This is a genomic window from Micromonospora chaiyaphumensis (genome assembly GCF_900091435.1).
Lineage (GTDB): Bacteria > Actinomycetota > Actinomycetes > Mycobacteriales > Micromonosporaceae > Micromonospora > Micromonospora chaiyaphumensis.
This window is the reverse complement of record NZ_FMCS01000002.1, coordinates 675122-730630: the sequence shown is the minus strand read 5'-3', so window position 1 is coordinate 730630 and position 55509 is coordinate 675122. Positions and strand designations below refer to the sequence as shown.

Here is a 55509-nt window from a genome sequence, read left to right as displayed (position 1 = left end):
CTCAGTACATTCCGGCGTTCGCCGGCCCCGGGCCGGTCGAGGCGGTCGGGCCCATGTTGCGTGCCTTGCCCATGTCCTCCGCCTCGTCCAGCATGCCCTCCCCCTCAAGCAGGGCCCGCACCTCGGATTCCCGAAACCGGCGATGCCCGCCTGGAGTCCGGATGCTGCCGATCCGGCCGGCCGCTGCCCATCTGGTAACGGTCTTCGGGTCAACCCGAAACAGCGCGGCGACCTCACCCGGTGTCAGCAGGCGATCTCCAGTGTCCACAGCCCCCTCCTCGCGTCGACGAAGCCCCCGGCTGAACACACTGCCCCCGGCCGGTGCGAGCCCAGAGCCGTCATGAGGGACGTATGGCAATTACAGCACCAGCGACCTGGCGTGTCCGCCAAACGCGAAAAACGCACACAGTGAGAAGTTAGTAAATGCTACCGGTGTAGAACCCCCGTGACTGCACGTTTGTGAACGGCAACGTGACGTCATGTTCAACTGATGCCGCGTGCCGGGCGTTACGCCCGAAAGGATAGGGTCACTCTCCGTGGATGCGATCGACCTGAGCCTCGTGGAGCTGTTGCGCGGCAACGCCCGCCTGTCGTACGCCGAGCTGGCCCGCCAGGTCGGCCTCTCCGCCCCGGCCGTGCACGAGCGGGTCGGCAAGCTGGAGTCGGGCGGCGTCATCCGGGCGTACCGGGCCGAGGTGGAGCCGGAGGCGATCGGGCTCGGCGTCACGGCGCTGATCGGCATCGTGGAGGACTCGACCGCCGACACCGACGACGTGCTGGAGGCGTTCCGGCAGATGCCGGAGATCGAGTCCTGCTATTTCATGGCGGGCGTGGAGTCCTTCCTGCTGAAGGCCCGGGTGGGCACCATCGCCGAGCTGGAACAGCTGATCGTCCGGCTGAACCGGACCGCCGGGGTGGCCTCCACCCGCACCGGCATCGCCCTGTCGACCAAGTGGGAGAACCGGCCCCAGCCGCTCGAATCCGCCGCCTCCTGACCGCCGCCCTCTGGCCCCGGCCCGCCCGGGGCGTTACCGTGCGCCGATGACGACTTCGGGGCGGGGTGCCGCCGTGGTGACCGGGGCGGCCGGCGGCCTCGGCCGCGCCATCGCCGCCGCGCTGCACGCCGACGGCTGGCGGGTGCTGCTCACCGATGTGGACGCCGACGCCGTGGCGGCCGCGGCGGCGCCGCTCGGCGGCTGGTCCCGCGCGCTCGACGTGCGCGACGAGGCGGCCTGCACGGCGGTGGCCGCCGAGGCGGCCGGGGCGCCGGACGGGCTCGGGCTCTGGGTCAACAACGCCGGCATCCTGGCCACCGGGCCGGCCTGGACGCACGACGCGGACACCCGGCGCCGGCTCGTCGAGGTGAACACGCTGGGCGCCATGAACGGCACCCACGCCGCCCTGACGGTGCTGCGGGCGCAGGGCCGCGGGCACGTGCTCAACGTCGTCTCGCTGGCGGGGCTGATCGCCGCCCCCGGCGAGACCGTCTACGCGGCCAGCAAGCACGCCCTGCTGGCGTACAGCCTCGGCACCCTGGCCGACCTGCGGATGGCCGGCGTCCGGGGCGTACACGTGTCGTGTCTCTGCCCGGACGGGATCTGGACGCCGATGCTGCACGACAAGCTCGACGACCCCGGCGCGCTGGCGTCCTTCACCGGGGCGCTGCTGACCCCGGAGCGGGTCGCCGCGCGGGCCGTGCGGCTGGCCCGGCGACCCCGGCCGGTGGTCAGCCTGCCGCGCTGGCGCGGCGCCCAGGTGCGGCTCCTGGACGCCTTCCCCCGGCTCGCCCTGGCCCTCACCCCGGTGGTCCGGGCCACCGGCCGCGCCGGCCAGCGGCGGCAGGCGCGCCGGACCCGCCCGGACGCGAGCCCACCCCGCTTGTAACGTTGCCGGCGTGACTCATCTCGACCGGTGTGACGAGGCCAGCCGGAGCTGGGTGACCGAGGCGATCGCCACGGTCGAGGCGGACGCCAACCGCTCCGCCGACACCCACCTCCTGCCCTTCCCGCTGCCGCGGGAGTGGGGCATCGACCTCTACCTGAAGGACGAGTCGGTGCACCCCACCGGCTCGCTCAAGCACCGGCTGGCCCGCTCGCTCTTCCTGTACGGGCTCTGCAACGGCTGGATCGGCCCGGACACCACCATCGTCGAGGCGTCGTCCGGCTCGACCGCGGTCTCCGAGGCGTACTTCGCGCGGATGCTCGGGCTGCCGTTCATCGCGGTCATGCCCGCCTCCACCTCGCCCGAGAAGATCGCCCAGATCGAGTTCCAGGGCGGCCGATGCCACCTCGTGCAGGACCCGGCCAAGGTGGTCATCGAGGCGCGCTGGCTCGCCGAGGACACCGGCGGGCACTACATGGACCAGTTCACCTACGCCGAGCGGGCCACCGACTGGCGGGGCAACAACAACATCGCCGAGTCGATCTACGCCCAGCTCGCCCTGGAGCGGCACCCCGTGCCGGCCTGGATCGTGGTGGGCGCCGGCACCGGCGGCACGAGCGCCACCATCGGCCGGTACGCCCGCTACCGCCGGCTGCCCACCAAGCTCTGCGTGGTCGACCCGGAGAACTCCGCGTTCTATCCCGCCTGGCAGGCCGGCGACTGGTCGGTCCGCACCGACAAGGGCTCCCGGATCGAGGGGATCGGCCGGCCCTGTGTCGAGGCGTCCTTCCTGCCCAGCGTGGTCGACCGGATGATGCAGGTGCCGGACGCCGCGTCGCTGGCCGCCATGCGCGCCGGCTCGGCGGTGCTCGGCCGCCGGGTCGGCGGCTCCACCGGCACCAACCTCTGGGGTGCCTTCGGGCTGATCGCGGAACTGCTCGCCGCCGGCCGGACCGGCTCGGTGGTCACCCTGATCTGCGACCCGGGCGACCGCTACGCGCACACCTACTACGACGACGAGTGGGTGGCCGGGCAGGGCCTCGACCTCGCCCCGCACCTGGCCACCATCGACCGCTTCCTGGCCGGCGGCGCCTGGCCGGCCTGAGGGGTCAGCGGGGATCGATCCGCTCGGCCAGCCCCGGGTAGCGCACCACGAAGCCCTCCGGGTCCACGTCCAGGTCGGCCGTGAAGGAGTCGCTGGCGTAGCGGACCTGGCCCGGGCCCAGCGAGGTGTAGACCTGCTCGGCGGGGAGCACCGCCAGACCGGGCAGCAGCACCCAGGCGGCGGTGATGGTCCGCGGCTGGTCGGCCGGGGCCCGGCCCAGGTTGAGCCGGCGCACCGGCAGGGTGTTGGTCAGCGGCGAGCCGCCCAGGTCGACGTCGAGCGCCTCGGCCAGCCGGTCCGGGTCGTCGGTGCCTGGCAGCCCGGCCGGCGGATGCCCGGCCGCGCGCAGCGCCGCGTCCAGGTCACCCTCCTCGCCGGTGCGCACCCGCCACCCGTCCCCGCCCCGTTCCAGGCGTACGCTCCGCGACCAGCCCGCGCCCTCCGCGGTGACCTCCAGCCGGCTGGTCGACCAGTCCGCGCCGACGGTCAGCTGGTAGCGGCAGGTGTAGGGGATCGGGTCGACGGCCAGCGCCACGCCCTGCGCGGTGAGCCCCTGCCGGTCGTCGAGCAGCACGTGCTCCGAGCCGGCGGTGTCGGTCCGGGTCCAGAAGAGCGACTTCGGCATTGTCGGCATGAACCGGACGTTACGCGACCGCGCCGACACCGGCAGCGGATGCACGAACGCCGCCGCCGAGCGGTGGCTCGACGGCGGCGTCGGTGTGCTGGTGTCGCCGGGTCAGTGGGTGCGGGCCGGCGCGCGGCCGCCGAAGCCGCGCCGGTCGTCGCGCGGCCGGTCCTCGCGGCCCCGCCCCTCCGACCGGAAGCCGCCCCGGCGCTCGGCCGGGCGGAACTCGCCCCGCTCGCCGAAGCGCCGCTCACCCCGGCCGTCGCGGTCGCCGAAGCGCCGCTCGCCCTGCGGGCGGTCCTCGTAGCGGCGGCCGTGGTCGCCGTGGCCCCGCGCGCCGTCCCGGTCGCCGTAGGTCCGAGCGCCGTCCCGGTCGCCGTAACCGCGGCCGCCGGTGGGCCGGTCGCCGTAGGGGCGCCCGCCGTCCCGCGCGCCGTAGCCGCGGCCCTCGGTGGGCCGGTCGCCGTAGGCGCGGCCGCCGGTGGGCCGGTCGTCGTGCCGCCGGTCGCCGCGGGCGTCCCGGTCGTAACCGCGCCCCGCGCCGGTCGGCCGGTGCTGGTCGCGCCCGGCCCGGTCGGCGAAGGGGCGGTCGCCCGAGGGCCGACCGTTGCCGCGCTCGTCACGGTCGCCGAAGCGCCGCTCAGCACGGTCGCCGAAGCGCCGGTCCTCGCGGTCGCCGAAGCGCCGGTCACCGCGCGCGTCCCGGTCGAAGCCGCCCCGGTCGGCCTGACGCCGCTCGCCGAAGCCCCGGTCGTCGCGGTCGAAGCGCCGCTCGCCGAAGGGCCGGTCGTGGCCGCGGCCGCCGGTCGGGCGGTCGTCACGGCGGTCGCCCCGGTCGAAGCTCCGGCCGGCCGGCCGGTCGCCGAAGCGGCGCTCGCCGCGCCCGTCCCGGTCGCCCGAGCGGCGCGGGCCGCCCCGGCGCGGTTCCGGCTCGTCGCGGACCGGCACCCCGCTGGGTTCGCGGGCGCCCGTCAGCTCGGCCAGCGCCGCGTCGCCGGCGCGGACCCGGGACTCGGCCGGCTCGACGCCTGCCTTCTCCAGCATGGCGAGCGTGGTCCGGCGCTGCTTCGGCAGCACCAGGGTCGCGACCGCGCCGGACTCACCGGCCCGCGCCGTGCGACCCGCCCGGTGCAGGTAGTCCTTCGGGTCCTTCGGCGGGTCGACGTGCAGCACCAGCGTCACGCCGTCGACGTGGATGCCCCGGGCCGCCACGTCGGTGGCGACCAGCACGTTCATCCGGCCCTCGCGGAACTCGGCCAGGGTGCGGGTGCGCATCCGCTGGGTCTTGCCGCCGTGCAGGCCGCCGGCCCGCACGCCGACGGCGGCGAGCTGCTCGACCAGCCGGTCGACACCGAGCTGGGTACGCGCGAAGAGCATGGTGCGACCCTCGCGGGCCGCGATGGACGCCGCGACGGCGAACTTGTCGTGCGGCGGGATCAGCAGCAGGTGGTGGTCCATGGTGGACACGGCGGCGGTCGGCGGGGCCGTCGAGTGGGTGACCGGGTCGGTCATGAACCGCTTGACCAGGGTGTCGACGTCGTTGTCCAGAGTGGCCGAGAAGAGCAGCCGCTGGGCGTCCGCCGGGGTCTTCGCCAGCAGGTCGGTGACCTCGGGCAGGAAGCCCATGTCGGCCATCTGGTCGGCCTCGTCCAGCACGGTGATCTCGACGTCGTCGAGGTTGCAGACACCCCGCTCGATGAGGTCGCCGAGCCGGCCCGGGGTGGCCACGACGATCTCCACGCCGCGGCGCAGCGCGTCGATCTGCCGGTCGTACGGGACGCCGCCGACGGCGGTCTTCAGGAAGATGCCGACCGCCTTGCCGAGCGGCATCAGCGCGTCGTTGACCTGCATGGCCAGCTCGCGGGTCGGCACCAGGACCAGGGCGCGCGGGTGCAGCGGCCGGGCCCGGTTCCGCTCGGCGAGGCGGGCGATCACCGGCAGGCCGAAGGCGAGGGTCTTGCCCGAGCCGGTCTGGCCCCGGCCGAGCACGTCGCGGCCCGCGAGGGCGTCCGGCACGGTGGCCCGCTGGATCTCGAACGGGGTGGTGATGCCCTGCCGGGCGAGCGCCTCGACCAGCTGGCGGGGCAGGCCGAGCGCGGCGAAGTCAGGGGTGTCGATGGTCTGGTCGGCGGACGGGGACGTGCCAGGGGCAGCGAACGTGGTCAAGAAATGCCTTTCGAGCGGGGCGCATCTTCGCGATGGCCCGCCGCGGCTTCGTGACGCCGCCGATTCGCCCGCAAGATCGCCCATGGGCGCGCGTAACGGGCGCGCCGGGTCAGTGATCTCCACAAGTGTACGGCGGTCCGGCGAACCCGCCACCGCAGCGCGCGGCCGTAGTGGGCGGGCTCACCCCGGTCACCTGGTCAGCGCGTTGCCGGTGAGCCCGCTCAGGGCGTCGTTGGCCAGGAAGACGACCACCAGGCTGATCGCGACCAGCAGCGCCAGTGCGCCGGCCAGCACGATCACCACCTTGGTGTTGCTCGACCGGGTCGCCGGGGCGTCCTCGGCCCAGCCCTGGGCGAGGATGTGCCCGGTCAGCGAGCCGGAGTTCTCCAGCGGGTTGCCCTGGGGGAAGGAGACCGTGGCGAAGCCCGGCCCCTCGGTGCCGCCGTATGCGGTGCCGGCCGGGTCGGGACCGCTCGGCGCGGCGGCCGGCGGGCGGGTCACCTGCCTCGGCCCCGGCTGGTGGCCGGCCGACCCGGACCGGTACTCGGTCGGGTTGGTGGACGGCGGCCAGGTCGGCAGGGCCGGTGCGGGCACCGCCGGTGGGGCGGTGGGGAGCGGCGCCGCGGCGGACTGCGCGGCGGCCCACGGTGCGGCGGGCGCGCCCGGCTTTCCGGTGCCCGCGAACGGCGCCGACGCCGGTGCGCCGGCCATGGCGGGCGGCGGCGGGAACGGCGGTGCCGGCATCGGGCCGGGCGGCGGCGGAGGTGGGGGCACCGGTGGTCCCGGCGGGGGCGCCGGCGGCCCCGGCACCGGGGGCACCGGTCCCGGTGGGGTCGGGCGGGGCGGTGCGGGCACCGGCGGCGCGGGCCGGAACGGGGGCTCCGGCGCCGGCACGGGAGGCGCCGGAGAGGGCGGGGTCGGACCCGGTACGGGGGTCGGCGCCGGCTCGGGCTCCGGCACGGGCGGCGTCGGGGGCTGGGCCGGCTCCGGCGGCTGTGCCGGTTCGGGTGGCTCCGGGTTGACCGGACCCGCCCGGTAGACCTTGGCGCTGCCCGACGTGCCGGCGGCCGCGGCGGCGGCGACGTCCTCGGCCGACGCCCGGGTCAGCCCGGGAACCGACGCGCTGGCCCGGGCGTGTTTCTGTGCAGGGACCGGGGCCTTCGTGCCGAGCGGCTGGTCGGCATCCGCATCCGGCGCCTCGGCTGCCGGCGTGGGCAGCCCGGGCGCACCGGCGACATGCGCGGGGCCGGGAGCGGGCTCGGTGGCCGGGGCCCCGCGGGCGGGGGCGGGAGAGCGCTCGGCGGCGGTGAAGGCGGACCAGGTCGAGGCCGACGGGACGGACGCGCCCGGTCGGCGCCGGTCCAGGGCCGGGACGGGCTCGGCCGGACCGTTCGCGCGGTAGGTCCCGCTGCCGGACGGGCCCGGCGACTCCTCGGACGGCGGTGGGACCACGGCGCCGGCGACGCTGACCCGGGCCCGGGCGACGGTCACCGGAGCAACCGGGCCCGGCCGTTCCTCGGCGGGGTCGGCCGGCCGCTCCTCGGCGGCGGGGTCGGCCGGCCGGTCGGCGGCGTCGGGCGCGGATCCGGGGTGGACCGTCTCCGCCGGAACGTCCTGCTCGCCCATCTCGCCCCTCCGCGCCCCACGCTCGCCCCCGACCGGTGGCGCCGGTCGGGCGTGCCTGGATTCCACCGTGCCACATCCCGGCCCGGGAGCACAGCCGGAGTGGACGGTTGGGTCAGTCGGTGGCGCTGGGGCTGGCCGTGCTGCTCTCGGCCGCGCTGCTCGCCGGAGCGGCCGAGCTGGTGCTCGGCTCGGCGCTCCCGGCGCCCTCGCTGCTGGTCGGCGACGCGCTCGGGCTCGGCGGCGCGGACGTCGGCGGCGGCGGTGTCGTGGTGCTCGGCGAGGTCGACGGGCTGGGCGTCGGGCTCGACGTGCTGGGCGTCGGCTTCGGCGTGGCCGTCCTGGTCGGCTTGGGCGTCGCCGTCTTCGTGGGCTTCGGCGTCGGATTGGGCTTCGACGGGGTGGCCGGCGGAGTGGTCGGCGGGGTGGTGGGCACCGTCGGCGCCGGGGTGGCGGGGGCGGGGACCGCCCCCGCCGGGGTGGCGGGGGCGGGGACCGCCCCGAGCACCCGGGTGGCGGCGTAGAGCCGGGACCACCGGACCACCGAGATCTTGACGACGTCGCCGGTCCGCGGCGCCTCGACCATCTTGCCGTTGCCGATGTACATGGTGACGTGGTGGATGCTCGTCCAGCTGCTGCCCGACGCGAAGAAGAGCAGGTCACCCGGCAGGAGCGCGTTGGGGTCGACCGTGCGCGAGCGGGTGGCGTAGTACTGGTCGCGGGAGACCCGGGGCAGCCCGTGGTAGCCGGCCGACTGGTAGGCGGCGAGCACGAGGCCGGAGCAGTCGAACCGGTCCGGCCCCTCGGCGGCCCAGAGGTAGGGATCGCCGAGCTGGGCGAGGGCGTAACGCACCGCGGCCAGGGCCCTCGGGTCGGCGACCCGGCCGCTGACGCTCTGGTTGACGACGTACGAGCTGCCGAGCTGCTGTTCGGCGGCGTCCTCGCGGCGCTCGATCTCGCGCAGCTTGGCCGCGTTGTCCCTGCGGAGCTTGAGCAGCGTGGCTTCCTGCTTGTGCAGGTCGGTCTCGACCCGGGTGTACTCCGCGGCCTTCTCGGTGGCGCGCCGCGCGGCCGAGGCGTGCGCCTCGCGGGCGACCTGTTCGGCTGCGGTGGCCCGGGCGAGTTCCCCGGTCACCGCGGTCGTGGCGCCCTCGGCCTTGTCGCCCCGGGTGATCCGCTGGAGGTTGGCGAGCTCGCGCAGGCTGGCCCCGAACTCGCCGGGAGGCAGCGCCGCGTCGGCCTTGACGGCGTCGGCGGCGGCGTTCTTCGCGTTCTCCTGGGCCCGGAGGAGCGCGTCCTGGGCCTCCTTCAGCCGGGCGGCGGCGAGGGTCAGGTCCGCCTGTGCGGTGTCCCGTTCGCCCTTGACGCCGAGCAGGGTGTCGCCGAGCTGGGCGACCTGCGCGTCGACCTGGTTGATCTGGGCGATCAGCGGGCCGTCGGCCGGGTTGGTGACGGCTGGCGTGGTGCCGGGGAGACCCGGCGTGCGGCCGGGCCCGCCGGTCACGGTGCCGGGCAGGCCGGGAACGGCGCCGGGCACGGTGGGGAGCTGGAGGGTGCCGGCGACCTGGGGGCGGGAGCCGGTGCTGGGAACGGTGTCGGGCAGCGGGTCGGCCCAGGCCGGCGTGGCGAGCGCGGCGGCCGCGACCGCTCCGAGCAGGGCGGACCAGAGGGCCGGACGCAGCACCGGCGAGACCACCGGATAGCGGCGTCGTCGGCGTCGGCCCTGGGTGCTGTCGACCATTCCGCTCCCGTCCGGTCTGGTGTCTTCCGCGCGAGGTGGGCGCGGTGAGGCAGGACGGTACCGGTGTGTGTTCCGCCCCATCCTGTCTTACCTCACCGGCGCAGCTATGTCGATGCGCGGAGCGTGACGGTCGCCGGGGAGTCCGGTGAAGTAGGTCGCTGCGGTTGACCGGGCCGCCGGTTCGTCCGGCCCGCGACGTACGCTCGACCGGGACCGCAGGTGGAAGGGACGTGGCTTTCGGATGGACGCCGGACTCAAGCGTGAGCTCGAAGCGAAGGTCTATGCGGGGGAGCGGCTCACCCGCGAGGACGGCATCGCCCTCTACGAGAGCGACGACCTCGCCTGGCTGGGGCGGCTGGCCCACCACAAGCGCACCGAGATGGACGGTGACCGGGTGATGTTCAACGTCAACCGGCACCTCAACCTGACCAACGTCTGTTCCGCCTCGTGCGCGTACTGCTCGTTCCAGCGCAAGCCGGGCGAGAAGGACGCCTACACGATGCGCATCGACGAGGCGGTCCGCAAGGCCAAGGAGATGGAGGACGAGCAGCTCACCGAGCTGCACATCGTCAACGGCCTGCACCCGACGCTGCCGTGGCGCTACTACCCCAAGGTGCTCCGCGAGCTGAAGGCGGCGCTGCCGAAGGTCAACCTCAAGGCGTTCACCGCGACCGAGGTGCAGTGGTTCGAGAAGATCAGCGGCCTGGGCGCCGACCAGATCCTCGACGAGCTGATGGACGCCGGCCTGGAGTCGCTCACCGGCGGCGGCGCGGAGATCTTCGACTGGGAGGTCCGGCAGCACATCGTCGACCACGCCTGCCACTGGGAGGACTGGTCGCGCATCCACCGGCTGGCCCACTCCAAGGGCATGAAGACGCCGTCGACGATGCTCTACGGCCACATCGAGGAGCCCCGGCACCGGGTCGACCACGTGCTGCGGCTGCGCGAGCTGCAGGACGAGACCGGTGGCTTCCAGGTCTTCATCCCGCTGCGCTACCAGCACGACTTCGTCGACTCGGCGGACGGCAAGGTCCGTAACCGGATCCAGGCGCAGACCACGATGGCCGCGCCGGCCGAGTCGCTCAAGACGTTCGCCGTGTCCCGGCTGCTCTTCGACAACGTGCCGCACGTGAAGTGCTTCTGGGTCATGCACGGCCTCTCGGTGGCCCAGCTCTCGCTCAACTTCGGCGTCGACGACCTGGACGGCTCGGTCGTGGAATACAAGATCACCCACGACGCCGACTCGTACGGCACGCCGAACACCATGCACCGCGAGGACCTGCTCGACCTGATCTGGGACGCGGGCTTCCGTCCGGTCGAGCGGAACACCCGCTACGAGATCGTCCGTGAGTACGACGCGGCCCCGTCGCTGGCCGAGCGCCGCGCCGAGCCGCAGCAGGTCTGGGCCTGACCGCACGTCGATGAGCACCGAGGAGCAGCAGCGCAGCTTCCCCCGGCGGGACGCCGAGGGGCGCATCCTCACCCTGGGCGACCTGCTCGGGGTGACCCTCGCCGGGCTGGTGATCGGGGTGCTGGCGCTGGTGCTCTTCGAGTGGGCCTTCGCCACCATGGGCGCGGGCGAGTTCGGGCGGACCAACGGCTGGCTGGCCGTGATCCTGCCGCTCTGGCTGTTCTGGGACGACTTCCGGGCCTGGGAGTTCGGCGCGGCCCGGGTGCTCGCCGCGCTGGCCGGGCTCGCGCTCGGCGTGTTCGCCGGGCTGCTGGCGGCCGGCCTCGCCGCCGGCCTGCCGGCGCTGGTCTCCGGCGCGCTGGCGGCGGCGGTGTTCACCGTGGTCTACGCGGTGGTCTGGTTTCATGGCGTGCACTGGCTGGCCCGGCGGACGGGCTGAGGCGTGAGAGAGAAGGAAGTGGCGGCGTGAGCGCGAGGAGTGAGCCGGGTTTGCGAGCCCCGCAGTCGCGAACCGAGGCGTCGCAGTGAGCGCGGCGGTCAAGTACACGCTGGGCCGGATCGGGCTGTTCGTCGGCGTGCTGGCGGCCCTCTGGTTCGTCGAGATGAACATGTTCCTGCGGCTGATGCTGGCGCTGGTCTTCTCCGCGGCGCTGTCGTTCTTCCTGCTCCGCGGCTGGCGCGACGAGATGGCCGGTGAGATGTCCGAGGCGGCGGAGCGGCGCCGCGCCGAGAAGGACCGGCTGCGCTCCGCGCTGGCCGGCGAGGACCAGGCCGAGCGGACCGACGAGCGTCGGGAGAGCTGAGCCGCCGGAAACGGGGCAGCGGGATCGCACCCCGACCGCTAGGGTCTGCCGCCGTGAGTTTCCTGAACACGATCAACGGGTGGCGGACGAAGGTCTTCGTCTGGATCGGCCTGCCGGTCATCGCCGCCATCGGACTGATGCTGAGCGTCACCGACCTCGCCCCGGCCTGGGAGGCGAAGAACGGTGGCGGCACGCCGGGCACGTTCACCGCGGTGAACGAGGAATGCGGCCGGCGTAACTGCGAGTGGCACGGGACCTTCGTCGCCACCGAGGGCGGCGCCCAGCGCGCCGACGTGATCCTCTACGACGCGCCGGACGGGCTGACCGCGGGTGCCACCGCCCCGGCGCTCGACTCCGGTGCCCGCAAGGGCGTCTTCTCCACCGCCGGCGGCTCGACCTATCTGCTGGTCACCGGGCTCACCCTGGCCGGCGTGGCCGCCCTGGTCGCCTGGGTGTGGATCATCGTGCGGGCGATCCGGAACCGCCGCCGCGCGGAGGAGCCCGCCGCCCCGCCGGCCTCGTTCGCCCCGTCCGTCTGACCAGACCCGGGCCCGGCGCGATCCCCCGACGGAGGAGCGCGCCGGGCCCGGGGCGTTTCACCAGTTGGTCGAGCCCGGCACGACCGGCCAGGGCTTGTCGGTCGGCTTGATGAGGTACGCGATACCGCCCGAGCCGGAGGCCACGGTGCCGTTCGCCCGGTACCGCTTGGTACGCAGCCAGATCTGCTCGAACTGCTCCCGCTTGTACACGTTGCGCACGGCGTCGTTGGACGACGAGGCCGGGTCGTTGACGATCACGTCACCGTCGGCGGTGAAGCCGACGATCACGAACAGGTGCCCGGAGGTGCCGTAGTTCGCCGTGTCCAGCTCGCTGGCGAGGAAGGACTGCGAGGTGATCACCGGGATGCCGGCCTTGATGAAGCGTTCCACCTCGTCCAGCGAGTGCATCCGGGTCACCCGGGCGTCCAGGCCCGGGAAGCTGGCCGCGTACGCGGTGTTGAACGGCCAGTTGCCGGCGCCCTCGTACTCGTAGTCGTAGGTCATCCGGGCGGCGTGGTCGACCGTCGGGTCGGCGTAGCTCGGGTCGACCCAGGCGGTGTCCTCGGCGGAGGGCTTCCGGCCCCAGTACTCGACCACCATCTCCGTCGAGGTGGGGGAGCACCAGGCCTCCCCGCCGTTGTCGAACTCGGGGTACTCGCCGATGTGGACGTTCTGCGAGTAGCGCGGCACGGCCAGTTCGGTGCCCCAGGCGATGCCGCCCTTGCTCGGGGCGACGGTGAACCGGTCCGGCACGTTGGAGCTCATGGCGCCGAGCATCCAGACCCGCGGCGAGGCGGTCTGCCCCGGCGCGCGGTAGAGGGTCAGCCGCAGCTGGTACGACCGCAGCAGCACGCCGGCCTTGGCGTCGTCGATGGAGAACGTGTCGGTCCAGATGGTCGACCAGGGGTCGCCCTGGCCGTCCAGCGTGGACCGCTTGATGTCCTGGTCGCCGGAGGCCCAGCGGCCCATCACGTACCAGCCGTCCCTGCCGGCCCCCTCGTCGGTGTGCTGCCCGTTGTTGTAGGTGCCGCGCAGCTCGACCTGGATCCAGGTGCCGGCCGGGGTGGCGGCGTTCCACGACGCGACCAGCTCGGTGGCGTCGAAGCCGACCTGCCGCTCCGGCGAGGTCCAGGTCGCGTACTCCCAGGTCCGGGTCGTGCCGGTGTGCTCGTCGGTGAACTCGGTGGTGCCGGCCGGCTGGCCGATGGTGATCCCGGTGCGGTGCCCCGGGATGGCGTGCGTGCCCTGGTGGGTGCCGCCGCGCCAGTCCGGGTACTTGGACCACTCCTGGAAGGTGATCTGCTCGTCGTGCGAGACGACCGGCAGGTTGTTGTCGGCGTGGGCGGGCGCCGTCACACCGGCGAGGGCGAGCGCGGCGGTGCCGAGGAGGGCGACCGCACGCAGGACTGGTCTGACCATGTGTACTCCGTTGGGTGGGAAGGGATGGATCACCAGTTCGTGGAACCGGCCACGGCGGGCCAGGCCACGTCGGTCGGTTTGATCAGGTAGACGACGCCGCCGGAGCCGCTGCCGGTGCCGCCGTTCGCGGTGGTCCGCCGGGTACGCAGCCAGATCTGCTCGAACTGGTCGCGCCGGTAGACGTGCCGGACCGCGGCGTTGCCGGGCGAGGCCGGGTCGTTGGCGATCACGTCGCCGGTGGCCGTGAAGCCGACCACCACCATGAGGTGCCCCGCCGTGCCGTAGCCCGCCCCGTCGAGCTCGCCGGCGAGGAAGGACTGGCTGGTCACCACGGGGATGCCGGCCGCGATGAAGTGCTCCAGCTCGTCCAGCGAGTGCAGCCGGGTCACCTTGGCCTCCAGCCCCGGGAAGCCGGCCGCGTACGCGGTGTTGAACGGCCAGTTGCCGGTGCCGCCGTACTGCCAGTCGTAGGTCATCCGGGCGGCGTGGTCGACCGTGGGGTCGGCGTAGCCCGGGTCCACCCAGGACGTGTCGGCCGGCGAGGGCTTCCGCCCCCAGTACTCGACCACCATCTCGGTGGAGGTGGGCGAGCACCACGCCTCGCCGCCGCCGCCGTACTCGGGGTACTGGCCGGCATGGATGTTCTGGGAATAGCGCGGCACGGCCAGCTCGGTGCCCCAGGCGATGTGCCCGGCGCTCGGGGTGACGGTGAGCCGGTCCGGGACGTTCGAGCTCATGGCGCCGACCGAGCGGAGCACCGGCGTGGCGGTCGACGCCGGGTCCCGGTAGAGGGTCACCCGGAGCTGGTACGCCCGCAGCAGCACTCCGGCCGACGGGTTGGTGATCGCGAAGGTGTCGGTGCTGATGCTGGAGGTCTTGTCGCCCTGCCGGTCGACGCTGGTGCGCCGGATGTCGCCGTCGCCGGCGGCCCAGCGGCCCATGACGTACCAGGGGGTGCGGGTGCCGCTCGTGTAGGTGCCCTGGAGTTCGACCTGGAGCCAGGTGCCGGCCGGGGTGTCGGCGTTCCACGAGGTGACCAGCTCGGTGGCGGAGAAGCCGGCCTGGGTGAGCGGCGAGGTCCAGGTCCCGTACGCCCAGGTGCGCCGGGTGTTGCTGTGCGGATCCTTGTAGAGGATGGTGCCGACCGGGCTGGTCAGGGTCAGGCCGGCGGCGGTGCCGGTCGTGCCGGCCGCGGTCCCGCTCGACCAGGCCGGGCCGGACCAGCCCTGCCAGGTGATCTGCTCGTCGTGCGTGACGGTGGTGGTCGCGCCGGCCGGCGCGGTGGTGCCCAGGAGGGCGAGCGTGGTGGCGCCCGCCACGGCGGCCGTGCGCAGGGATGTCCGGTCCATGGCAGCTCCTCCAGGTGAACCGCATCGTTGCCGTTCACTGTCGCGCCTGGAGGGAAGTTTCGCCAGAGGTTCAGGCATGGAAAATCATTGCCGGCGTGACGATCCGGCCGGGATGGACCGTACGCAGTGACGGATGTTGATATGACCATGTGACTCCTGGTGAAGTGTGCGGACAACGGGACCGCCCGTACCCCGAGGAGGTTGTCCATGGCCCTCCGCACGTCCCCGCTCCGCCGCCGGCTCGCCCTCGCCGCCGCCGTCGGCCTGACCCTCGTCACCGCGCTCACCGGTCCGGCCGCCGCTCGGCCCGCCCCCGACGGTGAACCGGCCGCCGTCGCCTACCGGGTGCTCGGCCCGCGCACGCTCGCCGACCGGAGCGCCGTCGCCCGCACCGGAGCGGCGATCGACCACTCCGAACACGGCGTGCTGCACGTCACGGCCACCACCGCCGAGGCCGCCGCCATCACCCGGCTCGGCTTCCGGCTGGAGAAGGACGTCGCCCCGGCCCCGGCCACCGGCGCCGTCGCCTACGCCTTCCCGCCCGCCGACTCGAACTACCACGACTACGCCGAGCTGACCGCGGTGGTGAACACGGTCGTCGCCGACCACCCCGCCATCGCCCGCAAGCTCAGCATCGGGCGGTCCTACCAGGGCCGGGACCTGATGGCCGTGAAGATCTCCGACAACGTCGGCACGGACGAGAGCGAGCCGGAGATCCTCTTCAACGCCCAGCAGCACGCCCGCGAGCACCTGACCGTCGAGATGGCGATCTACCTGCTCAACCTCTTCACCGACAACTACGGCAGCGACTCCCGGATCACCAACCTCGTCAACTCCCGCGAGATCTGGATCGTCCCCACGGTCAACCCGGACGGCAGCGAGTACGACATCGCCACCGGCTCCTACCGCTCCTGGCGGAAGAACCGGCAGCCGAACAGCGGCTCGACGGCCGTCGGCACCGACCTGAACCGGAACTGGTCCTACCAGTGGGGCTGCTGCGGCGGCTCGTCCGGCTCGACCTCGTCGGAGACCTACCGCGGCCCGTCCGCCTTCTCCGCCCCGGAGACCGCGGCGCTGCGCACCTTCGTCAACAGCCGGGTGGTCGGCGGGGTGCAGCAGATCAAAGCGAACATCGACTTCCACACCTACTCGCAGCTGGTGCTCTGGCCGTACGGCTACACGTACAGCAACACCGCCACGGGGATGAACGCCGACCAGTACAACACCTTCGCCACCATCGGGCGGCAGATGGCGTCCAGCAACGGCTACACCCCGGAACAGTCCAGCGACCTCTACATCGCCGACGGCACGAGCATCGACTGGATGTGGGGGACCCACAAGATCTGGGCGTACACCTTCGAGATGTACCCCGGCTCGGCCTCCGGGGGCGGCTTCTACCCGCCCGACGAGGTGATCCCCGCGCAGACCTCCCGCAACCGGGAGGCCGTGCTGCTGCTCTCCGAGTACGCCGACTGCCCCTACCGGGCGATCGGCAAGCAGAGCCAGTACTGCTGACCACGAGGCACGGTGGGGCCCTGTCACCCGGGTCCCACCGTGCCTCCCGTCCGGACGATCTCCGCTGGTCATGCGCTACGGTGGCACCGACCACCCCGCAGCGAAGCCGGTGCGAAACCGGCGCTGTCCCGCAACTGTGATGCCCCGCACACGGCGTCGGCCCCGGCCGCCGCCGACACCCGTGGGGACGAGCCAGGTCGCCTGCGGCACGGTCGCGACTCGCGCTCTCGAGGAAGGGCGCCTCGCGGACGGGCCCGCCAGGTTCCTGTCGGCGAAGCACCACGCTCCTCGACCGACAGGAGGACCGATGTCCAGACGTACCCCCCGGCTCTTCGCCGCCGCCCTCGCGGTCGGCGCGCTGCTCCTCGGCGGCTGCGCCGAGAAGACCTCGAACGACACCCCCGCCGTCGGCGGCAGCTCGGCGGCGGCCGCCTTCCCGGTCTCCGTCGGCAAGCTGACCCTCGACAAGCGCCCCGAAAAGATCGTCTCGCTGTCGCCGTCGGCGACCGAGATGCTCTTCGCCATCGGCGCCGGCAAGCAGGTCACCGCCGTCGACGACAACTCGAACTACCCGGCGGAGGCGCCGAAGAGCGACCTCTCCGGCTTCCAGCCGAACGCCGAGGCGATCGCCGGCAAGAGCCCGGACCTCGTGGTGCTGTCGAACGACACCAACAAGATCGTCGACCAGCTCACCACGCTGAAGATCCCGGTGCTGCTCACCCCGGCGGCGGCCACTCTGGACGACACGTACCAGCAGCTCACCGACCTGGGCAAGCTGACCGGCCACCCGGCCGAGGCGGACGCCGTCACCAAGAAGATGAAGGACGACATCGCGGCGCTCACCAAGGACCTGCCGCAGCGGGCGAAGAAGCTCACCTACTACCACGAGCTCGGCCCGGAGCTGTACAGCGCGACCAGCAAGACCTTCATCGGCTCGATCTACGCGCTCGCCGGCCTGGAGAACATCGCCGACCCGGCGGACGCCGACGGGAAGAACGGCGGCTACCCGCAGCTCTCCCAGGAGGTCATCGTCAAGGCGAACCCCGACTTCGTCTTCCTGGCCGACACCAAGTGTTGCAAGCAGACCCCGGAGACCGTCAAGGCGCGCAGCGGCTGGGCCGGCGTCACCGCCGTGAAGAACAACCAGATCGTCGGCCTCGACGACGACATCGCCTCCCGCTGGGGTCCGCGGGTCGTCGACCTGCTCAAGGCGATCGTCGACGCCACCGCCAAGGTCCCGGCCTGACGGTGACCGTGCGACCGGCGGACAACGCCCACCGGCCGGCCGGGACGCCCGACGCGTCCCGGCCGGCCGGCATGCCCGACGTGAACCCGCCCGCGCCGGTGGGGAAGCGGCCTCCGGCCGGACCGGGTGCGACGGTCCGGCCGGCCGGGCTACGCACCCGCTGGCTGCTCGCCGGCATCGGCGCGGTGCTGGTGGCGCTGGTGGCGGGCGTCTCGCTCGGCCCGGTCAGCCTGCCGCCGGGCAGCGTCGCCGCCGAACTGCTCAACCTTCTGCCCGGGGTGCACCTGGACAGCGGGCTCACCGAGCGGGAGATCGCCATCGTCACCGAGCTGCGGCTGCCCCGGGTCGTGCTCGGCCTGCTCGTCGGTGCCCTGCTCGCCCTGGCCGGCGGCTGCTACCAGGGCGTCTTCCGCAACCCGCTGGCCGACCCGTACCTGCTGGGCGTGGCGGCCGGGGCCGGACTCGCGGTGACCGCCGTGATCGCGCTCGGCGCCGGGGCCGGTGGGGCGCTGACCGGGATGCCGCTCACCATTCCCCTGGCCGCGTTCGTCGGCTCGCTCGGCGCGGTGCTCATGACGTACCTGCTCGGCGCGGCCGGCGGGCGCGACCGGTCACCGGCCACGCTGATCCTGGCCGGGGTGGCGGTCTCGGCGTTCCTCTCCGCCGGGCAGACCTACCTGCTGCAGCGCAACTCCGACAGCATCCAGCAGGTCTACTCCTGGCTGCTCGGGCGACTGGCCACCGCCGGCTGGCACGACGTCCGGCTGGTCCTGCCCTACTTCGTGCTCACCGCCGTGGTGGTGCTCCTGCACCGGCGCGAGCTGGACGTGCTCTCCGTCGGCGACGACGAGGCCACCAGCCTCGGGCTGCACCCGCAGCGCTCCCGCTACCTGCTCATCGCGGCCGCCTCGCTGGGCACCGCCGCCGCGGTCTCCGCCTCCGGCCTGATCGGCTTCGTCGGCATCATCGTGCCGCACACCGTGCGGCTGCTCGCCGGGTCGAGCTACCGGGTGATCCTGCCCCTGTCGATGCTCTTCGGCGGGGCGTTCCTGGCGCTGACCGACGTGGTGGCCCGCACCGCCGCGGCCCCCGCCGAGATTCCCATCGGCGTGGTCACCGCCCTGCTCGGCGGCCCGTTCTTCGTGCTGGTCCTGCGCACCGCCCGCCGGGTGCTGACATGACCGCCCCCGCCGTGGAGCTGCGCGGCCTCCGGGTCGAGCTGGGCGGCACGCCGATCCTGGCCGGCGTCGACCTGGCGGTCGCGGTGGGCGAGTGGGTCACCGTGATCGGTCCGAACGGCGCCGGCAAGTCGACCCTGCTGCGCGCCGTCGGCGGCCTGCTGCCCGCGCCGGGCGCGGTCTCCCTCTTCGGTACGCCGATCAACTCCCTCCGCCGCCGCGACCGGGCCCGGGTGGTGGCCACCGTGGCGCAGTCCCCGGTGGTGCCGGCCGGCATGTCGGTCTTCGACTACGTGCTGCTGGGGCGCACCCCGTACATCCCGGCGCTGGGCCGGGAGTCCACGGCCGACCTGGCCGCCGTGCACGAGGTGCTGGACCGGCTCGACCTGGGCGCGTTCGGGCGCCGCGAGCTGGCCACCCTGTCCGGCGGCGAGCGGCAGCGGGTCTTCCTGGCCCGGGCGCTGGCGCAGGGCGCCACCCTGCTGCTGCTCGACGAGCCCACCAGCGCGCTGGACATCGGCCACCAGCAGGAGGTGCTGGAGCTGGTCGACCAGCTCCGCCGCGAGCACGACCTGACCGTGCTCGCCACCATGCACGACCTCTCCATCGCCGGCGAGTACGCCGACCGCCTGGTCCTGCTCGCCGACGGCCGGGTCGCCGCGGCCGGACCACCGCAGGAGGTCCTCACCGAGGCCCTGCTGGCCACCCACTACCGCGCCAACGTCCGGGTCATCCCCGGCGACCACGGCCCCCTCGTGGTCCCCGTCCGCCCCCGCTGACGGGCCGCTCAGCGGAGGGCCGTGACCGAGAACAGGGCGCCCTCGGGGTCGCGGAGCGCGGCGCTGCGGCCGGCCGGGTTGTCCCGGGGCGGGACGAGGATGGTGCCGCCCAGCTCGGCGGCCCGGGCCGCCGTGGCGTCCGCGTCCTCGACCGCGAAGTAGACCGACCAGTAGGCCGGCAGGTCCTCGGGCAGCGGCTCCAGCTGGGGCAGCATGCCCGCGACGATCCGGGCACCGCACCGCCACCCCGTGTAGGTGACCGGACCGGCCGCCCGCTCCTCGGGGTGCCAGCCGAAGACCAGCGCGTAGAAGTCCTTCGCCCCCTCGGGGTCGGGCGTGACCAGCTCGTTCCAGCACATCGAGCCGGGGGCGTTGAACAACTCCGCCCCCCGCATGGCCATCGGCTGCCAGACGCTGAACACCGCACCGGCGGGATCCGAGAGGACGGCCATCCGGCCCTGGTCGAGGACGTCGAACGGGGAGACCACCACCTGGCCACCGGCCGCCTCCACCCGGGTGGCGACCAGGTCGGCGTCATCGGTCGCCACGTACGTCGACCAGACCGGCACCTGGTCGTCAGTGGCGGGCGGCCCGGCCCCGGCGACCGCCCGGCCGTCCTTGAGGAACGTGGTGTAGCCGCCGGCGGTCGGCTCCGCGGACACCCGGCCGGTCCAGCCGAACAGCTCCGGGTAGAACCGCTTCGCGTCGTCCAGCCCGGGTGTGGCCAGGTCGGCCCAGCAGGGCGTGCCGGGCTCCACGCCGTCCACGCTGACCCCTCTCGCCGGGAGCGGCCCCGCTGGCACGCCCTGCCGGCATCGTGGCACCGTCCGACCGGCCGCCGGGCCGGAATCGGACAAAAGGTCAGGTGAAGCGGCGCCCCTCGTCCCGCCGGTACGCCCACCCGGCGACCGCGGCGAACACCACGATCCACACGCCGAGCATGACCATGGAGGTCGGGTTCAGCCGCCAGTCGGTCACGGCCGCCCACATCAGCTCCAGCGCACCGCGGGTGGGCACGTAGGGCGCTATCGCGTCGACGAAGCCGGGTGCGTTGTCCGGGCCGAAGAGGAGTCCGCCCCCGAAGGCGAGCGGGAAGAAGATGAGCTGGGCGACCACGATCGCGGCCTTGCTGGGCAGCGAGTAGCCGATGGCCAGCCCGAGCAGCGTGAACGGCACCGAGATCACCGCGACCCCGCCGGCGGCGAGCAGGAACTGCGCCGGGGTGACCCGGGCCGCGGTCGCCACCGCCGCGATCACCACCACCGGGAGCATGGAGAAGTAGGTGATCGCCAGACCGGCCAGGATCCGGCCGGCGAAGCGCGGGCCGGGCCCGGCGGGCAGCGTCCGGCTGTACGAGCTCCACGGCTGGTCGCGGTCCTCGGCGACGCCGATCCCGTACTGGAAGATGTTGGCGCTCATCACCGCGAAGGTGATCATGGCGGCGGTGGCGAAGGTGGCGGCGGTGGGATCGTCACCGGCGAACGGCACGACGAAGAAGAGCATCGTGGCGGCCGGGAAGAACGCGCTGCCGAAGATCGCGACCGGGATCCGGATGATCTCCAGGAGCTGGTAGCGGGCGTGGACCAGGGCGAGCGGCACGGTGTCTCCTAGGCGGGGGTCGGTGCGGGCCGGTCGTCGGCGGTCAGCGCGAGGAACGCCTCCTCCAGCGAGGTGGGCCGGACCTCCAGGTCGCGGAACGCCACGCCGGCCGTGACCAGGCCCCGGACGAGCTGGTCGGCGTCGGTGGTGAGCAGGTGGGTGCGCCCCTCGGTGTGCTCGGTGGCCACCACGCCGGGCAGCGCGGGCAGGTCGTCGGCGACCAGGCTGACCCGGCGTACGCCCACGATGCCGCGGATCGCCGCGACCGAGTCGTCGGCGAGGACGCGGCCGTGCCCGATCACCACCACCCGCTGCGCCAGCGCCTCCACCTCTTCCAGGTAGTGGCTGCTCAGCAGGACCGTGCCGCCCTCGGCGTGGAAGCCGCGGACGGCCTCCCACAGCGTGCGCCGGGCCTCCACGTCCAGCCCGGTGGTGGGTTCGTCGAGGACCACGAGCCGGGGCCGGCCGACGAAGGCGAGCGCCACGGCGAGCCGGCGGCGCTGCCCGCCGGAGAGGCCGCCGGTCTGCCGGCGCACCTGGTCGGAGAGGCCGAACCGGGCGAGCAGCTCGCCCCGGGGCACCGGGTCGGGGAAGTGCGCGGAGACGAAGTCGACCACCTCGCCGACCCGCAGCGTGCCGGGCAGGCCGGTCTCCTGCGGGGTCACCCCGAGCTGCCGGCGGCTCGCCGGGTCGCGCGGGTCGCCGCCGAGCAGCTCGACCCGGCCGGCGGTGGGACGGCGCAGCCCGACCAGCAGGTTGAGCAGGGTGCTCTTGCCGGCGCCGTTCGGGCCGAGCAGGCCCACCAGCTCCCCGGCGCGGACGGTCAGGTCGACCCGGTCCAGGGCCAGCACCTCGCCGTAGCGGCGGCTGACCTGGTCGGCGCGAGCCAGGATCATCGTCAGCTCCTCAGGGGCGGCGGGACCGGGCGGGCATGCTGCCACCTGTCTACCGTGCCGGCGCCAGTCGCACTGCCCCGCGCGGACGGGTGCCCATCGCCTACTGTGGTAATCCCGTTGTCCGGCCGCGCCGGCGACGGGTGACTGGCGACTGGACACTGGGGAGGGTCCATGACGAGTCCGAGCCGGAACCTCGAGGTCCAGCCGGAGGCGTTGACCGCCTTCGCCGCCGCGTCCCGGGACCGGGCCGGCCGCTTCCGCGAGCTGCGCCGCGTCTTCCACGACGGGCACGTGCCCCGGCACGCCTTCGGCATCATGCCGGCGTCGTTCGGCCTCGCCGCCGCCTACGCCGAGCAGTTCGAGGCGTGCCTGCAGGGGCTGGAGGACGGCGCCGAGGTGATGGCCGACATCGCCGAGGGGATCAGCGACACCGCCGAGGCCTACACCGGGACCGACGTGGCGACCACCGACATGTTCACGCCGGGCGCCTGAGGGGAGCCTGATGAGCACCGAGGCGCTGCAGCGCAACAAGACCTACTTCGAGCAGATCGTGTCGGGCACGCCCGACCCGTTCAAGCCGCTCTCCAACGCGGTGCTCTGGCCGTTCGAGCAGCTTCTCGAACTGGTCGCCGGCGAGCCCGACGACCTCATGCAGGCGGCCCAGCTCGCACTCACCACCGGCGAGGCGGTGCGCCAGATCGCTGGCGACCAGATCGCCGACCGGGCGCGGCTACGCGGCGCCTGGGACGGCGACGCGGCGGAGAAGTTCCACGCCTCGATGGAGTCCGTCGAGGAGGCGATCGAGGAACTGGCCAAGGGGCTGGACGGCACCAAGGAGGTGCTGGTCGACGCGGCGAACGCGGCCGTCGACGCGTTCAACCTGCTGGTCGAGCTGATCCTGGAGTTCCTGCTCTGGTTCCTGACCGAGGTGATCATCGCGGCGGTGGCCGCAGTGCTCAGCGCCGGCGTGACGCTGGCCGCCACGGTCGTCCGGGTGCTGGCCCGGCTGGCCACCACGGTGGGCCGCATGGTCAAGATCGTGGCCCGGTTCGCGGAGATCCTCACCAAGCTCGTCACCAAGCTGGAGAAGGTCGCCGAGCTGCTCACCCGCTACCGCAAGGTCGTCATGGAGCTGCGCAAGGCCAAGAAGGCGTACCGGGCGTGGAACAAGTCCGGCTACAGCAAGGAGGCGTTCGCCTTCAAGATCCAGCGGGCCGCCATCCTGTTCCCGGGCAAGTTCGCCATCAACCAGGCGTCGCCCGTCAACATCCCCGGCATCGGCGGCGCGCTGCTCGACACGGGGGTCGGCCTCCACGACGTCTCCGACGGCCACAAGGACCGCAACTACCTGGTGGACGGCACGTACTCGGAGGACCTGGGCCCGTACACCAAGGGTGTGCAGAACGTCTTCGACTCGATCGTGAACTGAGAGGCAGAGCCATGACCTTCCCGGCCCTGGACCGGATCGAGGCGCTCGCCCGCAACCTGGACGGGTGGCAGCGCGAACTCGGCGCGCGGATGGCCGAGCTGGAGCAGAGCAGCGCCGAAGGGGTGAGCGACTCCGGCCTGGTCACTGTCACGGCGGCCGCCGACGGCAGGATTCTCTCCACCGAGATCAACGCGCGGGCCATGCGGCTCGACTCCTACACGCTGGCCGAGGAGTTCACCGCCGCGGCGAACCGGGCCCAGGAGGCCGCCGCCGCCCGGGTCCGGGAGATCGTCGGCGAGGTGATGGGCAACGCGCCCGCCGCGGAGCGCCGCACCGACGACGGCTACCGCCACGACCGATACTGAGCCGATGGACCCCACCGGATACCGCGACCGGATCGGCCAGTTGGTCGAGCCGAACGAGCAGGTGCTGGCGTACGCGAAGGCCGAAGCGGCCCAGGGGGCGGCGCCACCTCCGCCGCCCGACGCGGTAAAGCAGGAGGCGGGCGGCGGCGGGGTGAGCGCCGGGGCGGTGCTGCTCAACCTGATCTCCCCGCTGATCAGTTCCGAGCGGGGTGACCGGCTGGTCGACCGGGTGGTCTGGGGAATCGCCGGGCGCGGCGCCCCCGGCTCCGCCGCCTCCCGGCTCCGCCACGCGCTGCACCCGCCCGGGCCGGACCTGACGGTGCGGGACACCCTGCTGGTGGCGACCGACCGGCGGCTGCTGGTCTGTGTGAGTGGCCCGGTGAAGGTGCTGTCCAGCCGGAAGGACGACGAGCGGTCCGTGGCGGAGACCGGCATCGCCTGGTCGGCGTCGCGCGCCGAGGTCGCCTCGGCCCGGGTGGGCTGGCACCGGCTGAACCCGAAGCGCCTCCGCCTCGACTTCACCGACGGCTCCTGGCTCGCCTTCACCGTGCCGATCGCCGAGTCCGGCCGCCCGCTGCGGGACGTCGCCGGGGCAATCTCCGGCTGATCCGCGCGCCGCGGCTGTTCAGCACGATGGCGGTGGTGATGAGCCCGGCGCCGATGAGCCCGGTCGGGCCGAGCCGATCGCCGAGGAACAGCGTTGCCAGGAGCGTGGCGACGAGCGGTTCCAGCAGTGCGATCAGCGCCGCCGTGCTGGCGGGTGTGGTGTGCAGGCCCCGGAAGTACAGGGCGTACGCCACCGCGGTGGGTGCGGTGCCGAGCAGGAGCAGTAGTCCCACGGACGCCGGTGTCGGGACGAACGCCATGCCGGCCGTCATCGTGGCCGCAGGGGCGAGCACGGCCGTGCCGATGGCGAAGCTCACGCCGGTGGCGGCGAGGTCGTCGAGACCGGTGACGGGCCGGGTGCCGATGAAGGTCATGGTGGCGAAGCCGGCTGCCGACAGCAACGCGAGTCCGGCTCCGGCGAGCACGCTCGCGGCGGTGAGGCCGCCGGACGGCGTGCCGACCAGCAGGGCCAGACCACCGATGGCCAGCGCCACCGTGGCGAGCATCCGCGGGCTGACCCGCCGCCGCCCGGTGATCCATTCGGCGGACAGGACCAGGGCAGGTGAGGCGCCGATCGTGAGCAGGGTGGCGAGGCTGACGTTGGTGAGCGACACCGCCCCGAAGAAGCAGGCCTGGAAGACGGCGGCGAGCAGCCCGTTCACGATCATCCGGACCCACGCATGACGGCCACGCGGCAGCGGTCGCCGGGTCAGGCCGAGCGAGACGAGGAGAAGTGCGCCGCCGGCGCCGAGCCGGTAGGCCGCCACCGCCAGCGGTGACAGCCCCGTTTCGTGGGCGAGGAGGCTGCCGGTGGGGCCACCGGTGCCCCACAGCACGCCGGCGAGGACAAGAGACCACAGGCCGGTGGCGGGGCGTCGGGCGGTGGCCACCGGGTGTTCGGAGACAAGCATGAAGAAATCGCTCCTGCGACGAAGGGAATCGGGTCGCGGAAGCGGGGCGTGTCGAACTCAGCGATGGATGGACCGCGCGCCCAGCCGGTGAAGGCTGGACACGGTGAGCAGAACCGCCCCGCTCAGGAGCGCGGCGGGGAGATGATGTCGAAGATCCGGCCCATGATCCGATCCTAAGCGCCGCCGGTGGACGAACGAAGGAATTTCCCGAGCGCCGGGAGGCCGCCGGCCGGGCTCAGCCGGCCAGCGGGGCGGGCAGCGGCTCCCGGTGCAGCACGGCCAGCCGGGACACCGCCCGGGTCAGCACCACGTAGAGGCGGTGCAGGCCACGCGGCTCGGCGGCCACGATCGCGGCCGGCTCGACGACCACCACGTGGTCGTACTCCAGGCCCTTGACCAGGGTCGCCGGGACCACGGTGACGCGCTCCGCGGCCTCCACGTCGTCGGCGGTCGCGGTCGGGACGCCCGCGTCGGCGAGGGCCGCGCGGAGCCGGTCCACCATGTCGTCGGCGGCGATCACGCCGACCGAGCCGTCGTGCGCCAGCGCCGCCCGCACCTCGGCCACCGCCGCGGCCGTCAGGTCCTCGACGGTACGCACGTCGAGCGCCCCGTCGCGCCGCAGCGACTGCGCCGGGGGCACGTCGACGGCGAGCGCCGGCAGCAGGCGGTTGGCGAAGGCGACCACCGCGGCCGGCACCCGGAAGCCGATGCTCAGCGGCACCACGGACGCGTCCGGCTTGCCGAGGTGGGCCAGGGACTCCCGCCAGTCGGTGGCCGCCCACGGCGCGGTGCCCTGGGCCAGGTCGCCGAGGAGGGTGATCGAGCCGTGCTCGCTGCGCCGGGCGATGGCCCGGCACTGCATCGGAGAGAGGTCCTGCGCCTCGTCGACCACCACGTGCCCGAATCCGGCGGGCCGCTCCAGCAGCCCGGCGGCCTCGTCGATGAGCACCGCGTCCGCGGCGGTCCAGCGGGTCGCCTTCGGGGTACGCCCCACCGGGCCGGACCGGAACAGCTCCTGCTCCTCGGCCGTGAGCAGGCCGTCGGTGGCGGCGGCGAGTGCCTCGGGATCGGTGCGCAGCCGGTGCAGCAGCCCCTCGGGCGTGAGCGCCGGCCAGACCGCGTCGAGGAACTCGGTGACCGGCTTCGCCCTGCTCATCCGGCGCAACCAGGCGTCGCTGGGCGACTCGGCCCGGCGCGCCTCGGACTGGCGCTGCAGCAGCCCCACCACGCGCGCGCGGACCCGGTCCCGGCCGGTCGCGTACGGCAGGTCCTCGCGGCGGGTCTCCTCGACCAGCCGGTGCAGCGGGTCGAGGCCGATCCGCCAGCGGAACGAGCCGTCCGAGACCATGATCGGCTCGGTGGGCGTGCCGATGTGCGCGTCGACCGCGCGGCGCAGCGTCTCGGCCATCCGGACGTCGTGCTTGAGGGTGGCCACCGCCGGGGCGTCGACCGCGCGTACCGGCACCCGGGCGACCAGGTCCTCCACCGTGGCCTGCTCGACCTCGACCTCGCCGAGCGCCGGCAGCACCGCCGCGATGTAGGACATGAACGCCCGGTTCGGCCCGACGATCAGCACGCCCGACCGGCGCAGCCGCTCCCGGTGCAGGTAGAGCAGGTACGCGGCGCGGTGCAGCCCGACGGCCGTCTTACCGGTGCCCGGCGCGCCCTGGACGCAGATCGAGTCGGCCAGGTCGGCCCGGACCAGCTCGTCCTGCTCGGGCTGGATGGTGGCGACGATGTCGCGCATCGGGCCGACGCGGGGGCGCTCGATCTCGGCCGTGAGGATGCGGCTGGCGGTGCCCAGCTCCTCGCCGCGATCCAGGCGCTCGTCCTCGAAGCTGGTCAGCACCCCCGTGCTGAACCCGAACCGGCGCCGGACCGCGACACCCTGGGGGTCCCGGGCGCTGGCCCGGTAGAACGAGCGGGAGACCGGGGCCCGCCAGTCCAGCACGAGCGGTTCGCCCAGCTCGTCGGTGACGTGCCGGCGCCCGACGTGGTAGTCGCGTCCGGCGTGGTCCGGATCGGTCTCCCCGAAGTCGAGGCGGCCGAAGAAGAGCGGGGTGGTCGGGTCGTCGGCGAGTTCCTTGACCCGCCGGGCCATGTGCCGGCCGAGCTGCTCGGCGGTGTACGCGTCCCCGGCCACCTTGTCGCCGGTGGCGAAGAGGGACTCGGCGCGCTCGCGCATCCGGCGCAGCGCTTCGCGGGAGGTGTCCAGGTGGGCGCGCTCGGCGACCAGCTCGGCATCGAGGGTCTGTTCTTGGGCGTGCAGGGTCATCCACGTACTCCTCGTCACGGGGAACAACGCTGCCGCTCGCGTTTCCGACCTCGGGTCGGCGCGGGGACGTCCTGTGCGGTGCTACTCACCACGGCCGTCAGGCGGGACAGAGCAGCTTACTCCGGTCGGGTCGGTGGGCAACCGAATTTCCCCGGCGCCGGCCGGCGGGGAATCATGGGTGACATGACCGAGGCGCGTCCGGAGCAGCGCCGGGTGACGATCAGCGACCCGCAGGTTATGCGGGCGCTGGCCCACCCGGCCCGTATGGCGATCATGGAGCATCTCAGCACGGTGGAGGGCGGTGCGACCGCCACCGAGTGTGCCGAGATCGCCGGCCTGTCCCCGAGCGCCACGAGCTATCACCTGCGGGAGCTGGCGAAGTTCGGCCTCATCGAGGAGGCCCCGAGCCGGGGCGACGCCCGGGAGCGGGTGTGGCAGGCGTTCAGCCCGTCCTACCACGTCGAGTCCGGGCAGGACGCGGACTCCGAGGCCCGGGCCGCCGAGCTGGCCCTGGTCGACGCGCACCTGGCCCGGGACGGCCAGCGCGCCCGGGACTGGATCCGCCGCGCCCCGGACGAGCCCCGCGACTGGTATCAGGCGGCCTGGTTCAGCGACAGCCTGCTCCAGGTCACCGCCGAGGAGCTGACCGAGCTGAACGAGGCCGTCCAGGCGCTGCTCAGCCCCTATCGGCGGCGGCTGCGGCCCGACCCGCCGGAGGGCTCCCGGACGGTCGCGGTGCAGTACCGGGCGCTGCCGCTCGACTGAGCCCGGGGTTGCGCAGCCAGGTGTGAAGAATTATTTTCGAAATATGCCCTTCGCATCTGGTCCGTCGCGCTGGTCGGACGTCTGGCTCGCCACCGCCGCCCGTGGCGTCTCCAGCTGCGGGGACTTCCTCGCCGCGAGCGCGCTGACGCTGGCGCTCCAGTCGGCCGGGGCCGGCGGGCTCGCCGTCTCCGGGCTGCTGCTCGCCGCCACGCTGCCGCTGGTCGCGCTCGCCCCGCTGACCGGCCGGCTCGCCGACCGCGTGGACAGCCGGGTCCTGCTGGTGACCGCCGGGCTCGGCCAGGCCGCGATCTGCCTGGCGCTCGCGTACGCCGGGCACCCCGCCCTGATCATCGCGCTGGTGGCGCTGCTCGCCGCCGGGCTCGCCGTCACCCAGCCGGTGCTCTCGGCGCTGGTGCCGGTCATGGTCCGGGCCGAGGACCTGCCCCGGGCCGGCGCGCTGAACCAGACCGCCGGCACCCTGGGCGCACTCGCCGGTCCGGCGCTGGCCGGGCTGCTCGTCGGCCAGTTCGGCACCCGGGTGCCGCTGCTCGTCGACGCCGCGAGCTACCTGGCGCTGGTGGCGGCCGGCCTGCTCATCCGTACCCGACGGGGTGGCCGGCGGTCCACCGTGCCGGCCGCCGCCGGCACGACGCCGCCGCCCGCCTGGCGGTTCCGGCACGACCCGCTGCTCGTGGTGATGGTGGGCAGCCTCGCCGCGGTGGTCGCCGCGGTCGGCGCCATCAACGTCATCGAGGTCTTCTTCATCCGGGAGACCCTGCACAGCACCACCACGGTCTACGGCCTGGTCACCGGCGCCTGGCCGCTGGGCATCGTGCTGGGCGGCTGGCTGTTCGCCCGGCTCGCCCGCCGGCTCACCGACGACGGGTCGCTGCTCGGCGCCGGGCTGGTCCTGCTCGGCGGCTGCTGCCTCGCGGTGCTCGCCTCGGCCGCGGTGCCGTCGGCGTGGCTGCTCGTGCCGATCTGGCTGATCGGTGGGGTGGGCAACGGTGGCGACAACGTCTTCAACAACCTGCTGCTGGCCCGGCGGGTGCCCGAGGCGGCCCGCGGCCGGGCCTTCGCCGTCTTCGGGTCCGCGGTCCAGGGCGCCGGGATGGCCGGCTACCTGATCGGCGGCCTGCTGCTGGAGGTGGCCGCGCCCCGGCCGCTGGTCGCCGGCTGCGGGGTGGCCGGCGTGCTGGTGGTCGTGGCGGCGGCCCGGCCGGTGTGGCGGGCCGTCCGCGCCGAGCGCTCCGCGCGCGCGGTCGCCGCGTTCACGGCCGAGCGGCCTGCGGAGTTGGCCACTCCGACCCCCTCCCGCTGAACCGGCCCGGTGTGGCAGGGATACGGTCGGGGTCATGGCCGATCGCATCGCCCGCCCGCGCGTGGGGCACATCCAGTTCCTCAACTGCCTGCCCATCTACTGGGGGCTCATGCGGTCCGGCGCGCTGATCGACGTCGACCTGCACAAGGACTCGCCGGACCGGCTGAACGCCGCGCTGGTCGCCGGTGACCTGGACATCGGCCCGATCTCCCAGGTGGAATACCTGCGGCACGCCGACGAGCTGCTGCTCCTGCCGGACCTGGCGGTCGGCAGCGACGGCCCGGTGCTCTCGGTCAACGTGGTGTCCACCCGGCCCCTCACCGAGCTGGACGGCGCCCGGGTGGCGCTCGGCTCCACCTCGCGCACCGGGGTGCTGCTGGCCCAGCTCCTGCTCGCGGAGCGGTACGGGGTCCGCCCTGACTACTTCCGCTGCCCGCCGGACCTGACCCAGATGCTGCTCGAGGCCGACGCCGGGGTGGTGATCGGCGACGTGGCGCTGCGCGCCCTCTACGAGGCGCCGCGCAAGGGGCTGGCGGTGACCGACCTCGGGCAGGCCTGGCGCGAGTGGACCGGCCTGCCGATGGTCTTCGCCGTCTGGGCGGTCCGCCGGGACTTCGCCGCCGCCCACCCCGGCCGGGTCAAGGAGGTGCACGAGGCGTTCCTGCGCTCGCGCGACCTGTGCCTGGCCGAGCTGGACCAGGTGGCCGAGGCCGGGGCCCGCTGGGAGCCGTTCGACGCGGAGACCCTGGCGACCTACTTCCGTACCCTCGACTTCTCCCTGGGCGAGCGGCAGGTGGCCGGCCTGCGCGAGTTCGCCCGCCGTGCGGCCGCCATCGGCGAGGCCCCCGCCCTGCCCGAGGGCGGGCCGGAGTTCTTCCAGGGCTGACGCCCTCCACGACGACGAAGCGGCGGTGCCCCGGTGGACCGGGACACCGCCGCTTCGCGCAGCGGGTGAAATCAGGTGGCGTCGCGGAGCAGCGCCTCGGTGATCTTCTCGCAGGCGTCCATGCCGTACTGCCAGGAGCCGGCGGCGCTGAACGGGGTCTTGACCATCACGCCCATCGTCCAGGTGTCGCCGATCGCCAGGCAGTTGACGTGGTATTCCCGCTCCTTCTGCCGGTCGATCCAGCCGTTCTTGATGGCGATCTGCTTCTGTTCGGCGGCGGGGAAGGCCTTGCGGATGCCGAAGTCGCCGTCACCGCGGACCAGCCGCATCTCGTTGAGCAGCCACTTGGTCCACTTCGGCCCGGCGGCCCGGCCGTCGTCGATGCAGAGGCCGAGCCGCGCGGTGTCCCGGGGCGACAGCATCGTCCGGCTCCAGCCGCCGTCGCTGGCGACCTTGCTGTCGGTCAGCTTGCAGATCGAGATCAGCCGCTTGATCGAGGCAGAACCACCCACGCTCTCGTAGAACTCCTGGGCCCGGGTGTTGTCGCTGTCCCGGATGATCCGCGTGGCGTCGTCCAGCTTCGCGTCGCTCGGGGTCCTGCCTGCCTCGGCGCTCCGGCGCAGGTAGTCGGCGACAACCCAGGATTTGATCAACGACGCGGTGGTGCTGGTCTCGTTCATGTTCTTCGAGCCGATGATCTCGCCGGTCCGCTTGTCCAGCACGCTCCAGGAGTACCAGCCCTTGATGTCCAGGTCGCTCAGGTCCTGAGCCTGGAACGGCAGCGGCTCCAGCGACGGCGACGGCGACGGCTCGGGGCGCGCGTTGCGATCGGTGGGCGTGTTCGAGGACCGCGTGCCCGCCGCGGGCGAATGCGAGCCGGCCGGGGGGCGTAGGGGAGAGCCCGGCACGAACCTGAGCGAGACGAGCACCAGGCCGACCAGGATCACGGCGACGGCGCTGTAGGCCAGCGGGCGGCGGTCACTGCCCGGCCGGCGCCGGCTGCCCGCCATCAGAGCTTCCCGACCGGCTGCTGCGGCACCTTGAGGGCGGCGCCGGGCTGCGGGGTCACGAGCTGGGTGGCGACACTGGCGCAGACCTTCGCGCCGTACGAGGGGGTCTTCGGGTCACCGGTGCCGGGATAGCGCATCATCACGGCCAGGGTCCAGTCGTCGGCCACCGCGAGGCAGTTGACGTGCCACTGGCCGTCGGCCCAGAGCATGGTGAAGCCGTTCTTGATGCTGACCGGGCCCTGCGACGTGATCGACTCGGGCAGGCCGTCGACGATGCCCCAGTGACCGCCCTGGACGGCCTCGGACTTCTGGTCCTTGACGCCGCCGCGCACGTGAGCCATCTCGTTCAACACCCACTTCGTCCACTTGGGCCCGGCGGCGGTGCCGTCACCGATGCAGTCGCCCATGCGCACCGCGTCGCGCGGCGACATCTGGGTGTACGCCCACTTGGCCTTGGTGGGTTCAATCTTCGTGTCGGTCAGCTTGCACATCTTGATCAGCCGGAGCAGCACCGGCTTGCGGCCGCCGGCGTTGTAGAGCGCCTCGGCCGAGATGTCGTTGCTGTCCCGGATCGCGGTCTCGGCCTGCTTCTTGCGCGTGGCGCTGGGCTCCTTGCCGTCGAGCTCGCGCAGGTAGTCGGAGACGATCCACGCCTTGATCATCGACTCGGTCGAGTTGGTCGACGTCATGTTCGGCGCGCCGCTGATCTTGCCGGTCTTCCGGTCCATCAGCGCCCAGGAGAAGAACTTGCCCTTGAAGTTCACCGAGACCGGCCCCGCGGCCAGCGTCGGCTCCGGAGGCGCGGTCGGTGCGGGCGTGGGAACCTGCGCCACGCCGCCGCCGATGCCGCCGAGACCGCTGATCCCGTCGCCGCCGGAGAGCTTGGCGTACGCAGCGGGGACCAGCATGCCGCCACCGAGAAGGACCGCCACGATGGCGAGCACCATGGTCACGCGAGGTCGCATGAGTGGGTGAACTCCAGATTGTCTGGCCGGGGGGACCGGCGCTTTCCGAATGTGTTTCGGCCTGATCGCCGAGGCCGGGGGAATGGCCTGGAGCCGGTGGCGATCGTCAGCAGCCGATCGGTGTGCCGGGCGAAGTCTACTTCCGGACAGGCCGGATGCCAGATCCCGACGCCCGGCAACTCGCCGTGATGGCGGGACATTGGGCCGCTATGCCGTCCTTGTGAGGATTCATCTTCTCCGCGTGGTGGACGTCACAGCGTTCCAGCAGGTCAGGGGTCGTCACGGGAAGCGGTCGCCCGGTGACAGAAGGTGGGTCGGGAAACCTGTTACACCCTCTGGTGTCATCGGGCGCGAGCTGTAACACTGGCCTCATGTATGGCAATGACTTCGCCCCGCCCGAGGACGGCCCGGGCGGCGGCCTGCTCGGCGAGGTGGAGGCGGCGGAGGCCGCGCTGCGCGAGGCGGCGGCGCGCGCCCGGCGCGGCGGCCCGGCGCCGGACGAGGACTTCGCGGCGTACTTCGCGGACGTGATCGACGCCGACCAGAAGATCGAGCCGCGGGACTGGATGCCGGAGGCGTACCGGAAGACGCTGATCCGGCAGATCGCCCAGCACGCGCACTCCGAGATCATCGGCATGCAGCCGGAGGGCAACTGGATCAGCCGGGCCCCCTCGCTCAAGCGCAAGGCGATCCTCCTGGCCAAGGTGCAGGACGAGGCCGGCCACGGCCTCTACCTCTACGCCGCCGCGGAGACGCTCGGCGTCAGCCGCGACGAGCTGGTCGAGCTGCTGATCGACGGCCGGCAGAAGTACAGCTCGATCTTCAACTACCCGACCCTGACCTGGGCCGACGTGGGCGCGATCGGCTGGCTGGTCGACGGCGCCGCGATCGTCAATCAGGTCCCGCTGTGCCGCTGCTCCTACGGCCCCTACGCCCGCGCCATGATCCGGGTCTGCAAGGAGGAGTCGTTTCACCAGCGCCAGGGCTACGAGATCCTGCACACCCTGGCCCACGGCACCCCGGAACAGAAGGCCATGGCCCAGGACGCGGTGGACCGCTGGTGGTACCCGTCACTGGCCATGTTCGGCCCGCCGGACGGAGACTCCACGCACAGCGCCCAGTCGATGGCCTGGAAGATCAAGCGTTTCTCCAACGACGAGCTACGCCAGCGCTTCGTCGACATGTGCGTGCAGCAGGCGGAGATCCTCGGCCTCACCATCCCCGACCCGGACCTGCGGTGGAACGAGCAGCGGCAGGCCCACGACTACACCCAGCCCGACTACGACGAGCTGATGCAGGTGATCAAGGGCAACGGGCCGTGCAACCGGGAGCGGATGGAGCACCGGCGCCGGGCCCACTCCGACGGCGCCTGGGTGCGGGAGGCCGCCGCGGCGTACGCGGCGAAGCAGCGGAACAAGGAGAAGGTGGCGGCATGAGCACGGACCATTCGCCTCTCTGGGAGGTCTTCGTGCGGGCCCGGCGCGGGCTGTCGCACACCCACGTCGGCAGCCTGCACGCCCCCGACGCCGAGCTGGCCCTGCGCAACGCCCGGGACCTCTACACCCGGCGCCAGGAGGGCGTGTCGATCTGGGTGGTGCCGGCGAGCGCGATCACCGCGTCCAGCCCGGACGAGAAGGACGCCTTCTTCGACCCGGCGGCGGACAAGGTCTACCGCCACCCCACCTTCTACGAGGTGCCGGACGGGGTGGCCCACCTGTGAGCAGCCCGTTCGACTTCACCCTCGCCCTGGGCGACGACGCGCTGATCGCGGCGCAGCGGCTCGGCGAGTGGACCTCCCGTGCGCCGGAGATGGAGGAGGACATCGCCCTGGCCAACATCGCCCTCGACCAGCTCGGCGCGGCCCGCCTGCTGCTCACGTACGCGGGCGAGCTGGAGGGCGCCGGGCGCGACGAGGACGCGCTGGCCTACCTGCGTGGCGACCGGGAGTTCCACAACTGCCTCCTGGTCGAGCTGCCCAACGGCGACTTCGGCGTGACCATGGCGAAGCTGTTCTTCCTGGCCGCCTACCAGCTCCCGCTCTACACCGCGCTGAGCGGGTGCGCCGACGAGCGGCTGGCCGCCATCGGGGCGAAGGCGCGCAAGGAGTCGGCGTACCACCTGGACCACGCCTCGCTCTGGGTGAAGCGGCTCGGCGACGGCACCGACGAGTCGCACCGGCGCATGCAGGACGCGGTCGACCAGGTGTGGCCGTACACCCAGGAACTCTTCACCGCGGACCCGGCGGCGCCGGTCGACCCGGCCACCCTGCGGGCCGACTTCGACGCCGTCGTGTCCGCGGTGCTCGACGAGGCGACGCTGACCCGGCCGGCGGACGGCTGGGCGCCCGGTGGCGGCCGGTCCGGCGTCCACACCGAACACCTCTCCTACCTGCTGGCCGAGATGCAGGTGCTGCACCGCGCCCACCCGGGGGCGAAGTGGTGAGCGCGAGGAGTGCAGCGAAGCGGAGCCCCGCAGTCGCGAACGAAAGGGGGCACTGGTGACGGACCCCAGGGCGGCCGTGGCGGCGGTGGTGGACCCGGAGATCCGGGTCGTCACCATCGACGAGCTGGGCATCCTGCGGTCGGTCGACGAGGACGCGGCCACCGGCCGGGTCGTCGTCACCATCACCCCCACCTACACCGGCTGCCCGGCCATGGACGTGATCCGGGCGGACATCCGCCGCGCGCTCGCCGCCGCCGGCCATCCGGACGCCGAGGTCCGGACGGTGTACGCCCCGGCGTGGAGCACCGACTGGATCTCCGAGGGCGGCCGGGCCAAGCTGGCCGCCGCCGGCATCGCGCCACCCGCGCCGGTGCGCGGCGGGTCCGTCGTCCCGCTCACCCTGGCCGTCCGCTGCCCGCGCTGCGGCTCCCCGGAGACCGAGCAGGTCAGCCGGTTCGGCTCCACCGCATGCAAGGCCCTGTGGCGCTGCCGCTCCTGCTCCGAACCCTTCGACCACCTGAAGGCGCTGTGACTGTCACGATCACCCGACCGGTCCGCCGCCGGCCGGCCTTCCACCCGCTGCCCGTCGCCGCCGTCGACCGGCTCACCGACGACGCCGTGGCGATCACCTTCGCCGTGCCCGAGGAGCTGCGGGAGACGTTCGCGTTCTCCGCCGGGCAACACCTGACCGTCCGGCGGGTCGGTGCGGACGGGGCGGACGTGCGGCGGTCGTACTCGATCTGCTCGACCCCCGACGACCTGGCCCGGCACGGCCGCCTGCGGATCGGGGTGCGGGAGGTTCCCGGCGGCGCCTTCTCGGCGTACGCCTGCGGCGCCCTGCGCGGCGGCGACACGGTCGAGGTGCTGCCCCCGCTCGGGCACTTCACCTCCGCGTTCGCCCCGGACCGGGTGCGCCACTACGGCGCGGTGGTCGCCGGCTCCGGCATCACCCCGGTGCTCTCGCTGGTCGCGACCGCGCTGTCCGTCGAGCCGGCCAGCACCTTCACCCTGGTGTACGGCAACCGCACGGCGAACACGGTGATGTTCGCCGAGGAGCTGGCCGACCTGAAGGACCGCTGGCCGACCCGGCTGCACCTGGTGCACGTGCTCTCCCGGGAGATGGGCGAGTCCGCGCTGCTGTCCGGGCGCATCGACGCCGATCGGCTGACCCGGCTGCTCGACACCGTCGTCCCCGCCGACGCGATCGAGGAGTGGTTCCTCTGCGGTCCGTACGGGATGGTGGTGGACGCCAAGGAGGTGTTCGCCGGCCGGGGCGTGCCCGACTCGGCGGTGCACGCCGAGCTGTTCCACGTCGACGCGCCGCCGGAGCCGATCCGCCGCCCGACCGACGAGCCCGGCGCCGGCGCCGAGGTGACGATCGTGCTGGACGGGCGCTCGTCGAGCTTCACCATGGGCCGCGACGAGCGGGTGCTGGACGCAGCGCTCAAGGTCCGCGGCGAGCTGCCCTACGCCTGCAAGGGCGGGGTCTGCTCGACCTGCAAGGCCAAGGTGGTCGCCGGCGAGGTGACCATGGCCCGCAACTACGCGCTGGAGCCGGACGAGGTGGCCGCCGGCTACGTGCTCACCTGCCAGTCCAGCCCGGTCACCGACAAGCTCACCGTCGACTACGACGCCTGACGGCGCCGCGCGCCGGTTCCTGCCCGTGCAGGCGCCGGCGCGCGGCGACGGTCAGCGATTCTGGCCGAGGCAGAGGAGGAGCTTCTGCGAGTCGCGCTCCTCGGTGTAGGCCGCGACCGCGCCGGCGAACCGGTCGCACCGGGCGTCGTCGGTGGTGTCCTCGACCTTGCCCACGATGACGTAGGTCGCCGTCTGGTCGCCGCAGTCGACGACGCTGACGGACGGGTCGGTGTCCGTGCCGGTGGCGCTGACGCAGGCGCCCACGTCGGCGTAGGACGGGTCCGTGGAGATCGACCACCCGACGGCGAAGGCGATCACCACGGGAACGACGAGACCGAACACGGCGGCCCGCCGGAACACCGGCTTGCCCGGCGTCGCGGGTGTGCCCGGGGCACCCGGCACGGGTTCGCCGAGGCGGCCGAGCCGCACGCGGGTGATGAGGTTCCCGATGAGGACCAGCGGCGTGATGATCATCGAGAGGAACCCCCACCAGCCCTGCCAGAGGGTCTTCGCGCTCATGTCCCGGCAGACGGCGATGCCGCACGACCGGCAGAACGGGCCGTGCTGGGTGAGGACGCGCATGAAGATGAGGAAACCCTGGTGCCCGTGGAGCGTTGCCTTGATCGCGGGTACGAGCCGCAGCAGCGGCAGGTGAGGGTGGCGCCGGGCCAGGCCGCGGGCTGGGGCGCGGGCGGGACCAGGGGGGTGTTGGCGAAGGGTGCGGTCACGATTCGTCCTTGATCGAAGTCTGAGAGCACCGCACGATAAGCCAAGATCAGTAAATCCGTTGTCCCGCCGGCGCGCTCCGTAGAACAAACCGTTCTACAATCGGAGCATGGAGCAGATCGCGGTCCGGGAACTCAACCAGCACACGAGCCGGGTGCTGGCCCGGGTCCGTGCGGGCGAGACGGTCGAGGTGACCGATCGCGGCGAGCCGATCGCCCGTCTCGTCCCGGTGCTGGCCGGCGACGCGCTCCTCGGCCGCCTGGTTGCCGAGGGGCGGGCGACCGCACCAACCGCGGCCGGGCCGATTCCGATGCCTCCGGTGCTCGGCGACCCCGCCGTGGACGTCGCCGCCGTCCTGGCGGACGCGCGTGACGAGGAGCGCTGGTGATCTATCTCGACTCGGCGGCCGTCATCAAGATGCTCCGGCGTGAGGACGAGACGCCCGATCTGATCGCCTGGCTCAATGACCACGCCGGAGCGCCACTTGTCTCGTCGGCCCTGGTCGAGGTCGAGGTGCCGCGGGCGTTGCGTCGTGCCGCGCCGCAGGCGCTGGTCGGCGTCCCGTCGGTGCTGGGGCGGCTCTACCGGGTCGAGATCGACGCGGCGGTCCGGGCGGCGGCCGGTGCGTATGCGGAACCCCTGCTGCGCAGCCTGGACGCCATTCACCTCGCCACGGCGGAGAATCTGGCCCGCCAGGCCGGCGCCGACTTCGTCGCGTTCGTCACCTACGACCGGCGACTGCTGGGCGCCGCGAAGTCGGTCGGCCTTGTGGTGGCCAGCCCGGGGATGAACTGAGCCGGGCGGAGGCGTCACATCGGCGAGCACCCCCGGCGGGTTCGGCGTCACAGCGGCGTACCCTCGGGGACGTGACGGTGAGCCGGGAGATCGACGACATCCTGCAGCGCGGCGCGGACGGCGGGCGGATCACGCCCGAGGAGGCCCTGCTGCTCTACACCGAGGCGCCCTTCCACCCGCTGGGCGAGGCGGCCGACGCGGTGCGCCGGCGGCGCTACCCGGACAACATCGTCACCTACCTGATCGACCGCAACATCAACTACACGAACGTCTGCGTGACGGCGTGCAAGTTCTGCGCCTTCTACCGCGCGCCCAAGCACAAGGAGGGCTGGACCCACCCGACCGAGGAGATCCTGCGCCGGTGTGGCGAGGCGGTCGAGCTGGGCGCCACCCAGGTGATGCTCCAGGGCGGCCACCACCCGGACTACGGCGTGGAGTACTACGAGGAGCTGTTCTCCGCCGTCAAGCAGGCGTACCCGCAGCTCGCCATCCACTCGATCGGCCCGAGCGAGATCCTGCACATGGCCAAGGTCTCCGGGGTGAGCCTGGACGAGGCGATCGCGCGGATCAAGGCCGCCGGTCTGGACTCGATCGCCGGCGCCGGCGCCGAGATGCTGCCGGACCGGCCGCGCCGGGCGATCGCGCCGCTCAAGGAGTCGGGCGCGCGCTGGCTGGAGGTCATGGAGCTGGCGCACCGGCAGGGCCTGGAGTCGACGGCGACCATGATGATGGGCACCGGCGAGACCCACGTCGAGCGGATCGAGCACCTGCGGATGATCCGCGACGTGCAGGACCGCACCGGCGGCTTCCGCGCGTTCATCCCGTGGACCTACCAGCCGGAGAACAACCACCTGAAGGGCCGCACCCAGGCGACCACCTTGGAATACCTGCGGCTGATCGCGGTGGCCCGGCTCTTCTTCGAGACCGTGCCGCACCTGCAGGCGTCGTGGCTGACCACCGGCAAGGACGTCGGTCAGCTCGCCCTGCACATGGGGGTGGACGACCTCGGCTCGATCATGCTGGAGGAGAACGTCATCTCCTCGGCCGGCGCCCGGCACCGCTCGAACCTGCACGAGCTGATCTCGATGATCCGCACGGCCGACCGCATCCCCGCCCAGCGGGACACCCTCTACAACCGCCTCGCGGTGCACCACACCCCGGCCGACGACCCGAGCGACGAGCGGGTGGTCTCGCACTTCTCCTCGATCGCCCTGCCGGGTGGCGGGGTCGGGAAGTCGCTCCCGCTGGTCGAGGTCAACTGACGACCCCCGGTCCCTCCACCGAACGGCCGGGTCGACGGCCGGCCAGGTAACAGGACGGCTGCGACCAGCGCGACCTTGGCCCGCGCGACGCCGCCGGCCGCTACGCTGCGCCTGACGGTCGTCCTCCATCGGCCCGCGAGGGTCGTTCACATAACGCACGGCAGCAGGGGCGGGATGGGTCACCATCCCGCCCCTGCTGTCGCTGTCTCCGCACAGGACGGACGAATCCATCGATCAGCTTCTGGCGCTGCGGGACGTCGCTCCGGTAGCACGAGGAGCAGGACCTGGGCGGCCTGGCGACGGCGTACTGCGAGGACGGTCGCGCGGTGCTGGCGCCGGGCGAGTACTACAACGCAGCGGCGCACCTTCACCGAGACCGACGACGGCGACAACACCGCCCAGTTCGACGTCTTCGTCGACCTGAGCACGGAGCCCACCCCGACCCCGACCCCGACTCCGACCGCGGAGCCGACGCCGACCGGTGGCGCGACGGCGAGTCCCGCGCCGACCGGGGGCGGCGGTGCCGGCGGCGGCCTGCCGGTGACCGGTGTGCAGGTCGGGTTGATCGGTGGGATCGGCGCGGCCATCCTGCTGGCCGGCGGGGCGCTGCTGGTGCTCTCCCGCCGCCGGAAGGTCGTTCTCGTCACCCCGACCGACGAGCGGACCGAGGACTGACCGACCTGGACAGCGACGGGGCGGGGTGGGTGACCACCCCGCCCTTCCGCGTACCCGGAAGGAGCCGGGCACGGGCCGGCTGGCAGAGTGGAGGGGTGAGCCGTACCCCCCAGGGCCAGCGCGCCAGCCTGGACAAGCAGCCGCACGAGGTCGCCGCGATGTTCGACGGCGTGGCCGCCCGCTACGACCTGACCAACACGGTGCTCTCCTTCGGGCAGGACCGGTTCTGGCGGCGGGCCACCCGGGCGGCGCTGGGGCTGCGGCCCGGCGAGCGGGTGCTGGACGTGGGCGCCGGCACCGGCGTCTCGACCGAGGAACTGGCCCACTCCGGGGCGTACGCGGTGGGCGCCGACCTGTCGCTCGGGATGCTGCACGCCGGCAAGCGCACCCGCCCCGGGGTGCCGTTGCTGGCCGGGGACGCGCTGCGGCTGCCCTTCGCCGACGCCAGCTTCGACGCGGTCACCATCTCCTTCGCGCTGCGCAACGTCAACGACACCGACGCGGCGCTGCGCGAGCTGGCACGGGTCACCCGGCCGGGCGGCCGGCTCGTGGTCTGCGAGTTCAGCACCCCGGTCAACCCGGCGTTCCGCACGGTCTACCTGTCGTACCTCATGCGGTCGCTGCCGGCGGTGGCGCGCACGGTGTCGAGCAACCCCGACGCCTACGTCTACCTCGCCGAGTCGATCCGGGCCTGGCCGGACCAGGCGGCGCTGGCCGCGCGGATCGGCACGGCCGGCTGGGGCCGGGTCGCCTGGCGCAACCTGACCGGCGGCGTCGTGGCGCTGCACCGCGCGATCCGGGACTGACGCAGCCGCCGCAAATGCGGCCTTTTCGTGAATATCCGTTTTAGGTCTACTTTGTCCCGTAAGCTCGCCCCCATGACGGGACCGGACCAGGCCACCACCGACGACGACGCGGCCGAACTGATCGCCCAGCTCCGGGAGCTGGCCGGCGCGGATCCCGCCGACGTCCGTCAGGTGGTCGCCGAGGTGCTGGCCGCGCTCGACCGTGCGGCCGGCGGCGCGCTGCGCGACCACCTACCGGAGGCGATCCGGCTCGACGCCGGGCTGGGACCGGCCACCGCCGCCCGATCCTGAGCGCTCGCCCGGACTCCCGCCGGCCGGATTCCGCGAGTTAGGCCCCCCTCAGCGCATACAGGTGTAACGCCGGTCATAGACTCCAACCCGATCGGCTTGTGAAGCATTTCACGAGCATGCGGGAGGAGGCGCGGATGACCGCGGTGGAGAACGACGCCGACGTCATCGTCGTGGGCGCCGGTCCCGGAGGATCGGCGACGGCGTACCACCTGGCGCGGCACGGCGTACGCGTGCTGCTGCTGGAGAAGACCGAGTTTCCCCGGGAGAAGGTCTGCGGCGACGGGCTCACGCCCCGGGCCGTGCGGCAGCTCATCCGTATGGGCGTGGACACCTCGCCCGAGGCCGGCTGGCTGCACAACAAGGGCCTCCGGGTGATCGGCGGCGGGGTACGCCTGGAACTGGACTGGCCCGACCTGGCCAGCTTCCCCAACTACGGCCTGGTCCGGACCCGGCTCGACTTCGACGACCTGCTCGCGCAGCGGGCCGTCGCCGCCGGGGCGAAGCTGCGGACCAGCGTCAACGTGCTGGCGCCGGTGCTCGACGCCGACGACCGGGTGATCGGGGTGCAGGCCGAGGTGGGCCCGGACAAGGAGCCGGCCACCTTCCACGCGCCGCTCGTGGTCGCCGCCGACGGCGTCTCCGGCCGCTTCCCGCTCGCCCTCGGGCTGGCCAAGCGGGAGGACCGGCCGATCGGCGTTGCGGTCCGCCGCTACTACCGCTCGCCCGCCAAGCACGACGACGACTACCTGGAGTCGTGGCTGGAGCTGCGGGCCAAGGGCAGCGAGGCGCTGCTGCCCGGCTACGGCTGGATCTTCGGCCTCGGCGACGGCCGGGTGAACGTCGGCCTGGGCGTGCTCAACTCATCCGCCGCCTTCGGCAAGACGAACTACCGGCGGCTGCTCACCGACTGGCTGGCCAACACCCCCGAGGACTGGGGGATGACCGACGAGGCCAACGCGGAGGGGCCGATCCTCGGCGCCGCGCTGCCCATGGGCTTCAACCGCGTCCCGCACTACACCCGCGGGGTGCTGCTGGTCGGCGACTCCGGCGGCATGGTCAACCCGTTCAACGGCGAGGGCATCGCGTACGCCATGGAGTCCGGCGAACTGGCCGCCGAGGTCGCGGTGCAGGCGCTCGCCCGGCCGGCCGGCGCGGAGCGGGAGCGGGCGCTGCTGGCGTACCCGCAGGAGCTGAAGGCCCGCTTCGGCGGCTACTACCGGCTCGGCGGGATCTTCGTGAAGCTCATCGGCCGGCCCGAGGTCATGCGGATGGCCACCAAGCACGGCATGCCGCACCCGATGCTGATGCGCTTCGTGCTCAAGCTGCTGGCCAACCTCACCGACCCCCGCGGCGGGGACGCCATGGACCGGGTCATCAACGCGATGACGAGGGTGGCTCCCGCCGTGTAGACCACCGGTCCCGGGCCCCGGGACCGACAAAGATCGACCCCCGCCGCCGAGGTCGTGAGGGACGTGAATAGTGTGATTTTCGCCAACGACCGAGGTCAGGGAAGGACGAGCAGGAGACAACGATGACGCTCTCTCCTTACGCACCGATCATCGGGCTGTTCGCCCTCGCCGCGGGGTTCGCGCTGTTCTCCGTGGCCGCCGCCCGATTCGCCGGCCCCCGGCGTCTGAACAAGGCCAAGCTCGAGGCGTACGAGTGCGGCATCGAACCGAGCCCGCAGCCGGTCGGCGGCGGCCGGTTCCCGATCAAGTTCTACCTGACGGCGATGCTCTTCATCGTCTTCGACATCGAGATCATCTTCCTCTACCCCTGGGCGGTCTCCTTCGACGCCCTGCCGATCTTCGGCTTCGTGGAGATGGTCCTGTTCATCGTCGCGGTCTTCGTCGCCTACGCCTACGTCTGGCGGCGCGGCGGCCTGGACTGGGACTGAGGGAGGTACGTCAGATGGGCATCGAGGAGAAGCTCCCGGCCGGCGTCCTGCTCACCTCCGTGGAGAAGCTGGTCAACTGGTCGCGGAAGTCGTCCGTCTGGGGCGCCACCTTCGGCCTGGCCTGCTGCGCCATCGAGATGATGGCGGCCGGTGGTCCGCACTACGACATGGGCCGCTGGGGCATGGAGGTCTTCCGGGCCTCGCCGCGGCAGGCGGACCTCATGATCGTGGCCGGCCGGGTGAGCCAGAAGATGGCCCCGGTCCTGCGCCAGATCTACGACCAGATGGCCGAGCCTCGCTGGGTCATCTCGATGGGCGTCTGCGCCAGCAGCGGCGGCATGTTCAACAACTACGCCATCGTGCAGGGCGTCGACCACATCGTGCCGGTCGACATGTACCTCCCCGGTTGCCCGCCCCGGCCCGAGATGCTCATCGACGCGGTCCTCAAGCTCCGCGAGAAGATCATGTACGAGCCGCTGGGCGCGAACGGCCGCAAGATGCTGGAGGCCCGCAAGGAGCGCGGCGACGTGCCCGTGGTGCCGTACGGCTCGATGCCGTCGTCGTACCGCAACGACAAGGCCCGGCGCGCCGAGTGGACGAAGGCGGTCCGCGAGGGGCGCGAGGAGCAGCTGCGGATCGAGAACTGGATGAAGGCGCAGAACCACCTCCAGTCGCAGGGGGGCCCCAAGTGAGCGCGAGGAGTGCAGCGAAGCGGAGCCCCGCAGTCGCGAACGGAGGGCAGGCGCAGTGACGGCACCGAACGACAAGAACAACGACGGCGGCGTGCCGGTCCCGACCACCCCGGCCGGCGCCAGCAGCACCGCCCCGGCGGAGTACCCGCCGGCCAGCCCGGCCGGGCGCGGCATGTTCGGCAACCAGGGCACCGGCGACGTCTCGGGCTTCGGCGGCCTGGTCCGCCAGCGCAAGCCGATCGAGGAGGCCACCCGGCCGTACGGGGGCTACTTCGACGAGGTCCGGGACGCGCTGGAGGAGGCCTACCCCCAGTTCGGCGACGCGATCGAGAAGGTCGTGGTCGACCGGGGCGAGCTGACCCTGCACGTCCGCCCGGAGCGGATCGCCGAGGTCTGCCAGGTGATGCGCGACGACCTGGCGCTCCGCTTCGAGCTGTGCTCCTCGGTGTCCGGCGTGGACTACCTGGGCGCGGACGGGCGCCGGCTGCACGTGGTCTACCAGCTCACCTCGATGACCTACCGGCGCCGGGTCCGGCTGGAGGCCGCGGTCTCCGCCGAGGACCCGCACCTGCCGAGCGTCACCGCCGTCTACCCGACCGCCGACTGGCAGGAGCGGGAGACGTACGACATGTTCGGCATCGTCTTCGACGGCCACCCCAACCTGACCCGGATCCTCATGCCGGACGACTGGGAGGGGCACCCGCAGCGCAAGGACTACCCGCTGGGCGGCGTCCCGGTGGAGTACAAGGGCGCCGAGATCCCGCCGCCGGACCGGAGGAGGTCCTACCAGTGACGACGTCGAACTACGCGACCGAGCGCGAGACCACCGAGGGCAAGGTCTTCACCGTCACCGGTGGGGACTGGGACCAGGTCGTCTCCGGCACCGACCCGATCAACGACGAGCGGATCGTCGTCAACATGGGTCCGCAGCACCCGTCCACGCACGGTGTGCTCCGGCTGATCCTGGAGCTGGAGGGCGAGACGGTCCGCGAGGCCCGCTCGGTCATCGGCTACCTGCACACCGGCATCGAGAAGAACCTCGAATACCGGAACTGGGTCCAGGGCTCGACCTTCGTGACCCGGATGGACTACCTCTCCCCGCTGTTCAACGAGACGGCGTACGCGCTCGCGGTGGAGAAGCTGCTCGGCATCACCGACGAGGTCACCGAGCGGGCCACCACCATCCGGGTGCTCATGATGGAGCTCAACCGGATCTCGTCGCACCTGGTCTGGCTGGCCACCACCGGCATGGAGCTGGGCGCGATCAACATGATGTTGTACGGCTTCCGCGAGCGGGAGTACATCCTCGACATCTTCGAGACGATCACCGGCCTGCGCATGAACCACGCGTACGTGCGGCCGGGCGGCGTGGCGCAGGACGTGCCGGACGACGCGATCGTCAAGATCCGCGACTTCCTGAAGCTGATGCCGAAGAAGCTCAAGGAGTACGAGGACCTGCTCTCCGGCCAGCCGATCTGGATCGAGCGCACCAAGAACGTGGCCGTGCTCGACGTGACCGCCTGCCTCGCGCTGGGCGTGACCGGCCCGGTGCTCCGCTCCGCCGGTCTCGCCTGGGACCTGCGCAAGACCATGCCGTACTGCGGTTACGAGACGTACGAGTTCGACGTGCCGACGCACACCGACGGCGACGTCTGGGGCCGCTACCTGGTCCGGCTGGCCGAGATCCGCGAGTCGCTGAAGCTGGTCGAGCAGGCCCTCGACCGGCTCAAGCCGGGGCCGGTGATGGTCGCCGACCGCAAGATCGCCTGGCCGGCGCAGCTCGCCATCGGCGTCGACGGCATGGGCAACTCGCTGGAGCACGTCGCCAAGATCATGGGTCAGTCGATGGAGTCGCTGATCCACCACTTCAAGCTCGTCACCGAGGGCTTCCGGGTCCCGCCGGGCCAGGTGTACGTCGCCGTCGAGTCGCCCCGCGGCGAACTGGGCGTGCACGCGGTGTCCGACGGCGGCACCCGGCCCTACCGGGTGCACTACCGGGAGCCGAGCTTCGTCAACCTCCAGGCCCTCCCGGCGATGGCCGAGGGCGGCCTGATCGCCGACGTGATCGCCGGTGGCGCCTCGCTGGACCCCGTGATGGGTGGTTGTGACCGATGACCGTTTTCACTGAAGAGACCCGGGAGCGGGCGCGGGAGATCATCGCCCGGTACCCGGCGGACCGGTCCCGCTCGGCCCTGCTGCCGCTGCTGCACCTGGTCCAGGCCGAGGAGGGGTACGTCTCCCCGGCCGGGGTCGAGTTCTGCGCCGAGGTGCTCGGCCTGAACAAGGCCCAGGTCGGCGCGGTCGCCACCTTCTACACGATGTACAAGCGCAAGCCGACCGGCGACTACCTGGTCAGCGTCTGCACCAACACCATGTGCAACGTGCTCGGCGGCCAGGAGGTCTACGACACCCTCGCCGAGCACCTGGGCGTCGGCCACGACGAGACCACCGCGGACGGGAAGATCACGCTGGAGCACGCCGAGTGCCTGGCGGCGTGCGACTACGGCCCGGTCATGACGGTCAACTACGACTTCTTCGACAACGTCGACCCGCAGGGCGCGCTCGGCGTGGTGGAGGAGCTGCGGGCCGGCGGACGGCCGATGCCGACCCGGGGCGCCCGGCTCTGCACGCTCAAGGAGATGGCCGTCCAGCTCGCCGGTTTCGCCGACGAGCGGGACGGCGCGGTGGCCGACGGCGGGCCGGGCGAGGCGACCCTGCGCGGCCTGCGTCTCGCCGAGCAGCACGGCATCTCGGTGCCGGGCTTCGACCCGAACACCCCGATCCGCAGCAAGGCCGAGGCCGACACGGCCGCCGCCGAGGCGAAGGCCAAGGCCGAGGCCGCGAAGCCGGCCCCGGCCCCCGAGCCGGTGAAGCCCGCGGCGGCCACCGGCAGCACCGCGCCGGACGTGAAGGCGCCCGACGACAAGTCGCCGCAGGTGCGTACCGCCGAGACCCGGCAGCCGGACGCGCGCACCGCCGTGCCGGACGCCCCGGGCACCAGGGTCCCGGCGGACGGCGCGCCGCCGGCGCCGCGTGACGCGCAGGCTGCGGAGGCCGCCGGTGCGGCGGCCAACCCGCCGGCCGGTGACGGCAAGCCCGCCGGCGACGAGGCCGGGGCGCAGCAGCGCAACCTCAAGGAAGCGGAGGCCGGGGCGGGCGCCAACGGCGCGGGCCCGGCGGTCGCGAGCGAAACGGGGGTCCAGAAGTGACCGCTCCTCGGCCGGAGACGCTGGCCAAGCTGACGCCGGTGCTCACCAAGCGCTGGCTGTCGCCGGACGCCTGGCGGATCGGCACCTACGAGAAGCTGGACGGCTACGCCGCCCTGCGCAAGGCGCTCAAGGCGCACCCGGACGACCTGATCCAGCTGATCAAGGACTCCGGCCTGCGTGGTCGTGGTGGCGCGGGCTTCCCGACCGGTCTCAAGTGGGGCTTCATCCCCCAGGGCGACGGCAAGCCGCACTACCTGGTGGTGAACGCCGACGAGGGCGAGCCGGGCACCTGCAAGGACCTGCCGCTCATGACCCACGACCCGCACTCGCTGGTCGAGGGCGTCATCATCGCCTCGTACGCGATCCGCGCCAACCGGGCGTACATCTACATCCGCGGCGAGGCCGTGCACGCCGCCCGCCGCCTGCGCAACGCCGTGCGGGAGGCGTACGCCAAGGGTTACCTCGGCCGGAACATCCAGGGCAGCGGCTTCGACCTCGACCTCGTGGTGCACTCCGGCGCCGGGGCGTACATCTGCGGCGAGGAGACCGCGCTGCTGGACTCGCTGGAGGGCTTCCGGGGCCAGCCCCGGCTGCGCCCGCCGTTCCCGGCGACCCACGGCCTGTACGCCAGCCCGACCGTGGTCAACAACGTGGGCACCATCGCGAGCGTGCCGTACATCGTGCTGGGCGGCGCCGACTGGTGGAAGACGATGGGCACGGAGAAGTCGTCCGGTCCGATGATCTACTCGCTCTCCGGCCGGATCGCCAACCCGGGCCAGTTCGAGTGCTCGATGGGGATCACCCTGCGCGAGCTGATCGAGCTGGCCGGCGGCATGCAGCCCGGGCACAACCTGAAGTTCTGGACCCCGGGCGGCTCGTCGACGCCGCTGCTCACGGCCGAGCACCTGGACGTGCCGCTGGACTTCGAGGGGGTAGCGGCGGCCGGCTCGATCCTGGGCACCACGGCCACGCAGATCTTCTCCGACCAGGACTGCCCGGTGTACGCGACCTACCGGTGGCTGGAGTTCTACCACCACGAGTCGTGCGGCAAGTGCACCCCGTGCCGCGAGGGCAACTACTGGATGGTCCGGGTCTACCGGCGGATCCTCGCCGGCCAGGGCACCCACGAGGACCTGGACACCCTGCTCGACACCTGCGACAACATCCTCGGCCGTTCGTTCTGCGGCCTGGGTGACGGTGCGACCAGTTCGGTGACCTCGTCGCTGAAGTACTTCAAGCAGGACTACCTCGACTACATCGAGGGACGTACCGCGCCGAAGCTCTCCGAGAAGCAGCTGGTGGGAGCCCACTGATGACCGACGTAGCCAAGCAGACCGAGACCGTCACCCTGACCATCGACGGCGTCCAGGTCACCGCGCCCAAGGGGGCGCTGCTGATCCGGGTCGCCGAGCAGTTGGGCACCGAGATCCCGCGGTTCTGCGACCACCCGCTGCTGGCCCCGGCCGGCGCCTGCCGGCAGTGCCTGGTGGAGGTGGAGGGCCAGCGCAAGCCGGTCGCCTCCTGCACCCAGACCGTTGCCGACGGCATGGTGGTGCGGACCCAGCTCACCTCGCCGGTCGCCAAGAAGGCCCAGGAGGGGGTGATGGAGCTGCTGCTCCTCAACCACCCCCTGGACTGCCCGATGTGCGACAAGGGCGGCGAGTGCCCGCTGCAGAACCAGGCCATGTCCACCGGCCGCACGGACTCCCGGTTCCACGAGCACAAGCGGGAGTACCCGAAGCCGCTGCCGATCAGCACCCAGGTGCTGCTCGACCGCGAGCGCTGCGTGCTCTGCCAGCGCTGCACCCGGTTCTCCGAGGAGATCGCCGGCGACAAGTTCATCGACCTGATGGGCCGGTCGTCCGCCGAGGAGATCAACATCTACCGGGACGACGCCTATGGCGAGCAGGGCGACGAGGGCGACGTCCCCTTCAACTCCTACTTCTCCGGCAACACCGTGCAGATCTGCCCGGTGGGCGCGCTGACCGGCTCGCAGTACCGGTTCCGCGCCCGCCCGTTCGACCTGGTCTCCACCCCCAGTGCCTGCGAGCACTGCGCGGCCGGCTGCGCCCAGCGCACCGACTGGCGGCGGGGCAAGGTGCTGCGCCGGCTGGCCGGCGACGACCCGGCGGTGAACGAGGAGTGGAACTGCGACAAGGGCCGCTGGGGCTTCCAGTACGCCCGCGCCTTCGACCGGCTCACCACCCCGCTGGTGCGGGACGAGCGGACCGGCGAGCTGCGTGAGGCGTCCTGGAGCGAGGCGCTGACCCGGGCCGCCGACGGGCTGCGCGCCGCCCGGGACGGCGGGCAGGGCACGGCGGTGCTGACCGGTGGCCGGCTCACCGTCGAGGACGCCTACGCCTACGCGAAGTTCGCGCGGGTCGGGCTGCACACCAACGACATCGACTTCCGGGCCCGCCCGGTCTCCCGCGAGGAGGCCGACTTCCTGGCCAGCAGCGTCGCCGGGGTCACCGACGTGACCTACGCGGACGTGGAGAACGCGCCCGCGGTGGTGCTGGTCGGCCTGGAGCCGGAGGAGGAGTGCCCGATCCTCTTCCTGCGGCTGCGCAAGGCGTACCTGAAGAAGAAGCTCACGGTGTACGCGCTCGCGCCGTTCGCGACGCGCGGCCTGGAGAAGCTCGGGGCCAAGCTGGCCCGGGTCGTGCCGGGCGAGGAGGCCAGCGTGCTGGCCGACCACGCCACGGTGGCCGAGGCCCTGAGCCAGCCGGGTGCCGTCCTGATCGTCGGCGAGCGGCTCGGCGCGGTGCCCGGCGGCCTGTCCGCCGCGGCGGACGTGGCCCGGCGTACCGGCGCCAGGCTGGCCTGGGTGCCGCGGCGCGCGGGCGACCGCGGCGCCGTCGACGCGGGCTGCCTGCCCAACCTGCTCCCCGGCGGCCGCGTGGTCACCGAGCCGGCCGCCCGCGCCGAGCTGGGCGAGGCGTGGGACATCCCGGCCGGGGTGATCCCGAGCCAGGCCGGGCGGGACACCGACGGCATCCTCACGGCCGCGGCCAACGGTCAGGTCGGCGCCCTCGTGGTGGCCGGCGTCGACCCGGCCGACCTGGCCGACCCGCGCCTGGCCGAGCAGGCCCTGGACGCGGTGCCGTTCCTGGTCAGCCTGGAGCTGCGGATGAGCGCGGTGGCCCGCCGGGCCGACGTGGTCTTCCCGGTCGCTCCGGTGGTCGAGAAGGCCGGCAGCTTCCTGGACTGGGAGGGCCGGCTGCGCACCTTCGAGAAGGTGCTGGACACCGGTGCGATGACCGACGGCCGGGTGCTCGACGCCATCGCCGCGCAGCTCGACGTGCGGCTCGGCACGGGCGACGTGCAGAGCGTCCGCCGCGAGCTGGGCGCGCTTCCGCCGACCCGGGTGGACCGGCCGTCCGCCCCGTCGGTCGAGCCGGCCGCCGTGCCGCAGCCCGGCGCCGGGGAGGCCGTGCTGGCGACCTGGCACCAGCTCCTCGACCTGGGCAGCCTCACCGACGGCGACGAGCACCTCGCCGGCACCGCCCGCCCGCCGGTGGTCCGGCTGGGCAAGGGCACGGCCGAGGCGCTCGGCGTCGCCGACGGCGACCCGGTGACCGTCGGCACCGACCGCGGCGCGGTCACCCTGCCGACCGCGATCACCGAGATGCCGGACGGTGTCGTCTGGTTGCCGACCAACTCGCCCGGCTCGACCGTCCGGCGCAGCCTCGGCGCGGCGTCCGGCGAGGTCGTCAAGGTCTCGGCCGCGGCGGTCGCCGCGGACGCGGCCGGCCGTCCGGGTCCGCTCCTCAACACCGGGAGTGTCCAGTGAACCTCTACCTCGCGGCGCAGGACCCGACGCTGGCCGACTTCGGCAAGGACCCGTGGTGGCTCGTCCTTGGCAAGATCGTCTTCGCGTTCGTGTTCGGCCTGCTGGCCACGCTGCTCGGCGTCTGGTTCGAGCGCCGGGTGGTCGGCCGCATGGCCGTCCGGCCCGGCCCCAACCAGGTCGGCCCGTTCGGCCTGCTGCAGACCCTGGCGGACGGCCTGAAGATGGCGTTCAAGGAGGACATCCTCCCGCGCGCCGCCGACAAGGTGGTCTTCTTCTTCGCGCCGACCATCTCGGTGATCTGCGCGGTCACCGCGCTGTCGGTGGTGCCGTTCGGCCCGAAGGTGAGCATCTTCGGCCACTGGACGCCGCTGCAGGTCACCGACGTGTCGGTGGCGGTGCTGGTGATCCTGGCCTGCTCCTCGATGGGCATCTACGGCATCGTGCTCGGCGGCTGGGCCTCGGGCTCGACGTACCCGCTGCTCGGCGGTCTCCGGTCCAGCGCCCAGATGATCTCGTACGAGGTCGCCATGGGGCTGAGCATCGTCGCGGTGTTCATGACCGCCGGCACGATGTCGACCAGCGGGATCGTCGCCGCGCAGGGGGACGCCACCCAGCTCACCATCGCCGGCCAGCAGATCCCGGCCCCCGGCTGGTACGCGATCCTGCTGCTGCCCAGCTTCGTCATCTTCTTCATCGCCATGGTCGGTGAGACCAACCGGGCGCCGTTCGACCTGCCCGAGGCGGAGTCGGAGCTGGTCGCGGGCTTCATGACCGAGTACAGCTCGCTGAAGTTCGCGCTCTTCATGCTCTCCGAGTACGTCTCGATGGTGACCATGTCCGCGGTCACCACCACGCTGTTCCTCGGCGGTTGGCGGGCACCCTGGCCGATCACGCTCTGGGCGGGCGCCAACTCGGGTTGGTGGCCGATGCTCTGGTTCTTCGGCAAGGTCATCGCCCTGGTCTTCGTGTTCGTCTGGCTGCGGGGCACCCTGCCCCGGCTCCGCTACGACCAGTTCATGCGCTTCGGTTGGAAGGTCCTGCTGCCGATCAACCTGGTCTGGATCCTGGTGCTGAGCGGCCTCCGCTCGATCGAGGACTGGCAGACCAAGGACCGGCTGCTCTGGACCGCCGTCGGTGCGGGCGTGCTGCTGCTGGCCACGCTCTTCTGGCCGAGCCGGAAGAAGGCGCCGAAGCCGCCGCTGCAGGAGCAGGTGAACAGCCGTCCGCACGGCAGCTTCCCGCTGCCGCCGATGGATCTTCAGGTTCCGCCGAGCCCGCGTACCAAGCGCGTGGTCGCCGAGCGGGAGCCGGCCAACGTCGTCGCCGGCTCGGAGTCAGGGGAGGTGTGACGTGGGCGCGATCACCGGAACGTTCAAGGGCTTCGGGGTCACCTTCTCGCACATGTTCAAGAAGGTCGTCACGACCGACTACCCGTTCAAGCCGCCGGTCTCGGCGCCGCGCTACCACGGGCGGCACATCCTCAACCGGCACCCGGACGGGCTGGAGAAGTGCATCGGCTGCGAGCTGTGCGCCTGGGCCTGCCCGGCGGACGCGATCTACGTGGAGGGTGGCGACAACACCGAGGAGCAGCGCTTCTCCCCGGGTGAGCGGTACGCCAGCGTCTACCAGATCAACTACGCCCGGTGCATCTTCTGCGGGCTCTGCATCGAGGCCTGCCCGACCCGCTCGCTCACCATGAGCAACGAGTACGAGCTGGCCCGGGACAACCGGCAGGACCTGATCTTCACGAAGGAGCAGCTGCTCGCGCCGCTGCTGCCGGGCATGGAGCAGCCGCCGCACCCGATGCGGCTGGGCGACAGCGAGAAGGACTACTACGTCGGCGGGCTGACCAATCCGGGCACCTCCGCGGGCGCCGAGCACTCGCCGATGGGCCCGGGCCGGTACCAGGTGGAGGAGCACCCCGGCGTGACCTTCCCCGGCGCCGAGCAGGCCGCGCAGCGGGCCGAGGCGGGCAAGGGAGCAGGGGCATGACCACGCAGACGGTGCTCGCCGCGGCGGGCCAGGTGTCCGGGGGTGAGCAGGTCACCTTCTGGATCCTCGCCCCGCTGGCCCTGATCGGGGCCATCGGCATGGTCTGGGCGCGCAACGCCGTGCACTCGGCCCTCTGGCTGGTGCTGACCATGCTCTGCCTGGGCGTGTTCTACGTCCTCCAGGCCGGGCCGTTCATCGGCATGGTGCAGATCATCGTCTACACCGGCGCGATCATGATGCTGTTCCTGTTCGTGCTGATGCTGGTCGGCCGGGACGCCTCCGACTCGCTCATCGAGACGCTGCGCGGCCAGCGGGTCGCCGCCGTGGTGCTCGGGCTCGGGTTCGCCGGCCTGGTCGGCTCCGGGCTCTACCGGGCGCTGGAGGGCGTGCAGGCCGCCGGCCTCGACCAGGCGAACGCCGAGGGCAACGTGCAGGGCATCGCCCGGCTGCTCTTCACCAAGTACGTCTTCGCCTTCGAGCTGACCTCCGCGCTGCTCATCACGGCCGCGGTGGGCGCGATGGTGCTGGCGCACGTGGAGCGGCGCAAGGAGGACCGGATGGACCAGGTCGCCACCATGAAGGCCCGGTTCCGTCCCGGCAACTACCCCGGCCCGAAGCCCGGTCCGGGTGTCTTCGCCACGTCGTCCTCGGTGGCCACCCCGGCCCGCCTGCCCGACGGCCGGCTGACCGACCGCAGCATCCCGGAGATCATGCCGGTGCGGGAGCTCACCGCCGAGGAGACAACTTTGAAGGGGACGGAGAAGTGACCCCGGACTACTACCTGATCCTCGCGGCGGTGCTGTTCACCATCGGCGCCGTCGGCGTGCTGATCCGGCGCAACGCGATCGTGCTGTTCATGTGCGTCGAGCTGATGCTCAACGCGGCCAACCTGACGCTGGTCACGTTCAGCCGCATCAACGGCGACCTGAACGGCCAGATCATGGCGTTCTTCGTGATGGTGGTGGCGGCGGCCGAGGTCGTGGTCGGGCTCGCCATCATCATGTCGATCTTCCGAACCCGGCGCTCGGCGAGCGTCGACGACGCCAACCTGCTGAAGTACTGAGGGGCTCGTGGTGGAAGAGACTGTGGAATTCGCCCAGGCCAGCGGCCTCTTGGGCAGTGTCTGGCTGCTGGTGGCCATCCCGCTGGTGAGCGCGGCGATCCTGCTGCTGCTCGGCAAGCGGGCGGACCGCTGGGGCCACTGGCTGGGCGTGGCGGCCATCGGCGCCGCATTCGTGCTCGGCCTGACCTACTTCTTCCAGCTCCGCGGCCTTGCGAACAAGCAGGTCGAGCAGAGCCTCTGGCAGTTCATCACGGTCGGCGACCTCAAGGTGGACTTCGGTCTGCTCTTCGACCCGCTGGCCGCGGTCTTCGTACTGCTGATCACCGGGGTGGGCTTCCTGATCCACCTCTACGCGGTCGAGTACATGGCGCACGACGAGGGCCGGCGGCGGTTCTTCGGGTACTTCAACCTGTTCGTCGCCGCCATGCTGCTGCTGGTGCTGGGCAACAACTACGTGATGCTCTACTTCGGCTGGGAGGGCGTCGGTCTGGCGTCGTACCTGCTGATCTCCTTCTGGTACGGCCGGCCCAGCGCGGCCACCGCCGGCAAGAAGGCGTTCCTCATGAACCGGGTCGGCGACGCCGGCCTGGCCATCGGCATCTTCGTCATGTTCGCCATGCTCGGCACCACCCAGTACGACGAGGTCTTCAACGGGGTCGGCTCGCTGACCTCGACCACGGTGCTGGTGCTCGGCCTGCTGCTGCTGCTCGGCGCGACCGGCAAGTCCGGCCAGTTCCCGCTCCAGGCGTGGCTGCCGGACGCCATGGAGGGCCCGACCCCGGTCTCCGCACTCATCCACGCGGCCACCATGGTCACCGCGGGCGTCTACCTGATCGCCCGCTCCAACCCGATCTTCTCGGCCGACCACACCCTCCAGCTCGTGGTGGTCAGCGTCGGCGCCGTCACCCTGCTCATGGGTTGCGTCATCGGCGCGGCCAAGGACGACATCAAGCGGGTGCTGGCCTGGTCCACGGTGAGCCAGATCGGCTACATGTTCCTCGGCGTCGGCCTGGGCGGCGCGGCGTACGCGCTGGCCATCGTGCACCTGCTGGCGCACGGCTTCTTCAAGGCCAACATGTTCCTCGGCGCCGGCTCGGTCATGCACGGCATGAACGACCAGGTGGACATCCGCCGCTTCGGCAACCTGTCGAAGTACATGAAGGTCACCTGGCTGACCTTCATGATGGGCTGGCTCGCCATCATCGGCATGTTCCCGTTCTCCGGCTTCTTCTCCAAGGAGCCGATCATCGTGGCCGCGTTCGAGCGGGAGGGCTGGACGGCCTGGCTCTTCGGGCTGGCCGCGCTGCTCGGCGCCGGGCTCACCGCGTTCTACATGACCCGGCTCTTCGTGCTGACCTTCCACGGCCCGAAGCGGTGGACCGAGGACATCGAGCACCCGCACGAGTCGCCGAAGCTGATGACCATCCCGCTGATCCTGCTGGCGATCGGCTCGGTCGGTGCGGGCTTCCTGCTCGCCACGTCCGTGCCGGACTGGCTGGAGGCGACGGCCGGCCTGGGTGGCCAGGAGGAGGGCCACGAGGCCGTCCTCGCGCACTGGCTGATCACCACGCTCTCGCTGCTGGTGACCGTGCTCGGCGCCGGGCTGGCCTGGTTCCTGTTCCGCAACGGCACGGCCACCGAGCCGCAGCCGGCCGGCGTGCTGGTCACCGCGGCCCGCAAGAACCTCTACACGGACACCGTCAACGAGGCGGTCTTCGAGAAGCCGGGCATCTTCCTCACCCGGGCGCTGGTCTTCCTCGACAACCGGGGCGTCGACGGGCTGGTCAACGGCCTCGCCGCCGCGGTGGGCGGTGGGTCGG

Annotated in this window: 55 protein-coding genes and 2 pseudogenes (1 of these 57 running past the window's edge); 42 read left to right on the top strand and 15 right to left on the bottom strand. The window is 72.6% G+C overall.

The window, feature by feature from the left end; genetic code table 11:
- Position 1: 1 nt before the first annotated feature.
- On the bottom strand, positions 2-268 hold the full coding sequence (locus GA0070214_RS09300) for a BldC family transcriptional regulator (protein ID WP_013473529.1): 267 nt from the start codon (positions 266-268) through the stop codon (positions 2-4).
- A 268-nt stretch (positions 269-536) separates the two neighbouring features.
- Between GA0070214_RS09300 and GA0070214_RS09295 the strand changes: the two genes are divergently transcribed.
- Genes GA0070214_RS09295 through cds1 form a run of 3 tightly spaced genes read left to right on the top strand, consistent with a single transcriptional unit; the run spans position 537 to position 2986 of the window.
- Entirely contained in the window at positions 537-995 is a 459-nt protein-coding gene (locus GA0070214_RS09295; protein WP_091261335.1) for an Lrp/AsnC family transcriptional regulator, read from the top strand.
- Between the two features lie 46 nt (positions 996-1041).
- Entirely contained in the window at positions 1042-1884 is an 843-nt protein-coding gene (locus tag GA0070214_RS09290; protein WP_091261333.1) for an SDR family NAD(P)-dependent oxidoreductase, read from the top strand.
- Between the two features lie 10 nt (positions 1885-1894).
- On the top strand, positions 1895-2986 hold the full coding sequence (gene cds1 / locus GA0070214_RS09285; RefSeq protein ID WP_091261331.1) for an L-cysteine desulfhydrase Cds1: 1092 nt from the start codon (positions 1895-1897) through the stop codon (positions 2984-2986).
- Positions 2987-2990: 4 nt separating this feature from the next.
- Here the strand turns inward: cds1 and GA0070214_RS09280 are convergent, their stop codons facing one another.
- From GA0070214_RS09280 to GA0070214_RS09265, 4 genes are all read right to left on the bottom strand, one after another.
- The gene (locus GA0070214_RS09280) at positions 2991-3611 is read right to left on the bottom strand and encodes a putative glycolipid-binding domain-containing protein (RefSeq protein ID WP_091261328.1); all 621 of its coding nucleotides are present in this window, start codon (positions 3609-3611) and stop codon (positions 2991-2993) included.
- Positions 3612-3722: 111 nt separating this feature from the next.
- Positions 3723-5777 (bottom strand): DEAD/DEAH box helicase, encoded by a 2055-nt coding sequence (locus GA0070214_RS09275; RefSeq protein WP_244167604.1) that lies wholly within the window; start codon positions 5775-5777, stop codon positions 3723-3725.
- Positions 5778-5966: 189 nt separating this feature from the next.
- The gene (locus tag GA0070214_RS09270; protein ID WP_091261324.1) at positions 5967-7403 is read right to left on the bottom strand and encodes a hypothetical protein; all 1437 of its coding nucleotides are present in this window, start codon (positions 7401-7403) and stop codon (positions 5967-5969) included.
- A gap of 112 nt (positions 7404-7515) precedes the next feature.
- A complete protein-coding gene (locus GA0070214_RS09265; RefSeq protein WP_208602688.1) occupies positions 7516-9141 on the bottom strand; it encodes a C40 family peptidase in 1626 nt (541 codons plus the stop codon).
- Between the two features lie 241 nt (positions 9142-9382).
- Here GA0070214_RS09265 and mqnE point away from each other — a divergent pair, with 241 nt between their 5' ends.
- The 4 genes from mqnE to GA0070214_RS09245 all read left to right on the top strand — a co-directional run bounded on the left by mqnE (position 9383) and on the right by GA0070214_RS09245 (position 11894).
- Positions 9383-10552 (top strand): aminofutalosine synthase MqnE, encoded by a 1170-nt coding sequence (mqnE, locus tag GA0070214_RS09260; protein ID WP_091261319.1) that lies wholly within the window; start codon positions 9383-9385, stop codon positions 10550-10552.
- Between the two features lie 10 nt (positions 10553-10562).
- Positions 10563-10991 carry a hypothetical protein gene (locus GA0070214_RS09255; RefSeq protein ID WP_091261317.1) on the top strand — a complete coding sequence of 143 codons (429 nt, stop codon included), beginning with the start codon at positions 10563-10565 and terminating at the stop codon, positions 10989-10991.
- Positions 10992-11076: 85 nt separating this feature from the next.
- Positions 11077-11355: a DUF4229 domain-containing protein gene (locus GA0070214_RS09250; RefSeq protein WP_091261315.1), complete on the top strand. Its 279-nt coding sequence runs from the start codon at positions 11077-11079 to the stop codon at positions 11353-11355.
- Positions 11356-11408: 53 nt separating this feature from the next.
- Complete coding sequence (locus GA0070214_RS09245; protein ID WP_091261313.1) at positions 11409-11894, top strand: hypothetical protein; 486 nt, start codon at positions 11409-11411, stop codon at positions 11892-11894.
- Positions 11895-11951: 57 nt separating this feature from the next.
- On the opposite strand, the gene GA0070214_RS09240 is transcribed toward GA0070214_RS09245, so the two are convergent.
- Positions 11952-13313: a C39 family peptidase gene (locus tag GA0070214_RS09240; protein ID WP_091261311.1), complete on the bottom strand. Its 1362-nt coding sequence runs from the start codon at positions 13311-13313 to the stop codon at positions 11952-11954.
- Positions 13314-13342: 29 nt separating this feature from the next.
- Positions 13343-14662, bottom strand: coding sequence for a C39 family peptidase (locus tag GA0070214_RS09235; protein ID WP_091261309.1), 1320 nt, complete (start codon positions 14660-14662; stop codon positions 13343-13345).
- Positions 14663-14869: 207 nt separating this feature from the next.
- Between GA0070214_RS09235 and GA0070214_RS09230 the strand changes: the two are divergent.
- From GA0070214_RS09230 to GA0070214_RS09215, 4 genes and pseudogenes are all read left to right on the top strand, one after another.
- Positions 14870-16174, top strand: a pseudogene (locus GA0070214_RS09230) (M14 family metallopeptidase); the annotation flags it as partial.
- A 310-nt stretch (positions 16175-16484) separates the two neighbouring features.
- Complete coding sequence (locus GA0070214_RS09225) at positions 16485-17423, top strand: ABC transporter substrate-binding protein (RefSeq protein WP_091261305.1); 939 nt, start codon at positions 16485-16487, stop codon at positions 17421-17423.
- A 71-nt stretch (positions 17424-17494) separates the two neighbouring features.
- Positions 17495-18604 carry a FecCD family ABC transporter permease gene (locus GA0070214_RS09220; protein ID WP_377462986.1) on the top strand — a complete coding sequence of 370 codons (1110 nt, stop codon included), beginning with the start codon at positions 17495-17497 and terminating at the stop codon, positions 18602-18604.
- Positions 18601-19380, top strand: a complete 780-nt coding sequence (locus tag GA0070214_RS09215) for an ABC transporter ATP-binding protein (protein WP_091261303.1) — start codon at positions 18601-18603, stop codon at positions 19378-19380. The genes GA0070214_RS09220 and GA0070214_RS09215 overlap by 4 nt, the downstream gene beginning before the upstream one ends.
- A gap of 8 nt (positions 19381-19388) precedes the next feature.
- On the opposite strand, the gene GA0070214_RS09210 is transcribed toward GA0070214_RS09215, so the two are convergent.
- The 3 genes from GA0070214_RS09210 to GA0070214_RS09200 all read right to left on the bottom strand — a co-directional run bounded on the left by GA0070214_RS09210 (position 19389) and on the right by GA0070214_RS09200 (position 21875).
- On the bottom strand, positions 19389-20147 hold the full coding sequence (locus GA0070214_RS09210; protein ID WP_091261301.1) for a VOC family protein: 759 nt from the start codon (positions 20145-20147) through the stop codon (positions 19389-19391).
- 94 nt (positions 20148-20241) lie between these two features.
- Positions 20242-20979 carry an ABC transporter permease gene (locus tag GA0070214_RS09205; protein WP_091261298.1) on the bottom strand — a complete coding sequence of 246 codons (738 nt, stop codon included), beginning with the start codon at positions 20977-20979 and terminating at the stop codon, positions 20242-20244.
- A gap of 8 nt (positions 20980-20987) precedes the next feature.
- Positions 20988-21875, bottom strand: a complete 888-nt coding sequence (locus GA0070214_RS09200; protein ID WP_091261296.1) for an ABC transporter ATP-binding protein — start codon at positions 21873-21875, stop codon at positions 20988-20990.
- Positions 21876-22046: 171 nt separating this feature from the next.
- Here GA0070214_RS09200 and GA0070214_RS09195 point away from each other — a divergent pair, with 171 nt between their 5' ends.
- The 4 genes from GA0070214_RS09195 to GA0070214_RS09180 are packed head-to-tail and all read left to right on the top strand — an operon-like array spanning position 22047 to position 24276.
- Positions 22047-22367, top strand: a complete 321-nt coding sequence (locus GA0070214_RS09195; protein WP_091261293.1) for a type VII secretion target — start codon at positions 22047-22049, stop codon at positions 22365-22367.
- A gap of 10 nt (positions 22368-22377) precedes the next feature.
- Positions 22378-23304 (top strand): WXG100 family type VII secretion target, encoded by a 927-nt coding sequence (locus tag GA0070214_RS09190; RefSeq protein ID WP_091261291.1) that lies wholly within the window; start codon positions 22378-22380, stop codon positions 23302-23304.
- A gap of 11 nt (positions 23305-23315) precedes the next feature.
- A complete protein-coding gene (locus GA0070214_RS09185) occupies positions 23316-23669 on the top strand; it encodes a YbaB/EbfC family nucleoid-associated protein (protein WP_091261289.1) in 354 nt (117 codons plus the stop codon).
- 4 nt (positions 23670-23673) lie between these two features.
- The gene (locus GA0070214_RS09180) at positions 23674-24276 is read left to right on the top strand and encodes a hypothetical protein (RefSeq protein ID WP_091261286.1); all 603 of its coding nucleotides are present in this window, start codon (positions 23674-23676) and stop codon (positions 24274-24276) included.
- Here GA0070214_RS09180 and GA0070214_RS09175 read toward each other — a convergent pair.
- Positions 24212-25186: a DMT family transporter gene (locus GA0070214_RS09175; RefSeq protein WP_091261284.1), complete on the bottom strand. Its 975-nt coding sequence runs from the start codon at positions 25184-25186 to the stop codon at positions 24212-24214. The two genes, GA0070214_RS09180 and GA0070214_RS09175, sit on opposite strands and share 65 nt — an antisense overlap.
- Before the next feature lie 235 nt (positions 25187-25421).
- Positions 25422-27461, bottom strand: a complete 2040-nt coding sequence (locus tag GA0070214_RS09170; protein ID WP_091261281.1) for a HelD family protein — start codon at positions 27459-27461, stop codon at positions 25422-25424.
- Between the two features lie 183 nt (positions 27462-27644).
- Between GA0070214_RS09170 and GA0070214_RS09165 the strand changes: the two genes are divergently transcribed.
- The 3 genes from GA0070214_RS09165 to GA0070214_RS09155 are packed head-to-tail and all read left to right on the top strand — an operon-like array spanning position 27645 to position 30433.
- Positions 27645-28226 (top strand): winged helix-turn-helix domain-containing protein, encoded by a 582-nt coding sequence (locus GA0070214_RS09165; RefSeq protein ID WP_091261515.1) that lies wholly within the window; start codon positions 27645-27647, stop codon positions 28224-28226.
- A gap of 43 nt (positions 28227-28269) precedes the next feature.
- Positions 28270-29547: an MFS transporter gene (locus tag GA0070214_RS09160; RefSeq protein WP_091261279.1), complete on the top strand. Its 1278-nt coding sequence runs from the start codon at positions 28270-28272 to the stop codon at positions 29545-29547.
- Positions 29548-29581: 34 nt separating this feature from the next.
- Positions 29582-30433: a menaquinone biosynthetic enzyme MqnA/MqnD family protein gene (locus GA0070214_RS09155; RefSeq protein WP_091261276.1), complete on the top strand. Its 852-nt coding sequence runs from the start codon at positions 29582-29584 to the stop codon at positions 30431-30433.
- 71 nt (positions 30434-30504) lie between these two features.
- Here GA0070214_RS09155 and GA0070214_RS09150 read toward each other — a convergent pair whose 3' ends face one another.
- Together GA0070214_RS09150 and GA0070214_RS09145 are read right to left on the bottom strand one after the other, a co-directional pair.
- Positions 30505-31443, bottom strand: coding sequence for a serine hydrolase (locus GA0070214_RS09150; RefSeq protein WP_091261274.1), 939 nt, complete (start codon positions 31441-31443; stop codon positions 30505-30507).
- Entirely contained in the window at positions 31443-32408 is a 966-nt protein-coding gene (locus GA0070214_RS09145; RefSeq protein WP_091261272.1) for a hypothetical protein, read from the bottom strand. The genes GA0070214_RS09150 and GA0070214_RS09145 overlap by 1 nt, the downstream gene beginning before the upstream one ends.
- 371 nt (positions 32409-32779) lie before the next feature.
- On the opposite strand from GA0070214_RS09145, the gene paaA reads away from it, so the two are divergent.
- Genes paaA through paaE form a run of 5 tightly spaced genes read left to right on the top strand, consistent with a single transcriptional unit; the run spans position 32780 to position 36488 of the window.
- On the top strand, positions 32780-33844 hold the full coding sequence (paaA, locus tag GA0070214_RS09140) for a 1,2-phenylacetyl-CoA epoxidase subunit PaaA (protein ID WP_091261270.1): 1065 nt from the start codon (positions 32780-32782) through the stop codon (positions 33842-33844).
- A complete protein-coding gene (gene paaB, locus GA0070214_RS09135; RefSeq protein ID WP_091261268.1) occupies positions 33841-34128 on the top strand; it encodes a 1,2-phenylacetyl-CoA epoxidase subunit PaaB in 288 nt (95 codons plus the stop codon). Before paaA ends, paaB begins: the two co-directional genes overlap by 4 nt.
- A complete protein-coding gene (paaC, locus tag GA0070214_RS09130; RefSeq protein WP_091261266.1) occupies positions 34125-34850 on the top strand; it encodes a 1,2-phenylacetyl-CoA epoxidase subunit PaaC in 726 nt (241 codons plus the stop codon). Before paaB ends, paaC begins: the two co-directional genes overlap by 4 nt.
- 55 nt (positions 34851-34905) lie before the next feature.
- Entirely contained in the window at positions 34906-35382 is a 477-nt protein-coding gene (gene paaD / locus GA0070214_RS09125; RefSeq protein ID WP_091261264.1) for a 1,2-phenylacetyl-CoA epoxidase subunit PaaD, read from the top strand.
- Complete coding sequence (paaE, locus tag GA0070214_RS09120; RefSeq protein WP_091261262.1) at positions 35379-36488, top strand: 1,2-phenylacetyl-CoA epoxidase subunit PaaE; 1110 nt, start codon at positions 35379-35381, stop codon at positions 36486-36488. The genes paaD and paaE overlap by 4 nt, the downstream gene beginning before the upstream one ends.
- Positions 36489-36539: 51 nt before the next feature.
- On the opposite strand, the gene GA0070214_RS09115 is transcribed toward paaE, so the two are convergent.
- Positions 36540-37070, bottom strand: a complete 531-nt coding sequence (locus tag GA0070214_RS09115; RefSeq protein WP_091261259.1) for an LppU/SCO3897 family protein — start codon at positions 37068-37070, stop codon at positions 36540-36542.
- 253 nt (positions 37071-37323) lie between these two features.
- Between GA0070214_RS09115 and GA0070214_RS09110 the strand changes: the two genes are divergently transcribed.
- From GA0070214_RS09110 to nuoL, 19 genes and pseudogenes are all read left to right on the top strand, one after another.
- On the top strand, positions 37324-37602 hold the full coding sequence (locus tag GA0070214_RS09110; RefSeq protein ID WP_091261257.1) for a type II toxin-antitoxin system Phd/YefM family antitoxin: 279 nt from the start codon (positions 37324-37326) through the stop codon (positions 37600-37602).
- Positions 37599-38009, top strand: coding sequence for a type II toxin-antitoxin system VapC family toxin (locus GA0070214_RS09105; RefSeq protein ID WP_091261254.1), 411 nt, complete (start codon positions 37599-37601; stop codon positions 38007-38009). Before GA0070214_RS09110 ends, GA0070214_RS09105 begins: the two co-directional genes overlap by 4 nt.
- A 71-nt stretch (positions 38010-38080) precedes the next feature.
- The gene (gene mqnC, locus GA0070214_RS09100; protein WP_091261248.1) at positions 38081-39271 is read left to right on the top strand and encodes a cyclic dehypoxanthinyl futalosine synthase; all 1191 of its coding nucleotides are present in this window, start codon (positions 38081-38083) and stop codon (positions 39269-39271) included.
- Between the two features lie 336 nt (positions 39272-39607).
- Positions 39608-39946: pseudogene (locus GA0070214_RS09095) on the top strand (LPXTG cell wall anchor domain-containing protein); the annotation flags it as partial.
- A gap of 95 nt (positions 39947-40041) precedes the next feature.
- On the top strand, positions 40042-40752 hold the full coding sequence (locus GA0070214_RS09090; RefSeq protein ID WP_091261246.1) for a demethylmenaquinone methyltransferase: 711 nt from the start codon (positions 40042-40044) through the stop codon (positions 40750-40752).
- Positions 40753-40824: 72 nt separating this feature from the next.
- On the top strand, positions 40825-41043 hold the full coding sequence (locus tag GA0070214_RS09085; protein ID WP_091261244.1) for a hypothetical protein: 219 nt from the start codon (positions 40825-40827) through the stop codon (positions 41041-41043).
- Positions 41044-41177: 134 nt separating this feature from the next.
- Positions 41178-42452, top strand: coding sequence for a geranylgeranyl reductase family protein (locus tag GA0070214_RS09080; RefSeq protein WP_091261242.1), 1275 nt, complete (start codon positions 41178-41180; stop codon positions 42450-42452).
- A 122-nt stretch (positions 42453-42574) separates the two neighbouring features.
- Entirely contained in the window at positions 42575-42940 is a 366-nt protein-coding gene (locus GA0070214_RS09075; protein WP_073834101.1) for an NADH-quinone oxidoreductase subunit A, read from the top strand.
- Positions 42941-42954: 14 nt separating this feature from the next.
- Positions 42955-43632 (top strand): NuoB/complex I 20 kDa subunit family protein, encoded by a 678-nt coding sequence (locus GA0070214_RS09070; protein ID WP_091261240.1) that lies wholly within the window; start codon positions 42955-42957, stop codon positions 43630-43632.
- A gap of 55 nt (positions 43633-43687) precedes the next feature.
- Positions 43688-44425, top strand: a complete 738-nt coding sequence (locus GA0070214_RS09065; protein ID WP_091261237.1) for an NADH-quinone oxidoreductase subunit C — start codon at positions 43688-43690, stop codon at positions 44423-44425.
- Entirely contained in the window at positions 44422-45747 is a 1326-nt protein-coding gene (locus GA0070214_RS09060; RefSeq protein WP_091261235.1) for an NADH-quinone oxidoreductase subunit D, read from the top strand. The genes GA0070214_RS09065 and GA0070214_RS09060 overlap by 4 nt, the downstream gene beginning before the upstream one ends.
- The gene (gene nuoE, locus GA0070214_RS09055) at positions 45744-46841 is read left to right on the top strand and encodes an NADH-quinone oxidoreductase subunit NuoE (protein ID WP_091261233.1); all 1098 of its coding nucleotides are present in this window, start codon (positions 45744-45746) and stop codon (positions 46839-46841) included. Before GA0070214_RS09060 ends, nuoE begins: the two co-directional genes overlap by 4 nt.
- Complete coding sequence (gene nuoF, locus GA0070214_RS09050; protein ID WP_091261231.1) at positions 46838-48154, top strand: NADH-quinone oxidoreductase subunit NuoF; 1317 nt, start codon at positions 46838-46840, stop codon at positions 48152-48154. Before nuoE ends, nuoF begins: the two co-directional genes overlap by 4 nt.
- Positions 48154-50634, top strand: a complete 2481-nt coding sequence (locus tag GA0070214_RS09045) for an NADH-quinone oxidoreductase subunit G (RefSeq protein ID WP_091261229.1) — start codon at positions 48154-48156, stop codon at positions 50632-50634. The genes nuoF and GA0070214_RS09045 overlap by 1 nt, the downstream gene beginning before the upstream one ends.
- The gene (gene nuoH, locus GA0070214_RS09040) at positions 50631-51983 is read left to right on the top strand and encodes an NADH-quinone oxidoreductase subunit NuoH (protein WP_091261227.1); all 1353 of its coding nucleotides are present in this window, start codon (positions 50631-50633) and stop codon (positions 51981-51983) included. Before GA0070214_RS09045 ends, nuoH begins: the two co-directional genes overlap by 4 nt.
- Before the next feature lies 1 nt (position 51984).
- Positions 51985-52626, top strand: coding sequence for an NADH-quinone oxidoreductase subunit NuoI (gene nuoI, locus GA0070214_RS09035; RefSeq protein ID WP_091261226.1), 642 nt, complete (start codon positions 51985-51987; stop codon positions 52624-52626).
- Positions 52623-53393 carry an NADH-quinone oxidoreductase subunit J gene (locus GA0070214_RS09030; RefSeq protein ID WP_091261224.1) on the top strand — a complete coding sequence of 257 codons (771 nt, stop codon included), beginning with the start codon at positions 52623-52625 and terminating at the stop codon, positions 53391-53393. The genes nuoI and GA0070214_RS09030 overlap by 4 nt, the downstream gene beginning before the upstream one ends.
- Entirely contained in the window at positions 53390-53689 is a 300-nt protein-coding gene (gene nuoK, locus GA0070214_RS09025; protein WP_073834091.1) for an NADH-quinone oxidoreductase subunit NuoK, read from the top strand. Before GA0070214_RS09030 ends, nuoK begins: the two co-directional genes overlap by 4 nt.
- Positions 53690-53699: 10 nt before the next feature.
- Positions 53700-55509, top strand: partial view of an NADH-quinone oxidoreductase subunit L gene (nuoL, locus tag GA0070214_RS09020; RefSeq protein WP_091261512.1) — the 5' portion only. It continues 116 nt past the right edge of the window; the window shows 1810 of its 1926 coding nt (coding positions 1-1810); it begins with the start codon at positions 53700-53702; its stop codon lies beyond the right edge, outside the window.

What these genes read in the sequence shown, in the direction of transcription:
- GA0070214_RS09085 (WP_091261244.1), top strand. Translation starts at nt 40,825, where the DNA reads ATGACGGGACCGGACCAGGCCACCACCGACGACGACGCGGCCGAACTG.
- GA0070214_RS09145 (WP_091261272.1), bottom strand. Translation starts at nt 32,408, where the DNA reads ATGCGACCTCGCGTGACCATGGTGCTCGCCATCGTGGCGGTCCTTCTC.
- GA0070214_RS09075 (WP_073834101.1), top strand. Translation starts at nt 42,575, where the DNA reads ATGACGCTCTCTCCTTACGCACCGATCATCGGGCTGTTCGCCCTCGCC.
- GA0070214_RS09220 (WP_377462986.1), top strand. Translation starts at nt 17,495, where the DNA reads ATGCCCGACGTGAACCCGCCCGCGCCGGTGGGGAAGCGGCCTCCGGCC.
- GA0070214_RS09110 (WP_091261257.1), top strand. Translation starts at nt 37,324, where the DNA reads ATGGAGCAGATCGCGGTCCGGGAACTCAACCAGCACACGAGCCGGGTG.
- GA0070214_RS09030 (WP_091261224.1), top strand. Translation starts at nt 52,623, where the DNA reads ATGACCACGCAGACGGTGCTCGCCGCGGCGGGCCAGGTGTCCGGGGGT.
- GA0070214_RS09115 (WP_091261259.1), bottom strand. Translation starts at nt 37,070, where the DNA reads ATGCGCGTCCTCACCCAGCACGGCCCGTTCTGCCGGTCGTGCGGCATC.
- GA0070214_RS09200 (WP_091261296.1), bottom strand. Translation starts at nt 21,875, where the DNA reads ATGATCCTGGCTCGCGCCGACCAGGTCAGCCGCCGCTACGGCGAGGTG.
- GA0070214_RS09240 (WP_091261311.1), bottom strand. Translation starts at nt 13,313, where the DNA reads ATGGTCAGACCAGTCCTGCGTGCGGTCGCCCTCCTCGGCACCGCCGCG.
- GA0070214_RS09155 (WP_091261276.1), top strand. Translation starts at nt 29,582, where the DNA reads ATGGCCGATCGCATCGCCCGCCCGCGCGTGGGGCACATCCAGTTCCTC.
- GA0070214_RS09185 (WP_091261289.1), top strand. Translation starts at nt 23,316, where the DNA reads ATGACCTTCCCGGCCCTGGACCGGATCGAGGCGCTCGCCCGCAACCTG.
- GA0070214_RS09080 (WP_091261242.1), top strand. Translation starts at nt 41,178, where the DNA reads ATGACCGCGGTGGAGAACGACGCCGACGTCATCGTCGTGGGCGCCGGT.
- GA0070214_RS09165 (WP_091261515.1), top strand. Translation starts at nt 27,645, where the DNA reads ATGACCGAGGCGCGTCCGGAGCAGCGCCGGGTGACGATCAGCGACCCG.
- GA0070214_RS09180 (WP_091261286.1), top strand. Translation starts at nt 23,674, where the DNA reads ATGGACCCCACCGGATACCGCGACCGGATCGGCCAGTTGGTCGAGCCG.
- GA0070214_RS09280 (WP_091261328.1), bottom strand. Translation starts at nt 3,611, where the DNA reads ATGCCGAAGTCGCTCTTCTGGACCCGGACCGACACCGCCGGCTCGGAG.
- GA0070214_RS09270 (WP_091261324.1), bottom strand. Translation starts at nt 7,403, where the DNA reads ATGGGCGAGCAGGACGTTCCGGCGGAGACGGTCCACCCCGGATCCGCG.
- GA0070214_RS09190 (WP_091261291.1), top strand. Translation starts at nt 22,378, where the DNA reads ATGAGCACCGAGGCGCTGCAGCGCAACAAGACCTACTTCGAGCAGATC.
- GA0070214_RS09150 (WP_091261274.1), bottom strand. Translation starts at nt 31,443, where the DNA reads ATGGCGGGCAGCCGGCGCCGGCCGGGCAGTGACCGCCGCCCGCTGGCC.
- GA0070214_RS09215 (WP_091261303.1), top strand. Translation starts at nt 18,601, where the DNA reads ATGACCGCCCCCGCCGTGGAGCTGCGCGGCCTCCGGGTCGAGCTGGGC.
- GA0070214_RS09290 (WP_091261333.1), top strand. Translation starts at nt 1,042, where the DNA reads ATGACGACTTCGGGGCGGGGTGCCGCCGTGGTGACCGGGGCGGCCGGC.
- GA0070214_RS09235 (WP_091261309.1), bottom strand. Translation starts at nt 14,662, where the DNA reads ATGGACCGGACATCCCTGCGCACGGCCGCCGTGGCGGGCGCCACCACG.
- GA0070214_RS09160 (WP_091261279.1), top strand. Translation starts at nt 28,270, where the DNA reads ATGCCCTTCGCATCTGGTCCGTCGCGCTGGTCGGACGTCTGGCTCGCC.
- GA0070214_RS09170 (WP_091261281.1), bottom strand. Translation starts at nt 27,461, where the DNA reads ATGACCCTGCACGCCCAAGAACAGACCCTCGATGCCGAGCTGGTCGCC.
- paaB (WP_091261268.1), top strand. Translation starts at nt 33,841, where the DNA reads ATGAGCACGGACCATTCGCCTCTCTGGGAGGTCTTCGTGCGGGCCCGG.
- GA0070214_RS09255 (WP_091261317.1), top strand. Translation starts at nt 10,563, where the DNA reads ATGAGCACCGAGGAGCAGCAGCGCAGCTTCCCCCGGCGGGACGCCGAG.
- paaA (WP_091261270.1), top strand. Translation starts at nt 32,780, where the DNA reads ATGTATGGCAATGACTTCGCCCCGCCCGAGGACGGCCCGGGCGGCGGC.
- mqnE (WP_091261319.1), top strand. Translation starts at nt 9,383, where the DNA reads ATGGACGCCGGACTCAAGCGTGAGCTCGAAGCGAAGGTCTATGCGGGG.
- GA0070214_RS09070 (WP_091261240.1), top strand. Translation starts at nt 42,955, where the DNA reads ATGGGCATCGAGGAGAAGCTCCCGGCCGGCGTCCTGCTCACCTCCGTG.
- GA0070214_RS09045 (WP_091261229.1), top strand. Translation starts at nt 48,154, where the DNA reads ATGACCGACGTAGCCAAGCAGACCGAGACCGTCACCCTGACCATCGAC.
- GA0070214_RS09175 (WP_091261284.1), bottom strand. Translation starts at nt 25,186, where the DNA reads ATGCTTGTCTCCGAACACCCGGTGGCCACCGCCCGACGCCCCGCCACC.
- GA0070214_RS09265 (WP_208602688.1), bottom strand. Translation starts at nt 9,141, where the DNA reads ATGGTCGACAGCACCCAGGGCCGACGCCGACGACGCCGCTATCCGGTG.
- GA0070214_RS09195 (WP_091261293.1), top strand. Translation starts at nt 22,047, where the DNA reads ATGACGAGTCCGAGCCGGAACCTCGAGGTCCAGCCGGAGGCGTTGACC.
- nuoE (WP_091261233.1), top strand. Translation starts at nt 45,744, where the DNA reads ATGACCGTTTTCACTGAAGAGACCCGGGAGCGGGCGCGGGAGATCATC.
- GA0070214_RS09225 (WP_091261305.1), top strand. Translation starts at nt 16,485, where the DNA reads ATGTCCAGACGTACCCCCCGGCTCTTCGCCGCCGCCCTCGCGGTCGGC.